The sequence below is a fragment of the Streptomyces sp. NPDC093510 genome (assembly GCF_040683555.1).
Taxonomy (GTDB): Bacteria; Actinomycetota; Actinomycetes; order Streptomycetales; family Streptomycetaceae; genus Streptomyces.
Genome location: NZ_JBFBEE010000002.1, coordinates 109,995 through 164,497, shown reverse-complemented (window position 1 = coordinate 164,497; position 54,503 = coordinate 109,995). Strand labels below are relative to the sequence as shown.

Sequence of the window (54,503 nt, the reverse complement as noted above, 5' to 3'; positions counted from 1 at the left end):
CACCGTCGGCCAGTGTGATACCTCTGCCAGGTAGTCCAGTTGCCCCTTGGCGACCTTGCGGCCTCCGAACCGCATACGCAGTGCGGCCTCGTGGATAAGCGCCACAAACGAAGGGGGCGCCTCGCGCTCGAAGATGCTCCGGCGCTTGAGCCGGAAATCTACGCGTCCGTCCACCTCGTCGTCGGGAAGCACAGAGGCTCGGCTGGTGTGGATCGCCCGGACGTATTCCTCGGTCTGGAAGATGCCCGGCATGGTCACGATCTGAACGCTGCGCAGGTACGACGCGTGGTGCTCCAGCTCCGCGATGTCCAGGAACCCGGGCCCGAGTACCTCGCGATAGTCCTCCCACCAACCCTTGACCCGCTCCTCAGCCATGGCGCAAAGGGCGTCGACCAGCCTCTTGTCGGAGGCCGAGTAGATTTCCGCCAGTCGCCTCACCCGCTCCGCGCTGACACCCCAGCGTCCTGCTTCGATATGGCTGATCTGCGCCTGGTTACCGCCGAGCCGCGCGCCCGCCTCACGCGCGGCCATCCCTGCCGCTTCGCGGAGCTTGCGCAACTCGGCGCCCAGTCGCGCCTGGCGCACGGTGGGTCTGCTCCTCGGTGGCATCCGTCCCCCTCCTTGTCGAGCGGGCCAAGTCTGCCGCGTACCCGCGTGCCCGTGCGACCGGCCCACTCACACGAGTGAAAGTGACGGCACATCCATGTGCCGTCACATACATGTGCCCTAGGGTCACCGACGGCTAGGCACACGCACGCCAGTGATCCCGCAGAGCAGGAGTCAACAGGCATGGAACCCCCACCCGACACCCCGCAGACGTACCACCTCACCACCCCCAACAGCCCCCTCTCCCCCAAGATCTGCCGGGACACAGTCGCCCTCCTTCTCTCCCTCACCGGCAGGGGCGAGCTCGTCGACACCGCCCGCACCCTCGTCTCCGAAGTCGTCACCAACGCCGTCATGCACACCAAGTCCCCGACCATCGGCATGGAAGCGGTCGTCCTGGTGGACGGCGGGGTACGGGTCGCCGTGTACGACGACTGCCGCGCCGAACCTCTCGCCGCCTTCGACGTGTCGAGGGACCGCGAGCACGGGCGCGGGCTGTTTCTCGTTCAGGCGCTCGCCCACGAGTGGGGCACGGCCCCTGCGCCGCGCCGGTTCCGCACGGGCGGCAAGCACGTGTGGTTCGAGTTGCGGCGGCAGGAGCCGGAAAGCGAGATGTACAGGTCCGCGACTATTATGGATACTTGAATAGTCCGACGGACCGAAGAGAGGGGACCCGTGGCCGTATCGAATGCCGCCTGGACCCGTGCCGCGCTGCCCCTCTGTCTGCTCGGGGTTCTCGATGGTGAGGAGAAGAGTTACGGATACGCCCTGCTCAGTCGGCTCGGTGAGGTCGGGCTCGGTGGGGTCAAGGCCGCGACTCTCTACCCCGCCCTCGCGCGGCTCGAAGAAGAAGGGGCCGTCGAGGTCGAGTGGGGCGCGGGGGACGGCGGGCCCGGGCGGAAGTACTACCGGATCACTGAGGAGGGGCGGGCGAGGCTGCGGCGTGACCAGGCCGCCTGGGGGGCGTTCTCCCGGACCGTCGACTCGCTCCTCCCGGCGCAGGAGAAGGGGGACGAGGAATGAGCAAGTCGACCGCGCCCGAGGTCAGTTGGGAGCGCGAAGAGGACGAGAAGTGGGCCGCTACCGTCCACGTGCGGCTCGCACTCGACGAGGACGTGCCCGTCGGGTTCGCCGAGGAGATACTCGCCGAGGCCCATCAGCTGGTGGAGGAGGCCGGGCAACCCGCCCTCGACGTGTTCGGGGACCCCACCGCGTACGCCCGTACCGTCGCCGCCGAACGCGTCAGCGAGCGCTACCGGGCCCAGATCGACACGCGCGGCATGCTTCCCGCCGAGCGCATCACCGCCTCCGTCGGATCGCTCGGGTTCCTCTGGGCCGCCGTCTTCGGCCTGTTCTGGATCCAGGACGGGCTGTGGGCCGGCGTCGACCGGTCCTCGGTCGCCGCGTACGCGGGAATCGTCCTGGCCGCGACGCTCGGGTGCGTCGCCTTCACCGCCCGCGCCGCCGGGCGCCTCCGCGGCATGTGGATCTTCCTCGCCGGAGCCGCCGCCGCCCTCGTGGCCGGCATCGCCTGCGCCACGGCCCTGCCCGACGAAGAGCTGTTCCGCGTACCCGCCCCGGTGCTCATGCTGTTCGGCGCCGCGTGGGCCGTCGGCGCCTATCTGCTCCCCGACGACCCCATCAACCGCTGGTTCACGCCGGCCCGCCCGGACGGCGGCCCCGACGACCAGCAGTGGCTGGCCCGGCTGGAGGGTCTCTTGCGCGGCCGGCACGGCATGACGGCCGGTGAAGCCCGCGGGCACGTACGGGAAGCGCGGCAGCATCTCGCCGCCGCCCCGCAGGACGGGCACGCCGAGGACGTCTTCGGCGACGTGGAGATCTACGCCCTGCGCCTCTCCGAAGGCCCGCGCAGGGCCCAGCGCATCACGCGGCAGAAGCTCTACGGCGCCCTGGCCTCGTCGCTGCTCTTCGGAGTACTCACCGTCGACATGCTGCTCGACCCGCAGGAGCGGTCCTCCGGGTGGGTCGCCTGCTTCGTGGGCGCGTTCGGCTGCGCGGCGTGGGGCGCGGTCAGCGAGTGGCGCACCCTTCGCAAGCAGCGGGCGCAGCAGCAGGGGGAGGAGCGGGCGTGACGACCGGGCCCGACTCTTCAGCGTGAGTCTCTGGGCGGGGGTCGACTCTTCGGCGTGAGTCTCTGGGCAGGGGCCGGGGCCGGCGGGATGCTGAGGGAGCCGTGCTCGGCCCGACCGGGGAGGAACCCGCTGTGAAGGCCATCGTGCAGGACGTCTACGGCTCCACGGACACGCTGGAGCTGCGGGACGTCGACCGCCCCGAACCCGCCCCCGACGAGGTGCTGGTACGCGTGTACGCCGCCGGGGTCGGCCCGGACGTCCGGCACCTGATGACGGGCCTTCCCCTCCTGGTCCGGCTCGGCTTCGGGCTCCGCAGGCCCGCGCATCCCGTCCGGGGCTGGGACGGCGCCGGGCGGGTCGAGGCGGTCGGCGCGAACGTGACCGGGCTGCGGCGCGGCGACGCCGTCTACGGGCATTTCGACGGCTCCTTCGCCGAGTACGCGCGCGCCAGGCCCGCCCGCATCGCCCCCAAGCCCGAGACCCTCACCTTCGAGCAGGCCGCCGCCCTCCCGGTCTCCGGCGTCACCGCCCTACGGGCCCTGCGCAGCAAGGCGGTTGTGCGGAAGGGGCAGAAAGTCCTGGTCATCGGTGCTTCCGGCGGAGTGGGCAGCCTGGCCGTCCAGCTCGCCGCCGCCCACGGCGCGCACGTCGTCGGCGTCTGCGGAACCGGCGCGGCCGCCTTCGTCCGCTCCCTTGGCGCCGACGACGTCGTCGACTACACGCACACGGAGATCACCGACAGCGCCCGCCGCTACGACATCGTCCTCGACGCCGCCGGCAACCGCCCCCTCCCCCTGCTGCGCCGCGCCCTCACCCCGGACGGCACCCTCGTCCACATCGGCGGCGAGGGCGGCAGCCGCTGGGTCGGCGACATCGGCACCCAGGTCAGGATGGCGCTGCTGACCCGGTTCGCCCGCCAGAACCTGCTCGGGCTCCTGGCGGCCGTGCGGCGGGAGGACCTGTTGACCCTCAACAGCCTGGTCGAGAAGGGTGACGTCACGCCGGTCGTCGACAGCACGTATCCCCTGGCGGAGGCCCCGGCCGCCGTACGACACCTGGAGAAGGGCCATCCACGGGGCAAGGTCGTCCTGGTCGTGACGCCGTAGCCTGCCCCGCATGATCCTCGAACCGCTCACCGCCGTCGACGGCGCCCTGCCCGGTCACGTCCTCACCGAGGTGACCGCGCTGTACGCGTCGAACCGTGAGTTCTTCGCGCTCAGCGGCGACTTCCCCGACCCGGACGACATCCGCGTCGAGCAGGTCGCGAAGGCCCTCGCGGACGAGCTCGCCCTGCCGGGCGCCGACGTGCTCCTCGCCCGCTCACGCGGACGGCTCGTGGGCATCGCGCTCACCCTCGACCAGCACCCCGACCCGACGGACCCGGACCCGTGGATCGGCCTGCTGATGGTCGACGCGGGCGTGCAACGCACGGGCTTGGGGAGGGAATTGGTGGCGCTCGTCGAGGAGCGGTTCCGCAGCGCCGGCCGCGACGCCGCGCGTCTCGCGGTCCTGGAGAACAATCCGAAGGCGCTGCGCTTCTGGACGGCGCTCGGCTACCTCGTCATCGGCCACCGCGAGGACCGCGCCCGCCACCGCCCGTGCGCGGTCCTGCGCAAGCGGCTCTGAACGGCCCGGACACCCTGACCGGTCCTCACTCCGGACACCCTGACCGGGCCTCAGTCCGACACCCTGACCGGGCCTCAGGGGCGGTCGGGCTTTCCGTCGCCGTACAGCCAGTCCCCCCAGATCCGGCTGACCTTCTCCCGCGCCTCGTCGCCGCCCGCGTGCTTCTCGACGTACTCCGTGAAGTCCTTGGTGTCCGCGTTCTTGTGCCGGTACGTCTTCGCCCAGCCCTGCACGATGTCGTAGAACGCGTCGTCGCCGACCGCCTGGCGGATCTTGTGGATGACCATGGCGCCGCGCTCGTAGACGGGCGGGTCGGAGATGGTCGCGGCGTCCGTGGGCTTGGCGGGCGGGAAGTCCCAGATCGCTTCGTTGTCCTCCTCGTCCTCGTAGTAGTCGCCTTCGTAGAGCGCGTCGAAGATGTCCTGCGCGCTGTCCCCGTCGTTGTCCTCCTGGTAGAGCCACTCCGCGTACGTCGCGAAGCCCTCGTTGAGCCACATGTCCTGCCACGACTTGGGCGTGACGGAGTTGCCGAACCACTGGTGGGCCAGCTCGTGGACGAGGAGTCCGGTCTCGGGGGCGCCGGGGAAGACGGGCCGGGTCTGGGTCTCCAGGGCGTAGCCCGCGTCGTCCTCGCGGTCGACGATGGCACCGGCCGAGGAGAAGGGGTAGGGCCCGAAGTTGTACTCCGCCCACTCGACGACGTCCGGGATCTTCGCGAGGACCTTCTCGCTCGCCTTGGCCTGCGAGGGGTCGACGGCCGTGATGACCGTCAGGCCGTCCTCGGTCGACGACGTCTCCATCTCGTACTTGCCGACGGCCACGGTCGCCAAGTAGCTCGCCATCGGTTCGGCGCTGTGCCAGGCGAAGGTGGTCCGGCCGTTCCTCGTCGACTCACGGGTCAACTCCCCGTTGGAGACGGCCTTCAGGCCCTTGGGAACGGTGATCTCTATGTCGTACGAGGCCTTGTCGCTCGGGTGGTGGTTGCCGGGGAACCACGCCATGGAGCCGGCCGGCTCGCCGAGCGCGAGCGTGCCGTCGTCCGTCTTGAGCCAGCCCTCCTCCGCGCCGTCCTTGTCGGTGATGGTCTCCGGGGCGCCGGAGTAGCGGACCGTCGCGCGGAACGTCTCGCCCCGGTCGAGGTCGTCGGCCGGGCGGACCCTCAGCTCCTGGCCTGCGCGCTGGAAGCGGGCGGCCTTGCCCTCGACGGTGATGTCGGAGACGTCGAGGCCCTTCAGGTCGAGGTTGAAGGAGCTCAGGTTCTTGGTGGCGCGGGCAGTGATCTCGGCGGTCCCTGTGAGGTGCCCGGAGCCGGGGTCGTAGCCGAGGGTCAGGCCGTAGTGCGCCACGTCGTAGCCGCCGTTGCCCAGCTTGGGGAAGTACGGGTCGCGCACGCCGTCGGCGCCCGGCGTGCCGTCGACGCCCACGCCGCTGCAGGCACTGACGGTCGCGAGCAGGGCGAGGGAACAGGTGACGGTGGCGGCTCGGACGGCCGGAGATCGCAGGTCCACGCCGGTGATCTTATGCGGCAATTGTTCGGGACGGGATCGATATGGGGCCCGGCGGCCGGGCCCGCGTGGCGCCGGGCGACGGCCGGAGTGCCCGTTCAGAGCACCGCGATCCCCAACGGCCGCTCGCCCGCCGGGAGTCGGCGCACCGACCCGTCCTCCGTGTCGACGACGGAGATCCCGTTCCAGTGGCCGTCGCGGGTGAAGCCGCCCGTGACGTACGCGGTACGGCCGTCCTCCGACACGGCGACGTCCTCGTGCGGGCCGTCCAGCGGAACCACCCGCTCCGCCCCGTCCTTCGTCCGCACGGTCAGCGAGGGCCCTTCGTCGGCGTCCGGGTCGATGGGCCCGGTGCCGACCGCGAAGAGCGTGCCGTCGTCGGTGACCGTCACGCCGTGCTGGTGTGTGTCGGCGGTCATCTTCTCCACCTCGTACTCGCCGGTGCGCGGATCGAGTACGACGAGCTTCTCGCCCTCGAAGGGCAGCAGAAGCCGTCCGTCGGAGGGCCGCACGGCCGTGTAGTGCGGCTTCAGCCAGGAACCGAGACCGCCCTCCGTCCCGTAGGGGGCGACTTCCATGCGGCGCGGCTTCAGCGAGTCGGCGCGTACGGCGGTCACGTCGAAGGAATCGTGGCCGGTGGCGTAGACCTCCCTGCCGTCCTTCGACACGTCGACGTCGAAGGGCCGCCGCCCGACGGGAACGGTGTCGGTCACCTCACGCGCACGCGTGTCGACCACCTCCAACACCCCGTCCTGGCCAGGCACATTGACGCCCACGTACACGTGCTCGCCGTCCGGCGCGAGGGCGATGCCCATGCCGCCGCCCCGGTACTCACCCGTCGTCACCGGACCGGTCTCCGTCTCGTACGGGATGCGGTCGACGCGCTCCCGCTTCTCCGTGTCGACGACGGCGACGCCCTCGGCGGTGGCCACCCAGGCGCGTCCGTCGTCCCCCACGGTGAGCCCGTAGGGGGCCGTGCCGACCTTCACCGATGCGATCGGGCCCTTCTCCGGGTCGACGAATGTGACGGTGTCGGAGCCGAAGTCGGCGACCAGGAGGGTGCCTTCGGGAGTCTCGGTGCGGGCAGGGAGGGGGGCGGTTGGGGCGGCGGTCGAGGTGGCGGTCGGGGTGGCGGTACGGCGGGCGGGCTCCCGGTCGGACGAGGCGGAGCCGTCCGCCTCCGAGGCGCACCCGGCCAGCAGGGCGGCGGTCAAAAGGGCCGCGGACAACAGCGCCGTAGGCGCCCTACCGGTACCGGCGGCCACGGCACGCCGAGGCCCCCTCCTGCCCGCCCTTCCGCTCCACCTCCTGCCCGCCCTTCCGCTCCACCTCCTGCCCGCCCTTCCGCTCCACCTCCTGCCCGCCCTTCCGCTCCACCTCCGGGTCGCCCTTCCGCTCCACCTCCGGGTCGCCCTTCCGCTCCACCTCCGGGTCGCCCTTCCGCTCCACCTCCGGGTCGGCCTCACGACGCGGCCCTCCGCAGCAGCTCCGCGATCTCCGTGAAGCCGCGCCGCTCCGCGTGCGCGAGCGGGGTGACGCCGTCCCGGTCGGCGAGGTCCGGCGTCGCGCCCGCGGCGAGCAGCAGCTCCACGACCTCCTGGTGCGCGCGGCCCCCGGCACCGAGGATCACGGCCTCCAGCAGGGCGGTCCAGCCGAGGTCGTTGACATGGTCGACGTCGATGTCCGTGACGCGCAGGACCTCCCGTACGTAGGGGACATGACCGCGCTCCGAGGCGGGGATCACGGAGATCCCGCCGAAGCGGTTGCGCAGCTTCAGATCGGGCCCCGCGGGCAGCAGGACGCGCAGCATGGCGACGCTGCCCGTCACGCCGGTGACCAGCCAGGGGCTGTCGGAGCGGTGGTCCTGCGCGTCGACGTCGGCGCCCGCGGCGACCAGCACGCGGGCGGTCTCGACGTGATCGCCGAGGGCCGCGAGCAGCAGCGGTGAGCGCAGCTCGGTGTCGCGGGCCTCGACGCGGGCTCCGGCGTCGAGGGCGGCGGCCGCCTCCGCGGCGTCCCCGGCCCGCGCGGCGTCGAGCAGCCGCTGGTCGGCAGCGGTGGTGTTCATGCCGTATCTCCTCGTCGTACGGGCCCCCGCGCGGACGGGCGCGGGGACCGGGAACAGCCGCGGCACGCGCGGCGCCATGCGGTTCAGCGTGCTCAGCGTGCTCAGCGGTTTTTCTTGGGGGGGGTGGGTTCAGCGGCCGAGCGTCGCCACGCCCGCCTTGGCGAACTTCTCGTCCAGGTCGCCGCTCGGGGCGCCCGCGACACCGATGCCCGCGACGGGCGCACCCTTGGCCGTGACCGGCGCACCGCCCGCGAGGAACAGGGTGCCGGGGATGTCCTTCAGGTTCGGGGCCTGCTCCAGGCGCTTGGTCAGCTCGGAGGTGGGCGCGTTCCAGGAGACGGCGGTGTACGCCTTCTTCACGGCGGACTCGGGGGACTGCGGGCCCGCGCCGTCGCCGCGCAGCTCGACGATGGTGTTGCCGTTGCGGTCGACGACGGCGACGGAGACGCGCTGGTTCTCCTTCTTCGCGGCGTCGAGGGTGGCCTGGGCGGCCTTGGTTGCGGCGGCGACGGTCAGGTGTGTCGACTGCGTGAGGTTCTTGTTGCCCGCGTCGGCGGTGACGGCGGCCTTCGAGGCGGCGTCCGGCGTGCCGGCGGTGGCGGAGACGGCACCGAAGGTACCGGCGCCGAGGACGGCGGCGGTGGCGGCGACGGTGAGGACGCGGGTGCGGCGGGAGAGCTTCTGCATCGGGGGCTCCTAGGGGTGAGGAGAGGTGAGGTGAGGGTGAGGGGGATCTCGTGTTCCTGTCCCTCTGCCATCAATCCTCCGGCCGCGTCCGGGCCCGGCCCCTCCACGTACCGGCTCGCTGCCGCGCGCGACTCGGCCGACACCAGGGTCAACCGATCGGTTGACCCTCCCGTGGCCCCACCGGGTCACAATGAGGGTGTTTGCCCAGTTCAGAGGCGGCAGCAGAGACGGCAGTACGAAAGGGAGGCGCCCCAGTGGCAGAGCACAGGCAGGGCCCCGCCCCCCGAACGCCGGACGCCGAACCCCGAACGCCGGACCCCGATCCCCGGACGCCGGACCCCGCCCCCCGGACGCCGAACCCCGAACCTCGGACGCCGGACCCCGACGCCCGGACGCCGGACCCCGATCCCCGGACGCCGGACCCGGACGCCCGCTGGCTCGCGGCCGTCATGCACACGGCGTTCTTCCTGCTCCTGGGTTCCTCGCTGACCCGCTTCCTGATGCGGCACCCCGGCGAACCGCGCACGCCGTGGATCATCGCGCTCTCGGTCTCCCTCGCCCTCCTCTACGTCCTCGGCCCCGTCATCGGCCCCGTCATCGGCGCCCGCCCCACCGCGCCGCGCCGCCTCGCCTGGCTGATCCTCGTCGTGGCCGTCTGGGTCGTGCTCGTCATCCTCGCGCCGAGCTTCGCCTGGTGCGCGGTGCCGCTCTTCTACACCGGACTCCGTACGCTGCCGCCGCGCGCCGCCCTGTTCCTCGTGACCGTCCTGACCGCGTTCGTGGTCGTCGCCCAGTTGCAGCTCGCGGGCCAGTTCGACCCGAACCTGCTGCTCGCGCCGCCCGCCTGGGCAGCCGTGGCCACCGCCGTCTTCATCTACATGCAGCGTCAGGGGGTCCGCCAGCGCGAACTCATCGACGACCTCATCCGCACCCGCCGCGAACTGGCCGCCACCGAGCGCCGCGAAGGCACGCTCGCCGAGCGCCAACGCCTGTCCATGGAGATCCACGACACCCTCGCGCAGGGCCTGTCCAGCCAGCAGATGCTGCTGCAGGCCGCCGACCGCGTCTGGGACACCGACCCGGCGAAGGCCCGCACCCACGTCCGTACCGCCGAGTCGATCACCGAACGCGGCCTCGCCGAGGCCCGCCGCTTCGTGCACGACCTGGCGCCCGCCGACCTCGCGGACGGCGGCGGTGTGGCGCAGGCGCTGCGGGCGCTCGCGGAACGCGAGTCCGACGCGGGCCTCACCGTCCGCTTCCACGCCGAGGGGACACCGGTACCGCTGCCGGACCGGGTCAGCTCGGCTCTCCTCCGTATCGCGCAGGGCGCACTGGCGAACGTACGCGAACACGCGGACGCCACCACCGCGGCGCTCACCCTCACCCTCCTCGACGACCAGGTGGTCCTGGACGTCGCGGACGACGGCCGCGGCTTCACACCGCCGCCCGCCCGTCCCGACTCGCCGGCAGGTGTACGAGGACACGGCCTGCCCGCGATCCGTGCGCGGGCCGGCCAGCTCGGCGGCACACTGACGATCGAGTCGGCGCCGGGTGAGGGCGCGGTCCTCTCCGTATCGATCCCGTTGGAGCTCCCGTCATGAAGACCGCACCGCCGCCCCGCCCCGTCCGCCTGCTGGTCTGCGACGACCACGTCGTCGTACGCGCCGGACTGCTCGCCCTGCTCGGCAGCGCGCCCGACATCGAAGTGGTCGGCGAGGCGGGCACCGGCGAAGAAGCGGTCGCGCTCGCCGCGAAACTCTCACCCGACGTCGTCCTGATGGACCTGCAGCTGGGCGAGGGCATCGACGGCGTGGAAGCGACCCGCCGCATCACGTCGTCCACACCCCCCGCCCCCCATGTCCTCGTCCTGACCACCTACGACACCGACGCGGACATCACCCGCGCCATCGAGGCCGGCGCGACGGGCTACCTCCTCAAGGCGGAACGCCCCGAGGAGCTCTTCTCCGCGATCCACGCCGCGTCCCAGGGCCGCACCACGCTCTCTCCCCCGGTCGCCTCCCGCGTCATGGCCCGCATGCGCGCCCCGCACCCCACGCTCACCGACCGCGAACGCGACATCCTCGGCCAGCTCTCCCAAGGCCTCGGCAACCGGGAGATCGCCCGCGCCCTCTTCATCAGCGAGGCCACGGTGAAGACGCATCTGGGCCGGATCTACGACAAGCTGGGCGTGGACACGCGAGCGGGAGCGGTAGCCCAGGCCAAAGAACAACGCCTCCTCCCCTGACACCCCTCGCCCCTCTCCCGTCCCCTCCCGTCCCCTCCCGTCCCACCTCCATGACACCATCGACCCGTGCTCGACATCGGCTACGCGCTCTCCCGCCGCTTCCCTGACCCCGCCCAGCTGGACTACAGCCGGGCGGACGTCCATACCCTCCGCCACGACCTGTTCTGCGGGGACGTGTACCTGGCGGACACGAAGGCGGACCGGGAACTGTCCACAGCCTGGGGATGGGTGCCCGTCCTCGACTTCGCGTGGGCGCTGTGCGACATCGTGGAGACGCTCGACCAGGACCCCCTCGGCAGCCGGGCCTCCCGCCCCCAGTACGCGGAGCTCGACTTCACCGAGTCGACGGACCGCATGCTGTTCACCCGGCGCTTCGGCTGGGTCGACATCGAGGCGGACTGGATGGACCCGGAGGAGCCTCCGCTGACCTTCTCCCACGCGGAGCTCCGGCGTGAGGCCCGCGACTTCCTCCACGACCTCGTGGCGGACCTGACCGACCTCCACGACTCCCTGTCCGACAACCCCACGCTCTGGACCCTCCTCTCCCGCTTCCCCCGAACCCCGTAACGAAGCCCCCAGCCCGCAGCTCCGCGCCGGATACCCCCACCCTCCTCTTGCCCCGCACCGCCAGCGAGGCAGGAGCGGGCAGACATATCGCCCCCCGCGCGCCCCCGGCGAGAGCAAAAACCCCAAGCCCGCCGCTCCGCGGCGGATACTCCCCACCCACCCACCCGTTTACCCCGCAACGCCAAGCGGGAGTAGGGGCGGCGCGTGAGCTTGGGCCCACGGCCACCGCCCAGCGCGAGCAGGGGCGACGGGCGGACTTGAGCCCACAGCCACCCGCCCAGCAGGAGTAGGGGCGGCGCGTGAGCTTTGGCCCACGGCCACCGCCCAGCGGGAGCAGGGGCGGCAGGTGGACTTGGGCCCACAGCCACCACCCAGCGGGAGCAGGGGCGGCGGGCGGACTTGAGCCCACAGCCACCACCCAGCGGGAGCAGGGGCGGCGGGCGGACTTGAGCCCAGCACACGCACCCGAGGGAACGTGCGGAGCTGGGGCTGGGCGCAGGAGGCCGGCCCCACCGGGCGGCAGCCGCGAAACCGGCCGAGGGGCGGTGGAGGCCGGGCGTCGGCAGCCCCCACCGGCCAGCAGCCGCACGCGCACCCGAGGGCCGTGGAGACCGGAGCGCATGCACCCCCACCGGCCGGCAGCCGCACGCGCACCCGAGGGCCGTGGGGACCGGGGCCCATGCACCCCCACCGGGCCGCAGCCGCGCAACCGGCCGGAGGGGACGTGGGGGTATGTGCGCACGGAGCACCGAGCACACTCTGGCGTCTTTGGACTTGAGGCGTGACGCAGGGATAGCGAGTACGTACATACCCCCACGGCCCCGCCCCACAGACGCACAGCAGGCGACGGCAAGCGACCACGCGCAGACCCGCGAGCACGCACACACACGCCCACGCCCCACGGCACGCCCCACAGCCACACAGCAGGCGAGCCCCGCACCAAGGGAGACCCCGCCCCCTACTCCCCCACCCCAGCCACCCGAACCCCCACCTGCGCCGCGAACGCCGGCGCCAAGTCGAAGAGTTGCTCCGGGCTGATCACCGCCCCCGCCAGGCACTCGATCCCCCGCGCAACCTCCAGCTCCCCCACCCCCCGCAGATCCACGTCCGTCATCCGAACCCCCGTAAAGTCCACCCCCCGCACCACACACCCCCGAAACTCCACCCGCTCCAACGAAGCCGCCCCGAAGTCCGGCTCCACCAGCACGCACTCCTCGAAGATCACATCCCGCAACCGCGCCTTCCGCAGGTTCAGGTAGTCGATCTTCCCGCCCCGCACCACAACCCGCTCCAGCACGCCCCCGTGCAACTGCACGCCCCCGAGCCGCGCGTCGACCACCTCGACGTCCCGCAACGACGCCTCCGCGAGATCCGTCCCCACCCCGCGCAGCTCCGTCAGCACGGAGTCGACGAACCGCGCCCGCGCCAACCGCGTCTCGCCGACCGCGCACCCCACCACCGCCGAGTCCATGAACAGCGCCCCGGCCCCGTCCTGCCCCCCAAGGTCCAAGTCACGGAACTCGACCCCGTCGTAGTCCCCGTCGGGCTCCAGACCGCCCCCCTCGAACGCCCGCAGCGCGGGCAACCTCACCTCGGCCCGCCGAGCCGCCTTGACCACCCGTGCCGTCTTCGCCTTCGCTACCGCCCTCTGCGCCATACCCCCATCGTGCCCGCGCCCACTGACAACGCCCCGATGTCACATCCGGACCACCCCGAACCGTCCAAGAGGTGAAACGAGACGACCAACCACCGACCACCGACCCCAAGGAGCGCCCCCCATGCCCACCCCCAACCTCACCGTCATCGGCGGCGGCTTCGCCGGCCTCACCGCGGCCATCAGCGCCGCAGAGGCGGGCGCCCGAGTGACCCTGCGCGAGTCCCACCACACCCTCGGCGGCCGCGCCCGCACCGCCGAAGGCACGTACAAGACGAACGAGGGCCCGCACGCCCTCTACAACGGCGGCCCCCACTGGGCCTGGCTCAAGCAGCGCAACCTCATCGGCCCGCTCGCCCCCCTCCCACCCCTCGAAGGCGCCCGCCTGCGCCTGCACCACCGCGGCGCACTGCGCCGTACGCCACCTTTCGCCATGCTCAAGCTGCTGCGCCGCAGGCCCGAACAGGCGCCGGTGGACCGCGACTTCATGTCGTGGGCGACGGAACAGGTCGGCGAGGAGGGAGCCCGCGCCGCCGCGCACTACATCGCCGTGGCCACCTTCCACCACGACCCCGGCTCGCTCTCCGCCCGCTTCGTGCAGGAGCGCCTGCGCCGCGCCACCAAGCTGCCCCCGGAGGCGCACTACCCGCGCGGCGGCTGGGGCTCGGTCATCGACCGCATGGCCGCGCTCGCCTGGAACATGGGTGTCCGCACGGAGACGCTGGACCGCGTCGACAGCCTGTCCGACCTCGGCCTCCCCCAGGACGGCCCGGTCGTCGTCGCGACGTCCCTCGACGCGGCCCGGCGCCTCCTCGGCGACGATTCGCTGCGCTGGGAGAGCGGCCGCACCACGCTCGTCGACGTGGCGTTCCATTCCCGCAGGGGCGACGCCTTCGTGGTCTCCGACCTGGACCGGACGGGCTGGGTCGAACGTTTCACCGCGCAGGACCCCACACTCGCCCCCGAGGGCGAACAGCTCGTACAGGCGCAGATCCCCCTGTCCCCCGAGGAGACGAAGGCCGACGGCGTGGCCCGCGCCGAGCACCTTCTCGACCTGGGTTGTCCGGGCTGGCGGGAACGTCTGACGTGGCGCCGCGCCTCGGTCGCGAACGGCCGTACGGGCGCGCTGGACCTCCCCGGCACCACCTGGCGGGACCGTCCCGCGATCGACCGCGGCGACGGCGTCTACCTGGCGGGCGACCAGGTGGCGGCTCCGGGGCTGCTGTCCGAGGTGTCGTTCAACAGCGCCGTGGAGGCGGTGTCGCTCGCGCTGGCCAAGTCGTCGCTCGACCTCAGGTCCACTCCGAACTGAACAACCGAACAGCCAAACAACCGGACAACCGAACAGCCGAACAACAGCAACCGCCCCACCAAAACCGGCGGCGCCCCCCGCGGGCCCCGAGGGCCGCCCCGGCACCAGCACCCCCACCCCCACCCCCCGTCTCCCACCTCCGCCCAAAAATCCGGGTGCCCGCCCCCGCTCCGGGAACTACCGTCCGTTATATGGGTATGGAATCCGTCCAGTTCCGCGACATCCCCGCGGCGGGGATCGACCGCGCGCTCTCCCTCGCCTACCTCGTCTTCCACGAGACCCCGGAGGAGGAGAAGCGCAAGCACCACCACGAGCTGCTGCTCGACTGCGTCCGCATCGGTGCGTACGAGGACGGCGAACTGGTCGGGTTCGTCGCCGCGTTCCCCTTCACCGTGTCCGTGCCGGGCGGCGAACTGCCCTGCCCCTGCCTGACATTCGTGTCCGTGGCGCCGACCCACCGCCGACGCGGCGTGCTCTCCGGGATGCTGGCGGAACTGTTCGCGCGGGCGGTGGCGGACGGCTCGCCGATCGCGTCCCTGTGGGCGTCGGAGGATGCGATCTACGGACGGTTCGGCTTCGGCCCGGCCACCCACGGCCACACCGTGGAGATCGACTCCCGGCGCCCGCTGGCCCTGCGCATCACCCCGGACGACCGCCCGCTGCGCCTCGTGGACCCGGCCGACGCGCCCGGCCTGCTCGGGGCGTACTACGACCGCACACGCACCGAGCGCGCAGGCCGCATAGCCCGCGGCGAGGCGTGGTGGCGCGAGGAGTGGCTGGTGACGGAGGACGAGGAGGACGACGAGCTGTCCCCGCCCCGAGTCGTCGTCCTCGGCGCCACCGGTGCCCCCGGCGCCACCGGCGCCCCCAACAGCCCCAGCGACAACGCCACCCTGCCCAACACCACCGCCACCACCAACACCACCACCATCGCCGGCTACGCCATCTACCGCACCAAGACCCGCGACGACGCCCCCGGCCTCGTCCGCCTGGACGAGCTGGAGGCGGACACCCCGGCCGCCGCGGCCGCGCTCTGGCGATACCTCGCGTCGATCGACCTGACGGGCCTGGTCCGCGCCTGGGGCCGCCCCGTGGACGACCCGCTGCACCTGTTCGCCGCCGACCGCGACCAGGTCCGCGTCACGGGCGACTTCCCCGCCCTGTGGCTCCGCCTCGTCGACGTACGCAAGGCGCTGGAGTCCCGTTCGTGGGCGGCCCCGGTGGACGTGGTCCTCGACGTGCGGGACGACCGCCTCCCGGCCAACGCGGGCCGCCACCGCCTGACGGCGTCCCCCGACGGCTGTACGTACGAACCGACGGACGCCCCCGCGGACCTCACCCTCGACGTCCGCGACCTGGCGGCCTGCTACCTGGGCGGTACGAAGGCCGACGCCCTGGTCCGCGCGGGCCTGGCGACGGAGCACACACCGGGCACGGTCGCGGCACTGGACGCGGCCCTGCACACACCCTTGCTGCCACACACAGTGGACGAGTTCTGAAGGGACAGGCCAGGCGGCCGGGCCCTATGAGCCTGAGCCTGAGCCTGAGCCCAGCGCGGTGAGCGCGTCATCGGTCAGCCGGTACACGGTCCACTCGTCCTGGGGCCGCGCCCCCAGCGCCCGGTAGAAGTTGATCGACGGCTCGTTCCAGTCGAGTACGGACCATTCGAGCCGCTCGTAGCCACGCTCCACGCAGATCCGCGCGAGCTCGGCGAGGAGCGCCTTGCCGTGCCCGCCGCCGCGCGCCTCGGGGCGTACGTACAGGTCCTCCAGATAAATTCCATGCACGCCACGCCACGTGGAAAAATTCAAGAACCAGAGCGAGAAGCCCACCACGTCACCGGACGTGTCGTCCTCCGCGATGTGCGCGAACGCGGCGGGGCGCTCGCCGAAGAGCGCCTCGCGCAGCTGCTCCTCGGTCGCCTTCGCCTCGTCGGGCGCCTTCTCGTACGCGGCGAGATCGCGGACCAGGGCGTGGATGACGGGGACGTCGTCGGGCGTGGCGGTACGAATCATGGAGGCAGCAAGCCACGCCCCGCACCCCGAGTGCAACGCCGTCTCACCGTCCGAGCAGCCGCCGCGCGATGTCCATGTCGTCGGCCACCATCGGCCGCCCGTCCTGGGCCTCCCAGATCGCGTTCTGCAGCACCCGGCCGAGCGTCCAGGCGCGCGCCCGCTCCCGGTCGAGGCCGAGGACCTCCGTCATCGCGTCGAACCGCCACAGCACCTCGTCCGGCTCGAACCGGTTGTCGAGGGCGGGCCACAGGTCGAAGCCGGGGTCCCCGGCGAGCGGCTTCGGGTCGATGGCGAGCCACGGCTCGCGGTCGCTCGCCAGGACGTTCTCGAAGTGGAGGTCCCAGTGCAGCATCCGGTCACCGGCCTCGCCCATGACCTCGCGCACCGCGCCCCCGCACCGCTCGACGAGCGCCCGCTCGCCCGGGTCGGCGATCGACTTCAGGGTCCCGGGCAGGTCGTCGACCATCTCGGCCGCGATGTCGCCGAGCGTACGCATCCCCGCGGGGGCGGGCATCGCGGTGAGCCGGGCGAGGAGTTCGGCGAGGACGAGGACGGCCTTGCGGGTGTCGGTCACCGTCGACAGCATCCGCCCCGAGTCGAGGCGTTCGAGCAGCATCGTGCCGGTGGCGCCGTCGTGATCGAGGAGGCGCACGGCCCCGTCCCCGTCCCACATGCGCAGCGCGACCGGCTCGCCCTCGGTCTCCTCGTCCAGGAGCTGGAACTTGACCGCGGCGGGCGTGCCGTCGGCGCGCACCACGGGCAGTACGAGCGCGGCCATGCCGTGCATCGGGTCGCCGTCGACGGTCAGGTCCCAGCGGTCGACGAACTCCCGGACGCGTGCGGGGAGCGCGGCGATGAAGGCGCGCCCCGGCCCCCCCGCGTACAGGTGCTGCGACTCGACCAGCTCGTCCGGAATGCGAATGTCGATCACGCCCGGGACCCTACCGACGTACCCGCGCGGCCCGCACGCGGATTTTCCCCCCGCCCCCGCCTCCGCCCCACCCCCACCCCCACGGCCGGTGTCAGGAAATGCCCGCCGCCTTGAGCTCCTTCGCGAAGCCGGCCTGCTCGTAGAGGCCGGCGCCCCCGGACTTCTTCCCGTCGATGAAGACGGTCGGTGTGCCCTGCATGCCGTCGTCGCTGAAGGAGTCCATCGCCTCGCCGACCCACTTCTTGTACGTCCCGTTGGTGACCGCCTTGTCGAAGGCGCCGCCGCGCAGCCCGTCGACCTTGTCGGCGATCTTCAGCAGGAACGCCGGGGTGTAGGCGTCGTCCGTCTCCTCCTCCGCCTGGTTGGCGAAGACGGCGGCGTGGAACTGCGGGAACCTGCCCGCCTCCACGGACGCCCGCAGCGCGTTCGCCGCGTTCACCGAGCCGCTGCCGCCGAGGTTCTTGTCGAGGAACGAGGCGATCGTGTACTCGACCTTCACCTTGCCGTCGGCCACCGGCTTCACCAGCGCCTGTGCCCCGCCGTCCTCGAACTTCTTGCAGAACGGGCAGCGCGGGTCCTCGTACACCTTGACCGTATGCTTGGCCTTCGGATCACCGACGGTGATGACGCCGCCCTTCACCGAGGCGTGCACACCGGCGAGTTGGGCACTGGCCGCCGGGGGAGCCTTCGCCTCCGGGGCGTCGGATTCCGGGGCGTCGGAGTCCGGGGACTCCGCGCCGGACGACGACGCGGGCTTGTCGCTGAGGGCACCGCCCTTGCCGCCGCCCTTGCCGTTGTCGTCGTCGGGACCACAGGCGGACGCGGCCACCCCGATCAGCGCCGCCGCTGCCACCGCGGCGGCGACGCTCCCGGTCTTGCGCCCGGCTTTGCGTCCGGCCGTGCGTCCGGCCTTGTGTACGGCCATGAGTTGAGCCCTCCAGATTTCGACACGTACCGCTCAAAGTATCGGAATCTACCCCGCACACCGGCTGCCGACCGACGCACCCCTCGGACCCAAGCCCCCGAGCCGAATCCGAGCCGCCCCCGCCCCCCGGCACACCCCCTCCCCACACCCCTCCCCACACCCCCCACCTGCGCAGTAACGTCCGCCCATGAGCAGCGCGAACAACGCGAACAACACGCACCACTCGGCCGGCCCGGTCAACGGCGGCATATCGTTCTGGTACGCCGACGACGGCCTGCCCGCCACCCGCGAACCCCTGACCTCCGACGCCACGGCGGACGTCTGCATCGTCGGCGGGGGCTACACCGGCCTGTGGACCGCGTACTACCTGAAGAAGGCCGCCCCCTTCCTCCGCGTCACCGTCCTGGAGCAGAAGTTCTGCGGTTACGGCGCCTCCGGCCGCAACGGCGGCTGGCTCTACAACGGCATCGCGGGCCGCGACCGCTACGCCAAACTGCACGGCCACGAAGCGGCGGTCCGTCTCCAGCGGGCGATGAACGACACGGTCGACGAAGTGATCCGCGCGGCCGCCGAGGAGTCGATCGACGCGGACATCCACCGGGGCGGCGTGCTCGAAGTGGCGTACACCCCGGCTCAGTTGGCCCGCCTCAAGGCCTTCCACGACACGGAACTCTCGTACGGCGAGAAGGACCGCGCCCTGCACGGCGCACGCGAGACGGCCGAACGGATACGCGTCGCCGGAGCCGTCGGCTCCACGTGGACCCCGCACGGCGCCCGCCTGCACCCGGTGAAACTGGTCAAGGGCCTGGCCGACACCGTGGAGTCCCTCGGCGTCACGATCCATGAGTCGACGCCGGTCACGGAGATCGAGCCGAAGCACGCGATCACTCCGTACGGCACGGTCCGCGCGCCCTACGTCCTGCGCTGCACGGAAGGCTTCACCGCCTCCCTGAAGGGCCAGCGCCGCACCTGGCTCCCCATGAACTCCTCGATGATCGCGACGGAACCCCTGACGGCCGCCCAGTGGGAGTCGATCGGCTGGGAGGGCCGCGAGACGCTCGGCGACATGGCCCACGCGTACATGTACGCCCAGCGCACCGCCGACGGACGCATCGCGCTCGGCGGCCGCGGCGTCCCCTACCGCTACGGCTCGAAGACGGACAACGACGGCCGCACCCAGCCCGCCACGGTCGAGGCGCTCCGCTCCGTCCTCGTCCGCTTCTTCCCGCAGCTCACGGGCGTCGGCATCGCCCACGCCTGGTCCGGCGTCCTGGGCGTCCCCCGCGACTGGTGCGCCACGGTCACCCTGGACCGCGCCACGGGCCTCGGCTGGGCCGGCGGCTACGTCGGCTCCGGCGTCGCCACCGCCAACCTCGCCGCCCGCACCCTGCGCGACCTCGTCCAACAGGACTCCGGCCAGGCGGGCCCCACCGACCTCACCACCCTCCCCTGGGTCAACCACAAGGTCCGCCGCTGGGAACCGGAACCGTTCCGCTGGCTGGGAGTCCACGGCATGTACGCCACGTACAACGCGGCCGACCACCGCGAACTGACCACCCACACCACCAAATCGTCCCGCCTCGCCCAATGGGCGAACCGGGTGGCGGGCCGCCACTGAGCCCCCACTTCTTAATCCAGTAGCCCCTCCAGCACGGGTTGTCACACCCTTGTGCCACGATCACCCGAATATCCGTTCAGCCTGGGGGGGCTCGATGCCTGAACCACGTCCCTGTCCGAGATCCACGAGACCCGCGGTGTCCGCCGCCGTCCTCTTCACCCTGACCGCACTGCTTGCCCTGCTCGTACCGTCCGCGCTGCCGACGACGGCCGCCCACGCCGCCGAACCGGAATGCGCGCCGCTGGCCCTCGCACCGTTCGGCGACCCGGGTGACGCGGTCGGCAGGGCGACGGTCGCACCCGACGCGTCCACCTGTTACACCTTCACCGCCACCGAGGCGGGCTTCCACGAGGTGTCGCTCGACGACAGCTCCAACGAGTCGTACATCCGGGTCCACGCCGGTGACACCGAGATCGACTGCACCGGCAGCAGCTGCGACCTGCCCGCCGCAGGCGACTACACCTTGACGGTCGTCAACAACGGCTTCGAGGACGCGGACACCGCCGTCACCGTCGTGCCGCTGGGCGCCACCCGCGGCTGCGCCGAATCCGTCGGCACCGCCTGGGACCTGCCGACCGTCACCCGGACCTCGGGCAGCGCCCTGGAGCTCGACTGCCAGCCCTTCGGGGCCGAGCCCGGCGACCGCATCCTGCTCACGCACGGCACCAAGTCCTACGGCGACTCCCGCGCGTGGATCACCGACTCAACCGGCGCCCGGATCTGCTCCGCGTCCTCGGAGGACGGCGAGGAGAGCTGCGTCCTGCCCGGCAAGGGCCCCTACCGCGCCCTGTCCCGCGTCACGGAGGCCGAGGGGGGCTTTCCCGCCGCGTACGCGGTCACGGCGCGCCGCCTGAACGACCCGCAGGGCTGCCCCGCCTCCCCCGTCCGCCCCTACGGCCCGTTGACCGCACAGGACTTGATCACCACGCCCTGCTACACGGTCACGGCCGAGAAGGCGGGCAAGTACCGCTTCGACTCCATCGACAAGGACGGCGACACCGGCCCGGTCCGCGTGCACGACCGCTCCGGCAAGACCGTCTGCCGTAACACCGAGCTGCCCTGCCGGGTGCCCGCCGCGGGCACCTACACCGCCTACCTCGCCGGCGCGTCCCCGTTCCACAACACCTCACGTGGCCTGATCGTCCTCGACCGGGCCTCCGACCGCGGCTGCGTGAAGAGCGAACTCGGCGTTCACAAGGGCGCGTTCAGCACGGCGGGACAGTACGACTGCCTGAACCTTCCCGTGCCCGAGGACTCCCGGATCGCGGCGCTCACCCCGCTCAGCAACTCCGGGGTCGACGCCGACGTGGAGGTCCTCGACAGCGAGGGCACCGAGCAGTGCGAGGCGGAGCAGCTGTCCGCGGGCGACTGCTCGCTCACCGGCACCGCCCCCTACCGCGCCCTCGTCCACGCCGACGGCACCCCCCGCACCGGCCCGTACGCGGTCGCCGTCCACCGCACCGACGCGGCGAACGACTGCCCCGTCCTGCCCGCGGGCAGCTTCTCCGCCGACGGCGCCAAGGCCACGTTCTCCACCGGCGACGGAGTCTTCTCGCACTGCCTGACCATCCCGGCGAACGCCCACACCCCGGCCGAGGCCCTGCAACTGACCGCCACCTCCGGCGACGTGCCCGCCAAGTTCTCCGTGCTGGACTCCACCGGCAAGCGCGTCTGCGACCGCTACGCCACCACCAACGGCTGGACGCTCTGCGAGCTCACCCCCGGCAAGGCCCACACGGTCCTGGTCACCGGACGCGATCAGGCCGCCAAGTACACCCTGACGCGCCGCGACGTGACGTCGACGGCGTCGTCCGCGGGCTGCGCGAAGACTCCGGCCGGCAAGGTCGGCGGACCCTCCGTCAAGGGCACGCCCGGCGGCCCCGGCGCCCTCCGCTGCCACCAGGTCACCACGTCCGCCGCGACCGACGTCGTGCACCTCGACGTGCGGGACGTCCGGGCCACCGCCGACATGTACGTCCTGGACGGCGACGGCAAGAGCGAGTGCTCCCTGCGCGCCCGGGCCTGCGCCGTCACCGGCAGCACCACCCACCAGGTCCTCGTGCAGACTCCGGTGAACCGCGAGGCAGCACCCGCGTACCGCCTCGACGCCCTGCGCATCGCCACCGCCGACGGCCCCGCGGCCGAGTGCACCAAGGTCCCCTCGATCGCCTACGGCTACGGACCCGTGACCGGCACCCTCGACGAATCGCACACGGCCACGTGCGCCGTCCTGCCCACGGCCCGCAACGACCACTTCGAAGCCGAGATCACCGACACCACGGGAGCCACCGAGGAAGCGGTCCCCGCCCTCTACAACAGCGCCTGGACCAACGGCTGCTCCGCGGCCGTGCCCATGGATTACGTCTGCGGCGTGAACGACCCGGACACGGACTCGAGGAAGCCCTCCGTGCTCGTTCTCGGCCTCCCGGAGAAGGCCTCCGCCACGTCCTACCGCGCCACGCTGAAGTGCCGGTTCAGCCGCTGCGGTGACGAGAGGACCACCGTCACCGACGTCACCCCGACCACGGCCCCGGCGGGCAGCAAGCCCACGCTGACCGTCAAGGGAACCGCCCTCCACCCCGACACCACGGTCAAGCTGGTGCGGGAGGGCGAGACGCGCACCGCGAAGACGAAGTCGCTCTCCGCGGACTACCGGACGCTGAAGGCGACGCTCGACCTGACCGGCGTGCCCGCCGGCACGTGGAACGTCTACGTCCAGTCCGACGGCACGACGTTCTCGCGGGGAACGTTCACCGTCACCGAGCCGGAACTCACGAACACCACCGCCCCGAAGATCACGGGCACCCCCGTCGTCGGCTCCAAGGTCACCGCGTCCCCCGGCACCTGGTCGCCCGCCCCGTCCTCGTTCACCTACCGGTGGAAGGCGGACGGCGAGACCATCGAGGGCGCCACGGCAGCGACGTACAAGATCCCGGCGAAGCACCTGGACAAGAAGCTGACCGTCACGGTCACCGCCCACGCGGGCTCGCGGAACGCGTCGGCGAGCTCCGCGCCCGTGACGGTCGCCAAGGGCGCCGCGCCCAAGGCCACGGCGAAACCCACGATCAGCGGCACCGCGAAGGTCGGCAAGGTCCTCAAGGCCACGAAGGGCACGTGGTCGCCCGTCCCGTCCTCGTACTCCTACCAGTGGTACGCGAACGGCACGAAGATCACCGGCGCGACCAAGTCGTCCCTGACCCCGAAGACCGCCCAGCGCGGCAAGAAGATCACGGTGAAGGTCACGGCCCACCGCACCGGCCACCGCGACGGAACGTCGACGAGCAAGGCGACCGGCACGGTCGCCTGACCCCGGGCCCCCGCCCCATGACGAAGGCCCAGGCCACCACTTCGGTGACCTGGGCCTTCGTCCCGCTGAGCCCCCTGTCGGATTCGAACCGACGACCTACGCATTACAAGTTGTCCGATCTTGCTCCGGTAGCGTCCACGGATGTCCGCCGTGCGGTTCGCGCTGCTGGTCAGGAGGCCACCCGGACTTCAGTGGACGTAGTCGGCTCTGCTCGGAACGGGCGGTGAGTGAGACCGCAACCGAGACCACGATCTAGCTAGCAGTCGTCTCCACTCAGCAGATCGGCGATGCCTTGCTGTGACCAGTGCCCAGACGCACCGGGGCAGGCCGCCACGTACGAAGCCACCGCCTCCGTGTCCCATGCGCCGGCCGACAGGAGCCCCAAGGCCAGGAAGCGCACGTAGGCCGGGGACGGGGGCACCCACTGGACATCGTCCATGGCCCAGGGAGCCGTGAAGGTCAGAACGGGCATGCCGTCAACTTGGCCAGCGCACACCAGCGTTTCGTAACGGCCGTCTCCCAGCATGTCCCGCCCTCGCATGAGCGCGTTCGTCAGATCCAGATCGGCGCCCGGCTCCCGATACATCTCTTGGGCCGCGATGTCGGCGAACTGCTCAGCGGTCACCAGATGCGCCCTGGCCAAGACGCGCCCGCTCGCGCGAGGGTCGTAGAAGGCCCGCCCGCCTCCCCACACGGGAGACACGGTCGCGAAGTACATCGCTCCGGTCAGTTCCACGGGGATGGATTGAGCGGGCATCTCAGGATTACGGCACCCCGGGTAGTCCTTCGCTGCGCCCGGTGGGCGACCGCCGCAGATGTAGGCAGCAAGCCGATCTAGGTGCATGTTCGAGCCGTAGGACGTGTACCAGACCCATTCAGGACGTGGATCGCTCGGCAGTGTCGAGTCGATGCTTCGAAGGGCCTTCACGCTGGCTCTCTCCTGTGTGGCACGCTCACTCTGCCGAAACGTCGTACGTGATGACATGACGGTCTCCCGGGAGGATGGTGACCATTACTCGAAGGGGCTTGTCGTTCTCGTCGTAACCCGTGCGCATGTGCACCGCGACGGGAGTAGCTGAGGGTAGGGACAACTTCTCGATCTCTGCGCGCGTCGGCATCCGGACGGTGATCTCATCTCGATAGCGGGCCTGCACAAGGCCGACGCTGGCGAGTACCCCACCGGGCGCGGACACATCTTCCGGCAGCATGAGAGGCGTGCCGCGAACCAGTTCCTCGGGGAAGTAAGAGTCGGCCAGCGCGTACGGGTCTTGGTCCACGATGCGCACTCGCTCCCGAACCACAGTCAGGGCGGTCTCGGGGTCCAACTCCAACCGTTCAGCGATCTCGGCGGACGGGCGACGGATGGAAACCCGGACTTCTTGCCGGGGTTGACGACCACTTTCGGCCACGATGCTGGCCCACTGGTCGCCTTGCTCGTCTGACTTGTGACGTGCCCGGGACTCCAATACCGACCAGTCCCAGACCGCTGGGGTCAGGCGGCGACGAACGAAGCTGCCCCGCCCCTGACCAGCGATGACAAGTCCCTCTTCCGTCAGGCGCCGCAGAGCCAACCGGACCGTGTTGCGACTTGCTTCATAGCGCTCCACCAGTTCGTACTCCGTGGGGAGCTGCTCACCAGCCTGCAATTCACCCCGCTCGATCTGTCCTCGCAGGTCATCCGCGATCCGGTGGTACCTCGGGCGCTGCTCCCGCACGGTGCCTCCCTGCTAGTTGGCTGACTTGTTCCAACAACATACGCCGTTCGCCTTGACGACCCAAACGTCATGGTGCAATCTCATGACATCGAGTTGTTGGTACAACACCACCAACACCGATGAGTCAGTCTTTGTTCCGAGCACAGTTAACGAGTCTCGGACTCCTGCTTGACCTGCATGGGCAGCGCCCGGATGTACCGCCCGGATCACGTGCTGTGGAGAACTCAACAGAGTGCCGACCCAGCCGCATGAGCACGTGCGGTCGATGGGTGCGGGTCACCATCCCGACCGACCATGTCGGGCCGGGTGACCTGCCCCGGATCTGCCTCTCGGGGCGGTGACGGGCATTGCGTTATCCGACATCCGTCGAACCTTTCGCGGCCTCTGCCGCGCTACGAACCTCAGCTTCTCCGCCGCGCTCACCGTGGCGGCCGGTTGCCTCCGCTGCTCGTCTCGTACGAGCAGCGCCGAGGGGAGCCGGGATAACCCCGACCCGTTCGAAAGGACAGTCATGAGCGACAAGAACCGTGCCGTCATCGACTTCGGCGACGCCAACGTCACGTTCGGTGGCGACATCGTCCAGGGCGACCAGGTCGGCGTGTCCGGCGGTGTCGTCTTCGGCGACGTGGTCATGGGCGGTGGTGCCCGCACCGACGCCGACGACGACGAGTAGAAGCCCTGCATCCCTGCCGCGCTACTTCCCCTGCGCGGCTTCCACCACAACGGCGTGAGCCCCCGGAGCGGCTACTCCGGGGGCTCTGTTGGGGCCGTTGCCACCTGCTAGGGAGAACACGACCCATGAAGCACATCGTTGCACTTCAGGCCGCCGTTACCGGCGACGAGCCGTCGGCTGCTGAGCTGGACGCGATCGAGCGGGAGATGCCCCTGATCGAGGCGGGCATTGAGCTGCTGGACGCGGAGATCATCACCCTTGACCGCGTCCCGAACGAGGTCGACGAGCGGCGCATCCGCCGGGCTCGCCGCAAGGTGCTCGCCGCCCGCCGCGCGCTGGCCAACACCGGCGTCTCGGTTGTTTCGGGGGTGGGCGCGTGAGTGCCATCGACTCGAACCTGACGTCCGCGCACGCCGAAGTGAAGGCGGAGATCGCGCGTACCGACACCAAGACCAGTCTGCTGCTCGCCTTCGTCGGTGCGCTGCTGGCCGGTACGTGGACGGTCGCCAAGGACGCGTCCCTGTCGCTGCCCGTGTACGTGGTCGGCGGTCTCGGTATGGCGCTGCTGCTCGCCTCGGCGGGCCTGCTGCTCTCCTCGGTCCGTCCGAACCTGAGCGGCCGGCACGGCTTTCCGCTGTGGGCGACGCTGAGCGCCGAGGAGATCACCGCCCATCTGTCCGAGGACCGGCGCGCACACGACATTGCCGGTCTGGCCCGCATCGCGGTCACGAAGTTCACCGCCCTGAAGCGGGCGGTCGACCTGACCCGCCTCGGCGGGGCCCTGCTCATCGTCGCCGCGCTGATCCAGGTGGGGGGTGTGCTGGCATGAGTGAGCAGCCCTTGACCGGCCTGAACTGGGTTCTGTTCGTGGTCGGCTCGTTTATCTCCATCGCTGCTTCGGTCGCCTCCCTGGTGTGGGGGCTGCCGTGGCTCGTGGCGGTGTCCGCTGCCTGCTTCGCCGCGCAGCTCATCGGCTGGCGGCGCCACGGCCGCCAGAGTGGCGGTGGCGAATGAACCGCAGTGGCAAGACCCTGCTCGTCCTCGCGTTGGTCGCGGTGGTCGGTATGGCGTTCCGGGTCTCGTGGAATGCGTTGCGGGACATCGCGAACGCGGTCGGTGCCGACGCCACGGCGGCGACGCTGTACCCGTTCGTGGTCGACGGCCTGATGGCACTCGCCCTGGTCGCCACCCTCGTCCTCGCCGACGATGACCGGAAGTTCGCGCTGCGCGTGCTGGGCACCTACACCGGCGCCTCGCTGGTCCTCAACTACGTGCACGGCCTCGTGCCCGAGCTGCACGGCCGCACGGTCGACTGGGGGCGCCTGGCCGACTGGGACCCCGCGAACTGGGCCCTGGTGCTGCTGGCCACCTCGTTGCCGGTCGGCTCGATCTACTTCGGGTCCGATCTGGTCGCCAAGGTGCTGCACCACCGCCCCGCCCCGATTCCCCCCGCGGACACGAATGCGGAGGAATCCACCAAGAACACTATGAAACGGTCTACGGCTGACCTGCCGGTATCGACCCCGGCACCGATCACCCCGAACACGGTCGCGCTGCCCCGACCGGTACCCGTCGGCTTCGTGAAGTCGACTGTTCCCAGCAAGGCGTTCCCCTCGATCACCCCGGCCCCGGTCGTACCGATCGAGCAGCGCGCGGTGGCAGCGGAGTCGGCCCGACCGCGTCGCGCCACCGGCCGCGTCCCGGCCGTGGCGAAGTCGACCCGGCCCAAGCGCACCCCGCAACAGTTGCTCGCCGAAGCACGTAAGGCGACGGCGGACTGGCCGGACGCGAAGGTGACCGGTGAGGGTATCCGCCGCGCCATCCACACTTCACCGGCCAACGCCCGCTCACTGCGGGACACGCTCCTCGCCGAACGCTCCGCATCGGCCAAGGCCGCGTAATGGCAGCGCTGCCGGTCTTCCGGTGGCGTCTGGCTCCGGACGGCTACGCCACCCGCCGACAGCTGCGGGCGCGCGGCCTGCGCCCGGGCGGGCAGTGCGTGGCCGCGCAGCTTGAACGGCCGCGTCGTCGCCGGGGCCCGCTGGTCGCCTACCTCTACCGCGTCGAACTGGCCAAGCCCGTCCGGCCGATGACCCCGGCCCGCTGGCGGGCGCTGGCCAAGGCCAACGCTGCTCGCCGCCGCTGCCCCGCCTGTCGTCGCGATGCGGGCTATGTCATCCCCGCATCCCTCGGCATGTGCGTGCCCTGCCACGACACCATCTGACCTGAGAGGACACCGATGGCCTACCGCTTCACCATCAACAGCCGTGGAGGCGACTCCGCGAGGCTGACCGCCGAGGCGGTCATCCTGCATGCCGGTACGGACCGTGCCGAGCCCGCCGTAGCCGTGCGGATCACCGGCGGCGCACAGAGTCGGTTGATCTATGTCCCCCTCGACCGGCTTGAAGAGCTGGTGACCGGCATCAGGGACACCGCCCGACAGGCTGCCGCCGACTTCCGTCAGGGCCCGAGGAGCGTCTGACCATGCGCAACGCCGATATCCGTCGCCTGGACCGTGAAATCCAGCAGACCACCCGCAAGCTGGCTGCCGTACAGAACCGCGAGTTGTGGCCGCTGGACGGCCGTGAGCGCCGCGCCATCCTCGCCGCCGCCACCCGCGGCTCCGTCGCGGTGGTGCGGCACAAGAGCACCACCCGAGCCGACAACAAGGTCGAGACCGCCTGGACGTCGGCCGAGACCCGGCTGAACGCGGAGCTCACCGCGTTGCAGACCGAGCGGCAGCGGATCGTGAACGAGAACGCGCAGGGCAAGGCCGCTAAGAAGTCCTCGGGGTGGTGGTGACCATGGCCCCCAAACCGGTGCGTCCCGGCGAGTGCCCGCAGTGCTGGCAGCACGCCTACGACAAGAGCATCCACCGCGCCCTCAAGCCCGGCGAGGACTGCCCGCAGTGCGTGTCCCACATGATCAGCGGCTGCCCCTTCCTCACGCCCAAGAAGCCGTCCCGCTGGTGGTGACCACGCCCGCCACGTGACGCGCGCTCGCACCTCTCGACTGCCCGGGGTGGCCGTCCGCCACGGACCGGTCGCCCCGGGCACCCCTCGCCTTCCCGCCCCTGTGTGTGGGGCAGTCAGGAGCTGTTTCCTCATGAGCGGCAACGTCGTTCCTCTGCACAAGAACCCCGACCCGCCCACCACCGAGCCCGGGCCGAACCTCACCGTCGTCCCCGACCCCTCCCCGGCCGCGCCGGTCGTGCCGTTGTGGGTGCGCTCCGGGCGCACGGTGCGCCGGATCGCCACCGCCGAACGCACCCGCGAGGCGGGCAGGGTGGCAGTCCGCCACAGCATGTACGTGGTCGGCGGCACACGGATCGTGACCCGACGCGCCTGGGACGGGCGCACCGGTGCCCGCTACGAACGCCTCCTGCGGGCCGCGGAAGCCGCGGGAAACTATGAGGTCGCCGCGGAGTGGGAGGAGCGGCTGCAGCGCTTCCGCGAGGCGCGGCACCGCCGCCGCATGGACCTGCTGCACTCCCCCGTCGATGTCGCTAAAGGGCTTGCGGTCGGTACCGGGGCGGGCATCGGCTCGCTCGTCGGGCTCGGCGTGGTGCTGGCCATCGCGAACGAGGACGTGACCGACGTGCTGACGCCGTTGATGGCGGTCATCGAGTTCATCCGCCTGCTCATCACCATCGTCTCCGTCGTGTGGGGGCCCGCGCTGCGGGTGGGCCCGTTGCTGGTGCTGCTCGCGCTGTGGAGTGTGGGCCGCCATTCGCAGGCCGCGCCGAGTTGGGCGCTTCCGGCCAACGTCCGGTCGGGCGAGGGTGAGCCCATCACGCCCTCGATCGTCGTCAAGGCCCTGCGCGACCTCGGCGTGCCCGCACTGCGCAACGCCATCAAGGAGATGGGCGACGCCGGCGCGGCCATGCTGGGCCCGATCCGGATCGCCGGATGCGGCGTAGAAGTCGACGTCATGCTGCCGTCTGGGGTCTCCACGGTGGAGGTGCAGCAGCGGCGCCGAAAGCTCGCGGAGAACCTGACCCGGCACGAGCACGAGGTGTTCATCACCATCCCCGAAGCCGCCCGCACGGTGCGGCTGTGGATCGCCGACTCCGGAGCGCTGGACGAGCCGATCGGCCCCTCGCCGCTGGTCACCGACGAGACGATGACCGCCGACTACGCCAAGGGCAAGGCGCCGTGGGGACAGGACCTGCGCGGCGACGCGGCGGCGCTGAGCCTGTACCAGCGCCACCTGTTGATCACGGGCCTGTCCAACCAGGGCAAGACCGTCGCCCTGCGCTCCCTGGCCCTGTGGCTGGCGCTGGACAAGTCGGTGCAGTTCTACATGGGCGACCTCAAGGGCGTGGGCGACTGGGCCATGTTCGACGGCCTGGCCTCCACGCTGATCCAGGGGCCGACCGACGAGCACGTCATCGAGGTCACCGAGATGGTTGAACGCGCGGTCGACGAGATGAACCGCCGCATCCAAGCCCCGCCCGGCACCACCTTCCCGCCGCTCATCGTCCTGGTCGACGAAGCGCAGGTGGCGTTCATGTGCCCGGCCATCGGGGACGACAAGCGGCCCTACGGCGGCCAGAAGGCCAACTCCCGGTACTTCATGGCCGTCCGCAAGATCCACAACCAGGGTCGCGCCGTGAACGTGCTGATGTGGCAGGGCACCCAGGACCCCACCAACGACAATCTGCCCAAGCTGGTCCGTGAAGGCGCCCACACCCGCGCCTCCCTCGCGCTCGGCACCGAATCCCAAGCCCGCATGGCGCTGGGGGACAAGGCCGTTGACGGCGGCGCAGCCCCCAACCTGCTGCGTCCGGGACTGGACCGGGGAACCCTGGTCGTCGCCTCCGACGGCATCGCCATCCCGGCCGGACAGTCATCCATCACAGTGCGCACGCACTACATCGACGACGACGCGGCCAAAGCCATCACCGAGCGCGCCAAGGCCCTGCGCGACGGGATCACCACCCTGCACGCCATCGACCGGGGCGAGCAGCGCGACCCGCTCGCCGACATCGCCGCCGTGTTCGGCGACGCCCCGCGCCTGCGCACCAACGAGGTGCTGAAGCGGCTGCACGCGCTGGACCCGAAGGTCTACGGCAACCAGTGGACCAACGACCGGCTGAAGCGGGAGCTGGAGGAACACGGCGAGGAGCCGAAGAAGTCCCACGGGGTCATGGTCGTCCACCGCGATCACGTCCTGCGGGCCCTCGCCAACCGCGACAGCAACGGTTCCGCTTCCACCGCCGGATAGCGGGGAGCGAACACCGTCCGGTCCGGGGAGGCGGGGAGAACTCCCCGAGCGCCTCCCCGGACCGCCTCCCCCGCTCTGATCAGCGAAAACACCCATTCGGGGAGGCGGGGAGGCGCGCAGGTCAGCACCCCCTGAAACCCCCTCCACAGCACCCCGGGCAGGGGGTGCCCCTGCCTCCCCCACCACCACCGTGAAGGGATTCCGCATGCACTCCGACACCACCCCGCAGACGGGCGCCGCGGGCGCCGGTCTGAGCGAGGCGCAGGCCGATACCGAGGCGCGGCGGATCATCGCCGCCGCCTACCGCGACACCACCCCCGTCGCTCAGCCCGGACGCCCCCCGATGAGTCAGGGCGCCACCGACGCCAGCGTGCTCATGCTCACCGGGGGCGCCACCACCGTCATGGTCGGCGGTACGGCGAGCGTGCTCATGTACGTCTCGCAGTTCGCCGACCCGATCGTCTGCGGCCTCGTCTTCGGCGCCCCCGCGGCCTTCGTGCTCGCCCTCGCCCGACTCGCCCGTCGCGCCAAGCCCGACCCCGAGATCCACCACCACTACGAGGGCCCCGTCCACCAGGACCAACGCACCGTCCACAGCCGCACGAACGGCGTGTGGGCCAAGACCAACAACCAGCAGTAGCTACGCCAAGGGCGGCCCCCCATTCCACCAAGAACCGGGGCCGCCCTTGTCACCAGCACTCATCACAGAACTGGAGACACCCAGCATGACGCAACCGACCGACATCCGGCGAGAGGGCCTGCTCTCTGCCGCCCTGGACGCCGCAGCACGCGGCTGGCACGTCTTCCCGCTCCGCCCCGGCACCAAGCGGCCCGCCCTGCACGGCGAGGCCGCCTGCCCCCGCACCGGAGCCTGCGCGAGCAGGCACCAGAAGTGGGAACAGCGCGCCACCACCAACCCGGACCGCATCCGTGCCGCATGGGCGCGGACCGCGTTCAACGTCGGTATTGCCACCGGCCCTTCTGGGCTGCTGGTCGTGGATCTCGACGTGCCCAAGCTCAACAGCAGTGCGGACACGCCTTGCGGCGTGACGACCTTCACGGCGCTCTGCGAGCGCACCGGGCACCCCGTCCCCGACACCTGCCGGACGCGGACTGCGAGCGGTGGGCAGCACCTGTACTTCACCGCCCCGCACGGCATGCGGCTGGCCAACACCGCAGGCACGATCGCCCCGTTGGTCGACACTCGCGCGTGGGGCGGCTACGTCGTCGCGGCTGGCAGCACCACCCCCGCCGGAACCTACGAAGCCGTAGGCGGCCCTGTGGCGGCCCCTGTGCCCTCATGGCTGCTGAGCATCCTGAAACCGGCCCCCAAGTCGCCTCAGGCCCCTTCAGTGGCCGTAACGGCACAATCCCGCCGATACGCGGACACCGCACTCGCCAACGAGACGCGCACCGTCAGCGGGGCCCAACTCGGCGAGCGCGAGGCGAAGTTGTTCGCGGCAGCGCGAGCCCTGGGGCGGTTCATCGCGTGGGGCGATCTTCCCCGGTCGACGGTAGAGGCTGCTCTTCAGGAGGCGGGCGAGGCCGCGGGGCTGTCGGCATCGCAGTGCCGCTCGACTCTGCGCAGTGCTCTGAACTGGTCCATCGCCCACAACCAGCAGCGCCGGACCGCGGCATGAGCACCCCCAACCGCCCCCGCCTGAAGAGCATCCCGTCCGCCACGACCGGCCCGCACCCCGCCAAGCAGGCGGAACCGCGTCCGGCCGTGGGCGCCTCAAGGGGCGTCGCCGAAGGCGTCCCCACTGCTCTTCGCCCTGACCCGCACGCGGCCACGCCGCCCCGCCCCGACGGGCGTTTCCCCATCGCGTGGCTGCACATCTGCGCCCCGCGCGGCGCGACACCTACCGCCACCTCGACATGCGAGTGCGGCAGGAACCGCAGCGCGGTCGGGCACGGCAAGGTGCTCGCCCTCATCACCGACCACGCCGCGCACCGCCCCGTGTGTCCCCTGCGCGCTCCCCAGGAAGGAAGGGCCGCCGCATGAGCAACCACGTCGACGGCGCCGTACTGCTCGACGAGGTGGAAGCCTTCCACCGCCGCTTCAACGTCTTCCCCCACGAAGCCGCCTACGTCGCGGTCACCCTGTGGGACGCGCACGCCCACCTGCTCGACTGCTTCGACTCCACCCCGCGTATCGCCTTCCTGTCCCCCGAACCGGGGTCGGGCAAGACACGGGCACTGGAGATCGTGGAAACCCTCGTGCCGCAGCCCATGACGGCCGTCAACGCGTCCGCCGCCGCGCTCTTTCGCAGCGTGTCCAGCGGGAGCGGCAAGCCGACGATTCTGTTCGACGAAATCGATACCGTCTTTGGCCCCAAGGCAGGGGACAACGAGGAACTGCGTGGCTTCCTCAACGCCGGGCACCGCCGCACCGGAGTCACCTACCGGTGCATCGGCGACGGCGGCAACCAGACCGTGCAGGCATTCCCCTCGTACTGCGCGGTCGCGGTCGCCGGTCTCGGCTCCCTACCGGACACGATCCTGTCCCGTTCCGTCATCGTCCGCATGCGCCGGCGCGCCCGGAACGAGCAGGTGGAGCCCTTCCGGGCGCGCGTCCACGAAGCCGAAGGCCACAAGCTCCGTGACCGACTCGCCGCGTGGGCCGAACACGCCCGCGGCTTCGTCATGGGTGCCTGGCCCGAGATGCCCGAAGGGGTCTCCGACCGTCCGGCCGACGTGTGGGAACCGCTGCTGGCCATCGCCGATGCCGTCGGCGGGAACTGGCCCGAGCGCGCCCGTGCCGCGTGCGTGACCCTCGTGACGGCCTCGCGCGCCAACGACAAGGGCAGCATCGGCGTCCGTCTCCTCACCGATCTGCGCGACCAGGTCATGACCGGCATCGACCGCCTGCCCACCGTCGCCATCCTCGATCGGCTCAACTCTTTGGACGACGCCCCCTGGGCCGACCTCAACGGAAAGCCGCTGGACAACCGGCGCCTGTCCAAGATGCTCGCGGAGTACATGACGGCCGACAACGAGCCCATCGCCTCCCGCAACATCAAGACCGGCACGGCCGTCCTCAAGGGCTACTACACGGCCGATCTGCACGACGCGTGGCAACGCTACTGCCCCCCGCCCCCCGAAAGTCCGCTACCTCCGCTACCCGGCACCGAAAACCTGGTCTGACCTGCGTCAACGCGGTAGCGGCAAGCCGTCCTGCTTGCCGCTACCCATCCGCTACCGCTACCGCATCCGCTACCTCCGACAGGCCCCCTGACCTGCACGGTAGCGGCGGTAGCGGAAGTAGCGGACTTCCAGAAGGGCCCCGGACACCCCGCTGAGGAGGCACCCCGGATGAGCACCGCGATAGCTGCCCCCGTCGACCGGCTGCTGTACAAGCCCGAAGAGGCGGCCGAAGCACTCGCCATCGGCCGCTCCACCGTCTACGAGCTGATGGCCGAAGGCGCCCTGAAGTACATCAAGTTGGGCCGCACGCGTCGTATCCGGCGCGCGGACCTGGAGGCGTACGTGGAGAACCTCGCCCCCCTGCCCGCTTGACCCGAGCACGCCCTGAGGCACCCCGAGCACACGGCTCGGGGTGCCTCCCGCATGGAGGCCCCCTATGAGCCCGCGCAAGCCCAACAACGAATCGTCCATCTACTTCGGCTCGGATGGCTGGTGGCACGGCCGCGTCACCATGGGCGTCAAGAACGACGGAAGCCCCGACCGCCGACACCGCCGCGCCAAGTCCGAACCCGAGATCAAGCGCAAGGTCAAAGCACTGGAGCAGCAGCGTGACCAGGGGCGCGCCACCAAGGCCGGTCGCGTGCCGACCGTCGCGAAGTGGATGGAGACCTACCTCACCGACATCGCGAGCCTGAAGCTGAAGCCGCGATCCCTCGATGACTACTGGTCCAAGACACGCAACGACATCATCCCGGGCGTCGGCCAGCACCGGCTCGACAAGCTTCAGCCGGAACACCTGGAACGGATGTACCGCGCCATGCTCGACACCGGCCACGCCCCCTCGCACGTGCTGAAGGTGCACCGCATCCTGTCCCGCGCACTGAAGATTGCCCACCGCCGCCGGATGATCAGTGAGAACGTCGCCACGCTCGTGGACCCGCCCAGTGTCGACGAGACCGAGGCGAACCCCTTCACCCAGGAGGAGTCGAAGGCGTTTCTCGAGGCGGCGGCGAAGCGGCCCACGTTCATGCGCTGGATCGTCGGGGTCGGCATGGGCTTCCGGCAGGGCGAGACGCTCGGTCTGCGCTGGCCGTACGTCGACCTGGAAGGAGAGCTGTTCCACCCCAAGTGGCAGGTTCAGCGCCTCACCTGGAGGCACGGTTGCGGCGACCCGCACGCCTGCGGAGCCCGGCTTCACCGTTTCACCCCGTGCCCGCCGAACTGCACCACGCACAAGACCTACAAGCGAGGCTGCCCGAAGCCCTGCACCAAGACCTGCACGAAGCACGCGAGCGCCTGCCCGGAGCGTAAGGGCGGCGGTCTCGTCTTCACCCGCCCCAAGACCAAGAAGAGCCAGAACCCCGTACCGATCCCGCCCGTCTTCATCCCCTTCCTCCGCGACCACAAGGCACAACAGGACGCGATGCGAGCCACGGCCGGTGAGCTGTGGGAGGCACACGACGTGGTGTTCTCGCGGCCGGGCGGGCGCCCCCTGGACCCCCGACAGGACTACGAGGAGTTCAAGGAACTCCTCGCAGAGGCTGGAATCGACGACCGCCGCCTCTACGACGGAAGCCGCCACACCGCCGGCACGATCCTGAACGAGCTGGGCGTCGATATGACCACGATCATGGAGATCCTGCGACACACCCAGATCAGCCAGACACGGCGCTACGTGAAAGGCCGGTCCCACCTCTCGAAGGACGCGATGCGGCGCATGGGCGAGTTCTTCGTGCCAGCTCCCCAGGAGCCCGATCCGGGCCCCACTGAGACCAAAACTGAGACCCCCGACACCCGCGCGGCCCGCGCCCGCCGCCGACGCCGCATCCGCTGAACGAAAAAACCCCAGCTCAGAGCAATCTGAGCTGGGGTTCCAGCTGAGCCCCCTGTCGGATTCGAACCGACGACCTACGCATTACAAGTGCGTTGCTCTGGCCATCTGAGCTAAGGAGGCACGCGCCCCGCGAACACCGGGCGTGCCCGTGCAGTCTAACCAAACCCGCCCGTGCGCCCGTCGAAAATTTCCTCGAAGCCCACAACCCCCCGACTACTGACAGACCACAGCCTCCCGGGGTACGGTCACCACCAGTTCACTCAGGTGGACTACACCACTCCCTCTACTCGGATCGTCCGGCACGTTCCTGCCGGTGAAGGGGGCCCTCACCATGGCCACTGTTACGTTCGACAAGGCGACCCGCACCTACCCGGGTGGCGACAAGCCCGCCGTCGACGGCCTCGACATCGAGATCGAGGACGGCGAGTTCCTCGTGCTCGTCGGCCCGTCCGGCTGCGGCAAGTCCACCTCGCTCCGCATGCTCGCGGGGCTCGAGGACGTGAACGCCGGCGCCATCCGCATCGGCGACCGCGACGTCACGCACCTGCCGCCGAAGGACCGGGACATCGCCATGGTGTTCCAGAACTACGCGCTCTACCCGCACATGACCGTCGCCGACAACATGGGCTTCGCCCTGAAGATCGCCGGCGTGAACAAGGCGGAGATCCGGCAGAAGGTCGAGGACGCGGCGAAGATCCTGGACCTCACCGAGTACCTCGGCCGCAAGCCGAAGGCGCTCTCCGGCGGTCAGCGTCAGCGTGTCGCCATGGGCCGTGCCATCGTCCGTGAGCCGCAGGTCTTCCTCATGGACGAGCCGCTCTCGAACCTCGACGCCAAGCTGCGTGTGAGCACGCGTACGCAGATCGCCAGCCTCCAGCGCCGCCTCGGCATCACCACCGTGTACGTCACCCACGACCAGGTCGAGGCCATGACCATGGGTGACCGCGTGGCGGTCCTCAAGGACGGGCTCCTCCAGCAGGTCGAATCGCCGCGCAACATGTACGACCGCCCGGCGAACCTCTTCGTCGCGGGCTTCATCGGCTCCCCCGCCATGAACCTCGTCGAGGTGCCGATCACCGACGGCGGCGTGAAGTTCGGCAACTCGGTCGTGCCCGTGAACCGTGAGGCGCTGTCCGCCGCCGCCGACCGGGGCGACCGCACCGTCACCGTCGGCGTCCGCCCGGAGCACTTCGACATCGTCGAGCAGAACGGCGAGGCCGCGAAGTCCCTCACCAAGGAGACCGAGGACGCCCCGGCGGGCCTCGCCGTCTCCGTGAACGTCGTCGAGGAGCTCGGCGCCGACGGCTACGTCTACGGCTCCGCCGAGGTCGGCGGGGAGCACAAGGACCTCGTGGTCCGCGTGAACGGCCGCCGGGTCCCGGAGAAGGGCGCCCAGCTGCACGTCGTGCCGCGTCCGGGCGAGACCCACGTGTTCTCGACGTCGACGGGCGAGCGCCTCAGCGACTGACGTCCCGCCACATCTCCCGAAGGGCCCCGCACGGTACGTGCGGGGCCCTTCGCGTACGCCCGCCGCACGGCTCACCGCGAATGCCGCGTACGCCCGCCGGTACGCCCAACCGGACTCCCGGAGAAACCCCGGAAACCCTCTCGTTGTCGACAAATACCCCGACACATCGGCCATTTCGACCGGGCGCGTCAACACCGCACCAGAGAAACCCACTCCCCTGTCGCTCGACCGGGTGACTAAATGTCGCCAAATCATCACCTAGCGCTACGCTCCTCGCGTGACGCACTCCGCCAACTACACCCAGAAGCCGCGCCGAGCCCACCGGGGCCCCGCCCGCCGCATCGGCCGCACGCTCGCTCTCGTCCTGCCCGTGATGCTGGTGCTTTCCGGGACCCTCGCGGTCACCAGCGTCAACTGGTCGGGGAATTCCTCGGACTCGATGCTCACCGCATCCGCCGACGACCTCTCCAAGCCCGCCAAGTCCCGCGCCCCGCAGGACATCCTGCGCGACCGGCTCCTCCTGGAACTCCAGGAGAAGAACCCGGGCGTCGCGCTCACCCACCTTCAGCAGGAGGTGAACCGCCATCCGTCGCTCGCCAGGCACTGCGCGGCGATCGCCCGTGCACTCGGCCGCGCCGCCGTCCGCGTGTACGGACCGACCCGTGCGCAGTCGTACGCCAGGCCTGTCTGCGACACCTCCTTCGCGACGGGCGTGGCCGCCGCCCATCTGCGCAACGGCTGAGCCGGCCCGCCCCACCACGCCGCGTAGGGTTTCAGCATGACCACGCTGAAGCCCACGCAGGCTGTCGTCCTGGCCGGAGGCCAGGGTTCCAGGCTCCGCCCTTACACCGACGACCGGCCCAAGCCGATGGTCGAGATCCCCGGCACGGGGACCCCGATCATCGGCCATCAGCTTGCCTGGCTGGCCGAGGAGGGTGTGACGGACGCCGTCGTCTCCTGCGGTCATCTCGCGGAGGTCCTCCAGGAGTGGCTGGACTCCGCCGACCTTCCGCTGAACGTCAGCACGGTCGTCGAGAAGGAGCCCCTGGGCCGGGGCGGCGGCCTCAAGCACGCCGCCCGGCACCTGCCGCACGCGGACCAGCCCTGGTACGCGACGAACGGCGACATCTGGACCCGCTTCTCGCTGCGCGACATGGCGGCCTTCCACGCCGAGCGTGACGCCACCGCGACCCTCGCCCTGGCCCGCCCCCGCATCCCGTGGGGCGCCGTCGAGACGGACGCGTTCGGCCACATCACGGACTTCATCGAGGCCCCGCCCTCCCCGTACCTCATCAACGCGGGCGTGTACGTCTTCTCGGCGTCCTTCACCGCGCTCCTGCCGGACCTCGGCGACCACGAGCGCACCACGTTCCCGCGCCTGGCCCGTGAGAAGAGCCTGGCGGGCTATCCGCTGCCGCAGGGCGCCTACTGGCGCGCGATCGACACGGCGAAGGACCTCACCGAGGCCGCCAAGGAACTGGCCGCCCAGGGCCGTTGACCGTACGCACGACGACGTCGACCGTACGCATGACGACGGGGCCCCGCACAGCGTGTGTGCGGGGCCCCGTCGTCGTGCCGGATCAAAGGGGGGCCGGCGAGCGCTCAGCGGCCGAGTACGCCGCCCAGCAGGCCGCCGGGCCTCTCCTCCGTACTGTCCGCGCCACCGGAAGCAGCCGCGCCGCCCGCGCCGCCGCCGGAGCCACCGCTGGACGAGGGCCCCGCGGTCGTGGCCGACGGCTGCTGCGGCACCGACTGCTGCGGCGGGGCCTGTCCCCCCGCCGAGCTGCTGCCCTGCGTCTGGCTGGGCCGCCCCACGGAGCCGACCGTGCCCGTCTCGCGGGCCGGGCCCGGCGCCGTGGCGCCCTGCGTGGGCGTCGCGGCGCCGCCTTGTGTCGGCGACGAGCCGGTCGAGGCGGACGGGCTCTGCGACTGCCGCTGCTTCCGCTTCTTCGCGGGGTCCTGGGGCAGCGGGGAGCCCTGCAGTTCGTTGCGCGGCGCCTCGCCGGGGCCGGGCGCGGTGACCCGGTCCGCGTCGCGCACCGCGCCGCCCAGCATCGAGCCGATGAGCAGCGTGAGACCGACGACGACCGCCCCGACCAGACCGCCTCGGCGCAGCACGCGCCGACGCAGGTCCCAGATGTCGACGCGGGGGCCGAGCGTGCGCCAGGCCTCGCTGGCGAGGCGTCCGTCGGCGGAGTAGACGGGGGCACCGGCGATGATCAGCGGCGACCAGGCGGCGAGGTAGATGATGTCGGGCGCGTCGTAAGCGGGGACGGTCTTCCAGCTGACGGTGACGATGAGCGCCGCCGAGAGCAGTACGCCGATCGACGCGGCGACCCGCTGCCAGAGTCCGAGGACGGTCAGAACGCCGACGACGACCTGGAGGAAGGCGATGCAGAGTCCGGCGCCGACCGGGTGCTGGAGGGCGAAGTCGCGCAGCGGCTCGGCGAGTGCCCAGGGGTGCAGGGAGTTGAGCCACTTGACCATGGAGCCGCGCTGGCCGCCGTCGAAGTAGACGGGGTCGCAGAGCTTGCCCATGCCGGCGTAGATGGAGATGAATCCGAGGAAGACGCGCAGGGGGAGCAGGACGACGCCGAGGTTCATCCGGCGGCCGGGGTAGTAGGCGTGCCGGACGGGGTCCGAGCCGTGTCTGCGGACCCGCTCCTCGCTCTCGCCACGGTCGTCGTCGTACGCGTCGTCGTAGGCGTCGTCAGCGTCGGCAGCGTCTTCCGCGTACCGGCCCTGCTGGTCGAACCGCTCGTCGTAGTCGCTGCCGGACGGCCGCATCTGCGGCAGCATCCGGGTACCGGACTCGGGGGCGCGGGGTCCGATGACGGCGGGCGTCTCGACGGTCTCGGGGCCGTCGTCGAGGACGCGCGGGATGACCTGGGTGGCGCCGCCCTCGTCGTAGGGCCCTGCCTCTTCGGCCGAACGGAGCATGCCGCTGCCGCGTACGGCCTGCAGCAGTCTGATCGCGCCGGTGTCGTCCGGGTCGGACTTCCCGCTCCAGACGACGGGCGCGCGGCGCTTGGCGGTCGCGCCGACGGCGGGGATGCGCACCGTCTCGTCGGGAGTGCCCAAGTGCCGTGAGATACGAGGGGATTGAGTGCGCCCAGCGGCGGGAAGCTGCACGCGGAAACTCGCGTGATTGACGATGACCTGCGCCGGGTCGCTCGGCACCTTCACCATGCTCAGCGCGGGAGCATCGTCGAAACCTGACGAGCTTCCCCCTGTGGGAGTGCGGGGTGTTCTGGTGTCCACACTCATCTAACCGAGTGATGTGTGTTTAGGACACTGCTTTGACCACGGGGAAATGTCCGGACCGCGTCAAGAGATCCCCGTCAAGGGAGCACGCGGCCCGGACATCTGTACGCCCTGGAACCCTTACGCGCGGCGGCGCGAAGCCTCGTACAGCACGACGCCCGCGGCGACACCGGCGTTCAGGGACTCGGCGCCACCCGGCATCGGAATCCGCACGCGGAAGTCGCAGGTCTCGCCGACGAGGCGGGAGAGGCCCTTGCCCTCGCTGCCGACGACGATGACGACGGGGCCGTTGAGCGCCTCCAGGTCACCGATCTCGTGCTCGCCGTCCGCCGCGAGGCCGACGATGGCGACGCCCGCCTTCTTGTACGCCTCCAGGGCGCGCGTCAGGTTCGTGCAGCGGGCGACCGGCGTGCGCGCGGCCGTACCGGCCGAGGTCTTCCACGCGCCGGCCGTCATGCCGGCGGCCCGGCGCTCGGGCACGACGACGCCGTGGCCGCCGAACGCGGTCACGGAGCGGACGATCGCGCCGAGGTTGCGCGGGTCCGTCACGCCGTCGAGCGCGACGATCAGCGGGTCCTGGCCCTCGTCGAACGCGGCGGCGACGAGGTCCTCCGGGTGCGCGTACTCGTACGGCGGGACCTGGAGGACGAGGCCCTGGTGGTTCAGGCCGTTCGTCATGCGGTCCAGCTCGGGGCGCGGGGCCTCCATGAGGTGGATGCCGCCGCGCTCGGCCGCGAGCTGGAGCGCCTCGCGGACCCGCTCGTCGTTGTCGATGAACTGCTGGACGTAGAGCGTGGAGGCGGGCACGCCGTCGCGCAGCGCCTCGAAGACGGGGTTGCGGCCGACGACCATTTCAGAGGTCCCCTTGCCACCTCGCCCCTTGGGCGTGCCACGGCGTCCTGTGGCGGCCTTCTTGGCCTTGGCGGTGGCGATGCGGTTCTTCACATGCCCCTTGCGCGCCTCGGCGGGCGGCGTCGGACCCTTGCCTTCCAGGCCGCGGCGCCGATTGCCGCCGCTGCCGACCTGCGCGCCCTTCTTGCCGGACATGCGGCGGTTGTTAGCGGCCATGACCTACCTGTCTGTTGGTGATGCGTGTGCGCGTACGTGCGTACGCGCAGAGGTGTACGTCTATGAAGTGTGCCGCCCGGAAGGCCGGGCGGCACATCAGCGGGCGCCTAGCGCGGGCCGAGCGTCCAGCGGGGGCCGGACGGGCTGTCCTCGATGACGAGGCCCGACTGGTTGAGCTGGTCGCGGATGGCGTCGGCGGTGCCCCAGTCCTTGCGGCCGCGGGCGGCCTCGCGCTGGTCGAGGACGAGCCGGACGAGGGTGTCGACGACGCCGTGGAGGTCTTCGCCGCGGTCCTGCTCCCCGCCCGCCCAGTGCGGGTCGAGCGGGTCGAGGCCGAGGACGCCGAGCATGGCCCGCACCTCGGCGAGGCGCTCGACGGCGGCTTCCTTGTCGTCGGCGGCGAGGGCGGAGTTCCCCTGCCGGACCGTGGTGTGCACGATGGCGAGCGCCTGCGGGACGCCCATGTCGTCGTCCATGGCGTCGGCGAACGCGGGCGGGACCTGGGCGGCGGGCTCGACGACCCCACCGGCCTTCTCCACCACGCGCTGCACGAAGCCTTCGATGCGGGCGAACGCGGACTCGGCCTCCCGCAGGGCCTCCGGGCTGTACTCGATCATGGAGCGGTAGTGCGGGGTGCCGAGGTAGTAGCGGAGCACGATCGGGCGCCACTGCTTGACCATTTCGCTGACGAGCACCGAATTGCCCAGCGACTTGGACATCTTCTCGCCGCTCATGGTGACCCAGCCGTTGTGCACCCAGTAGCGCGCGAAGGTGTCACCGAAGGCCTTGGCCTGGGCGATCTCGTTCTCGTGGTGCGGGAAGATCAGGTCGATCCCGCCGCCGTGAATGTCGAATTCCGTACCCAGGTACTTGTGGGCCATCGCCGAGCACTCCAGGTGCCAGCCGGGGCGGCCGCGCCCCCAGGGGGTCTCCCAGCTGGGCTCCCCCTCCTTGGCGGCCTTCCACATGGCGAAGTCCCGCGGGTCGCGCTTGCCGGTCTCGCCCTCGCCCGAGGGCTGGCGCAGCTCGTCCAGATCCTGGTTGGAGAGCTCCAGGTACCCGGGGAAGGACCGCACGTCGAAGTAGACGTTGCCGTCGGCCTCGTAGGCGTGGCCGCGCTCGATGAGGCCGCGCATCATCTCGACCATCTCGGTGATGTGGCCGGTGGCGCGCGGCTCGTAGGTGGGCGGCAGGCAGCCGAGCGCGTCGTACCCGCTGTTGAACGCGCGCTCGTTCTCGTACCCGATCGACCACCAGGGGCGGCCCTGTTCCGCGGACTTCCGGATGATCTTGTCGTCGATGTCGGTCACGTTGCGCACGAACGTCACGTCGTAGCCGCAGTAGGCGAACCAGCGGCGCATGATGTCGAAGTTCAGGCCGGACCTGATGTGCCCGATGTGCGGTGCAGCCTGGACCGTGGCACCACAGAGGTAGATCGAGACACAGCCGTCGTTGAGGGGGCTGAAGTCACGGATCTGCCGGGCGCTGGTGTCGTACAGGCGAATCGTCACCACTCCAGGGTAGTGGTCGCGGGACAGTGCCCTGTGCCCGCTTGGGCCACAGGGCACCGAACTGTGACGTCACCCGCCACGAGCCCTCAGATGCTCCCGACGACCTTCCGCGCCCGCACCCGTACGACGACCCGCTGGCTGTCGTCCTTCGAGGACGGGTTGAAATCCGCGTACTTCTTGCCGGTGTACTTCACCGACAGTTCGTCGATGAGCTCCTGGCCGCCCTCCGTCGTCATCTCCGCCGTACCGCGGATCTCCGCGTACGTGTAGGGAGCGTCGAACGGCTGGACCAGGACCGTCACCCGCGGGTCACGCCGCAGGTTCTTCTCCTTGCGACGCCCCAGCGTCGTCGAGAACAGCACCTCGTCCCCGTCCCGCTTCACCCAGACCGGGGAAACCTGCGGACTCCCATCGGGCTGGATGGTCGCAACGTGGATGAAGACAGGGGTGTCGAGCAGGGCTTTGAGGTCGTCGGACAGTGCGGCGGACATGTACCTCACTCCTTCGTGGGGACGGTCGTAGTCGTACGGGGTGTTCGCCTGTACGAGGCATACGACTACCCCGTTGTCCGCCTCAGGACGACGTACGTACGACCAACGCGGTGGCGACCGCCGCGAGCCCGTCGCCCCGGCCCGGGAATCCCAGGCCGTCCGTGGTGGCCCCGGAGACCGTGACGGGCGCGCCGGCCGCTTCGGAGAGCACCTTCTGTGCCTCGTCCCTGCGCTTGCCGATCTTCGGGCGGGGGCCGATGACCTGGACGGCTACGTTGCCGACGGTGAAACCGGCGTCCCGGACGATGCGGGCGGCCTCCGTGAGCAGGGTCAGGCCGGAGGCGCCGGACCACTCGGGGCGTCCGGTGCCGAAGTGGGCGCCGAGGTCGCCGAGGCCGGCCGCGGAGAACAGCGCGTTGCAGGCGGCGTGGGCGACGACGTCGGCGTCGGAGTGCCCGGCGAGCCCGGGCCCTTCGTCATCCCACTTCAGGCCCGCGCACCACAGCTCACGGCCCTCTTCGAAGGCGTGGATGTCGGTGCCGATGCCGACCTGCGGGAGGGGGAAGGGGAACCCGGGCTGGGACTGAGGCTGGGGCTGGGACTGAACCTGGGGCTGGGGCTGGGGCCGGGGATGGGTCTGGGGGTCTTCAGAAGCCATCGTTGGCCCTCCTGCGGGCGAGGACCGCTTCGGCGAGGACGAGGTCGAGAGGCCGCGTCACCTTGAAGGCCTCCTCGTGGCCCTGCACGCACACGACGGGCAGGCCCAGCCGCTCGACCATGCCCGCGTCGTCCGTCACCTGTCCGGTGACGGTCTCGTGGGCGCGTACGAGCGTGGCCCTGTCGAAGCCCTGCGGGGTCTGCACGGCGCGCAGCCGTGCCCGCTCGGGCGTGGCCACGACGGGCTCCGGCTGTCCGTCCTGCCCGGCGGGACCGGGCTCGCCCGGCTCGACCTCCTTGACGGTGTCGGCCAGGGGCAGCGCCGGGACCACGGCGAGAGCTCCGTCGCGTACGGCCTCGATGACGCCGTCGACCGTGTCGACCGGCACCAGGGGGCGGGCCGCGTCGTGCACGAGGACGATGTCGAAGCCGGGCGGCAGCGCGTCCAGGCCGGCCCGCACCGACTCCTGGCGGGTCTCCCCGCCGGGCACGACGAGGAAGTCGGTCCGGTCGGGCAGCGCGTGGGCGTCGAGGAGGGTCTTGACCTCGGGGGCGCCGTCCGGCGGTGCCACGACGACGACGAGGGAGACGGCACGGGATTCCGCCATGGCGCGCACGGCGTGGATGAGCATCGGGGTGCCGTTCAGCGCGCGAAGCGCTTTGGGGGCGCCAGGGCCGAGGCGCACGCCCCGCCCAGCCGCGGGAATGACCACCGCGGTACGGGATTCGCTAGACATCGGTTCCGTTCAGGTTTGTGTGCTCGGCCGACGTGGGTATGGCCTCACCGTGCCGGGGCGGCATCTTGACCGGACCCTTCCGTGACATCTGGTCGAGCCAGCTGCCGAGTCCAGCACGCCAACACGGCTCCCCGGGGGCCGCTCTCACGCATGCCAGGGTGCGAGGAATGTCTGGGTACGAACATGCCGCAGCGCCCGGCGACTCCAGTAAGGGTCAGCGGGCACCGCGGCATTGCTGCGCCTGATCGACGCGAGACCGCCGAGGTTCCAAGCACCTCGGACTGCCCGCGTCAGGACGCGAGGACCTCGTCCAGCAGGGCCTCGGCCTTGTCCTCGTTCGTGTTCTCCGCGAGGGCGAGCTCGCTCACCAGGATCTGGCGGGCCTTGGCGAGCATGCGCTTCTCGCCGGCCGACAGTCCACGCTCGCGCTCCCGACGCCACAGGTCACGGACGACTTCCGCGACCTTGATGACATCACCGGAGGCGAGCTTCTCGAGATTTGCCTTGTAGCGGCGCGACCAGTTCGTGGGCTCTTCCGCGTACGGCGCGCGCAGTACTTCGAAGACCCGGTCGAGGCCGTCCTGCCCGACCACATCACGCACGCCGACGAACTCCGCATTGTCCGCTGGCACACGCACCGTCAGGTCGCCCTGGGCGACCTTCAGCACCAAGTAGGTCTTGTCCACGCCTTTGATCTGGCGAGTTTCGATGGCCTCGATCAGCGCGGCCCCGTGATGGGGATAGACCACGGTGTCGCCAACCTTGAACGTCATGTGACAGGTACCCCTTCCGTGGCTATCCATCCTAACACGAGAACCGTCTCTTCTGAATGGCGTTTTCGCAGGTCAGGGCGCATCTCGGGGCTTGACAACAGCAACAGGAACGTGCTGCGGAGGGGCATCGGAACGGGGAATTCGCAGGTCGGAGCGGCTCTTCGGGGAGGGGGAAACGCACCCGTTACACGCCCCCCGAGGGCGCCCGAAGCGGCCGAACGTCCCGGTTTGCGCGGTTCCAAGCGGTGAACTTTCGCTACTCCGTTCGGTGGCCGGAGAGGCGTGCGCGACACCGCGCGGCGCGTTTTCTGAATTGATCAAGCAGTCGCGTGATCCACCACGTGATCCGCCGCGTGTTCAGCAGCATGTTCGGCATGCATGTTCTGCGGCATGTTCCGCCTGATGATCAATTCTCCGGGCCGCCATGCATTCCTTACCGGAAATCCGCAAGGCGTGACACCTGAGCTCATGGCGACGCTTTTGGGAAAGGTGCGCGAAGGAGCAATGAGGCGAGGGGGTGGACGGGGGCGCGCGCCGCTCGCCGCGCCGCCCGTGTGCTGTCCGCGGGCCCTAAGGGGCGGGTCGGGTGCGGTGGTGCGGGAACGGCTCGGTAACCTAAGCGCGCTGACACACCCTTAGGACGGCTTTACTGCCGCCCACCCGTCCTGTACCGCCCACGTTCAAGGAGTTGCCGCCGCCGTGAGCCGCAGCCTTCGACGCGGCGCCCTCGCCGCCACCGCCATCGCGTTCTCGCTCGCTTCGCTCTCCGCGTGCGCAGCCGGCAACAACGCACAGACGATGGAGGTCAAGCCGGACAACGCCGCGACCTCCGTCGGCGACATCAAGATCCAGAACGCCATGGTCATCACGCAGCCCGGCCAGGAGTCCTCGGGCCCGGCCGCGGTCGCCGCGACGATCTTCAACGCCGGTGACAAGCCCCAGACCCTCAACGCCGTCTCGGTCGAGGGCGCCGAGGGGAAGGCCAAGCTGACGCGCGGCAAGGACGACAAGGACTCCAAGCCGAAGGGCCAGCTGACCATCCCGGCCGGCGGCTCCATCGTCATCGGCGGCAAGGACAACGCCTCGGCGGTCCTGTCCGGCAGCCTCGACGCCGTCAAGGAGGGCAACGCCCAGCCGGTCACCTTCTCCTTCAGCAGCACCGGCGACGTGAAGATGGAAGCGTTCGTCATCCCCGCCGAGAGCTACTTCACCAAGTGGGGGCCGACCGAGCTGCCGCAGGCCCCCGGCGGGAAGCCGTCGAAGCCCGCGAAGTCCGGTGAGCCCGGGAAGCCCGGGGAGTCCGCTTCGGGGGCCGCCACCGACCCGTCCGGCACCCCCTCCGGCGACGCGTCCGGTCACGCGGCCGGTGACGCGAACACCGACCCGTCGGGGTCCGCCTCGCACAACGCGGGTGCGGGTGACGCGGACGCGGGCGCCGGGACCGGCGCCGAGCACTGATCGACGGCGTACGTACAAAGGCGCCGCAGCAAGCACCACAGGCACGACGAGAAGGGCGGGACCCCCACCGGGGGCCCCGCCCTTCTCGTTACTCCCTACTCCGTACTCCGTACTCGCCGTACTGTTTACGGCTCGAACTTGTATCCGAGACCCCGCACCGTGACCAGGTACCTGGGCGCCCCCGGGTCCGGCTCGATCTTGGCGCGCAGGCGCTTCACGTGGACGTCGAGGGTCTTGGTGTCGCCCACGTAGTCGGCGCCCCAGACGCGGTCGATGAGCTGCATGCGGGTCAGTACGCGGCCCGCGTTGCGCAGCAGCATCTCCAGGAGGTCGAACTCCTTCAGCGGCAGGTCGACCTTGGAGCCGGAGACCGTGACCACGTGGCGGTCGACGTCCATCCGCACGGGGCCGGCCTCCAGGGCCTGCGGGGTGACCTCCTCGGGCTCACCGCGGCGGCGCAGCACCGCGCGGATGCGGGCGACCAGTTCGCGCGAGGAGAAGGGCTTGGTGACGTAGTCATCGGCTCCTATCTCCAGGCCGACCACCTTGTCGATCTCGCTGTCCTTGGCGGTGACCATGATCACCGGGACGTTGGAGCGGCTGCGCAGCTGGCGGCAGACCTCGGTGCCGGGCAGGCCGGGCAGCATGAGGTCGAGCAGGACGAGGTCGGCGCCGTTGCGCTCGAATTCGTCGAGTCCGTCCGGGCCGGTCGCCGCGATGGCGACTTCGAAGCCCTCCTTGCGGAGCATGTAGGACAGGGCGTCGCTGAAGGATTCCTCGTCCTCGACGACGAGCACTCGGGTCACGGAAGGACCTCCGGGGCAGGAATGGGTTCGTACGTGGTGGTCGCGGCGGTTGCGGCGCTTGCGTCGGGTGGGGTGGTCTCGTCGTCGAGTCCACCATGGCCGCCGCCGTGGCCGGATCCGCGGTCGCGGTGTGCGGCCGCCTCGGGCAGCCGCAGGGTGAACGTGGAGCCCTGACCCTCGGAGCTCCACACGGTGACCTCCCCGCCGTGCGAGGCGGCCACGTGTTTGACGATGGCGAGGCCGAGGCCGGTGCCGCCGGTGGCCCGGGAGCGGGCCGGGTCGACGCGGTAGAAGCGCTCGAAGATGCGCTCCTTGTCCTTGTCGGAGATGCCGATGCCCTGGTCGGTGACCGCGACCTCGATGAGGTCCCCGCCGGGTGCGTTGACCCGGCGGGCGGCTATGCCCACGCGGGTGCGGGCCGGACTGTAGTTCACGGCGTTCTCGACGAGGTTGCCGAGGGCCGCCGCGAGCTGGCCGCGGTTTCCCCAGATCTGGAGCTCCGCCGTCCCGCCCGCGGCCATGGTGATCTGCTTGTGGGAGGCCTGGTGGCGGCTGCGGTCGATGGCCTCCGCCACCAGTTCGTCGACAGGGACGGGTTCGGCGTCCTCCAGTGGGTCGTCGTTCTGCACTCGGGAGAGGTCGATGAGCTCCTGTACGAGGTTGGTGAGCCGGGTCGCCTCGATCTGCATGCGGCCCGCGAAGCGCTCGACGGCCTCCGGGTCGTCGGAGGCGTCCATGACGGCTTCGGAGAGCAGTGAGAGAGCCCCCACCGGGGTTTTCAACTCATGGCTCACGTTCGCGACGAAGTCACGTCGTACTGCCTCGATGCGGCGGGCCTCGGTGAGGTCCTCCACGAGGAGGAGGACGAGGCGGGAGCCGAGCGGGGCCACGCGCGCGGAGACGGCCAGGGCCTCTCCGCGGCCGGTGCCGCGCCTCGGCAGATCCAGTTCGACCTGGCGTATCTCCCCGTCACGGCGGGTGTCGCGGGCCATCTGCAGCATCGGCTCGACGGCGAGCTTCCCGCCGCGTACGAGGCCGAGCGCGTACGCCGCCGAGCTGGCCTTGACCACGCTGTCGGCCTCGTCGAGGACGACCGCGGAGGAACGGAGCACGGAGAGCACCGTGTCCACGCCCGGTGGCAGTACGGGGTCGGTGTGCAGGGAGGTCCGGGTGGGGCGTTTCTGGTCGCGCTCGCTCCATCGGAACGCCAGCATGGCGATGACACCGGTGCACACCCCGGCGATCGCTGCCGCTGCGGCGACCGCCGCGTTCACGTCCATGCGTCCAGGTTATGCGCCGAGTAAGCGCCGGTCACAGCCGTACGGGTGTCGGCTCGAACAGTCGTCGCCCAGAGTTCACCGTGGGGACTGCACCGGTTCACTTCCTCCGAGCGGACCGGGGCGGCCCCGGTCGGGGATGCCGTCCGTCGTCGCCCACAGTTCACCTTGATGACGGGGGTGATTCATTTGGGGTGCCGGAAACGGACGCGTCCGGGCCGCACCGTGGGAGCGTAGGGGCCAGCCCCCTGGGACGTACTAGAGAGGGACAGCCACATGCGGGACGCGTACCACGAGGAACTTGACTCGATCGGCGAGAGCCTGGTCGAGATGGCCCGCCTCGTCGGGTCCGCGATCGGGCGCGCCACGACGGCCATGCTCGACGCCGACCTGAAGATGGCCGAGAGCGTGATCGCGGCCGACCAGAAGGTCGACGATCTGCAGCATGACCTGGAGGCGCGCGCGATAGCCCTGCTGGCGCGCCAGCAGCCGGTCGCCACCGATCTGCGCATCGTGGTCACCTCGCTGCGCATGAGCGCCGACCTGGAGCGCTCGGGAGACCTCGCCCAGCACGTCGCGAAGCTGGCGAGGCTCCGCTTCCCCGACTCGGCGGTGCCGCGTGACCTGCACGCCACGATCCTGGAGATGGGCCAGCTCGCGCAGCGCCTGATGGCGAAGGCGGCAGAAGTCATCATCACCAAGGACGTCGACCTGGCGCTCCAGCTGGAGCAGGACGACGACGAGATGGACCAGCTGCACCGCACGCTCTTCCAGCACCTGATGGACGACCGCTGGAAGCACGGCATCGAGACGGCCGTCGACGTGACGCTCCTCGGCCGCTACTACGAGCGCTTCGCGGACCACGCGGTGTCGGTGGCGAAGCGGGTCGTGTACCTGGTCACGGGCGAGCACGCGGACGAGATCCAGGCGACGGGGCCGGCGCAGGTGGAGGGCTCGTAGGTCTTCGCCGTCCCTTCGGGGACGGCTGTTCGGTGACGACTGTCCCGTGACGGCTGTCCGGTGACGGCTGTTCGTTGACGGGCTGTTCGTGGACGGGCTGTTCGTGGACGGGCTGTTCGTGGACGGCTGTGCCCCGCGCGATCGCGTCGCGCGGGGCACAGCCATGTGCTTGCTCGCGGTTCTCGCCCGCGGTACTCGCCCGCGGTACTCGCCCGCGCTGCTTGCCCGCCGTCCTTGCTCGCGGGCGTCAGCCGCAACCGCCCCCGCACTGGCAGGAGCCACCCGACTGGCAGCCACAGCTGCAGCCGGGACCGCAGTTGCAGGACTTCAGCAGACAGACGGACTGCTCGGGAACGAATTCGCGCGTAGGGGACTTGGCCATGGTCTCCTCCTCGAAGGCGTACCGGCGTACTGCCTGATGCCCATTGCATGCCCACGAGGCCGGGGCGCGTCAACGGCGCACGCGCGCGTGGCGGCTGCCGTGACCTCCGCCGGGGCGCGGGAGTGGGTGGGAGCAGGGTCGCGGGCCGGGGCGCGGGCAGGGTCGCGGGTGTCGGCGCGGGCCGGTCCCATGAGTCCCCCTCGAACCCTCCTCGAGCCACGCGCCGATTCGGCCTCGCATGAGTGCTTTGCTGCCAACTACGGGTGACGGGGCCGCCGGAGCGAGGAGATTCGGGCTACACAGGAACGTCCGGGTCTTTGCTCCTGACGGGAGGGGTGGCCAAGTGGTGCTCTCGATCGACCTCGCGGTTCTCCTGGCTGTCGTCATCGTCGTGCTCCTGCGCAGACGAGTGGCGCCCCGAACCAAGGCGGACACGTTCCTGACGATGTCCGTGGTCCTCGTCTTCGGCATCCTGGTGGCGCCCACGGACTTCGGCCAGGGCATCCAGAACGTGGTCACGGACTTGGCCCAGGGAATCTCGGACACGAGCACGGGGTGACGGCCATGGACCGGGAGCTCTTGGAGGCGCTGCTGCTGGCCGCTGACGACAAGGCGCCTTCGACCGCTCTGACCGCTCTGGCCGCGCTCCGCGACGGCGCGTCGTACGTCGTCTGGGAGGGCACCTCTTCCGCCGGGGCACTCGCCCGTGTCTACGCCCGCCGCCTCGGACACACACGCCGCAAGGGCATCGAAACGACGGGCCTGGAACGAGTTGTGACCCTCCTCGGCCACCACGACCAACACGGCCACCGGGTCCGACTCGGACAGATCAGGTCAGCGGACGGGACCTGGACGTACATGCTCTTCATCACGGAGGACAGCGACAGACTGGTGGCATGCACGGGTGTACGCCGCCCTACTGCCTGACCGCCGCCGGCCTAGGAACTCGCCGGCCTACGAACTGATGGGGCAACGCACGTGCAGGCGGCCGAGGGTGAGCCGCAGCGTCGAGCCCGCCGCATTCCCCCGGTAGTTATAGCGCACTCGCTTGCGCAGGTTCTGGGTGCTGGTCCGGTTGGCCATGTACCGCGGGGCTATATCGACGTGTACGTACGCGGTGCAACGCGCGGAGACCCCCGGCACGACCCTCGTCGTCACCACCAATCAGCCGCATGCCGGCAACTGGTTCGGAGCGCCGAGCGCCGCGGTGCTGCCCAGCGATGTCAGCGCCGCCATCACATCGGCTCTCGCCCGGGGCTGGCATCCGGCACGTCCCGGCTCGCCGTTCCATCTGGACCAGTCCGACGGATTCGTCCGCTTCCGGCCTTCCTAGTAGAGCGCTACGCGAGCTGCTCGCTCGGCGTCAGGCGTCGAAGTCGTACTCCAAGACGTACGAGGCGGCGTCCAGTGTCATTTCGTTGAGCTCGACGGGGCGGCCTTCGGTCGTGAATGCCGTGCGGCAGATGAGGATGACGGGGGTGCCCGCGGACACGCTCAAGCGTGCTGCCTCGTCCTTCGACGGCATGCGGGAGCGGATTTCTTCGCGGAAGTGGGCTGGCTTGCGGCCGAGTTCGGCGAGCCTGGCGTACGTTCCGCCCTCCCCGGTGTCCTCCTGCGTGATCGCGGATCCGGCGACCAGGGCCATGGGCAGGTAGCTCGTCGCAAGCAGGACGGGTTTGCCGTCCAGGACGAAACGCCGGCGCCTCACGCACACGGGCTCCTCGTCGGACAGCCCCAAGACGGTGCCGACGTGTTCGGGTGCGGTCTCCTCGGACACGGTGACCTGGTCCACCTCAAGGGAGCGGTTCTCGATGTCCGCCGACCAGATGGAACGGCCGTTGCCCCACTGCTGCTCGGCCAGTCGCTGGATGCCTCGACGCCGGAGCGGGCGGAAGGTGCGGACGAACACGCCGGCTCCCTTGCGGGCTTCAGCGAAGCCCTCGTCCCGAAGGACGCTCAGGGCCTGGCGTGCCGTCATGCGGGCAACGCCGTGCGTGGCCATGAGGTCGTTCTCCCCCGGCAGCCGGTCACCAGGACCGTACTGGCCCGCGTGGATCGCCTCACGCAGGGTGTCTGCGATCCGCTGGTACTTGGGCCGAGGGGCGTCTTCGGTGTGGGCCATCCCGTAGCCTCCCGCTCATCTCTAGACACCTTAGGCCAGGCCTCGGGGCTGAGAGGTGCGGGACGCTGATGACCTACACGATCGACCGCGACCCCTGCAAAGAGTCGCCGCGCCTCGGTGCGATGACCTTGCATCCCGTCGCAGAGTCCGTGCCCAGGGCCCGCCGCTGGTTCCGGAAGTTCATCACTCCGTACGAGCCCGCCGGCTCGGTCGACGACCGCGTCCTGCTGATCTCGGAGCTTGTGACCAACGCCGTCGTCCACGGCAGGTCGGACGAGCCCCGGGTCGTCCGGGTGGAGTGGTCTTCGGCGGAACCGTGGTCTCCTTCCGGATGACCGACGCCTGGCCGTCCCGAGCGCGCACCGGTCCGGCGGGCAGCGGGCCAGAGGGTACGGTCCGGGCCCACACGTAAGCCCCCGACCTGCGGGCAAAGTGCAGGTCGGGGGCTTGAGGCGTAAGGGTTACTTCTTCTTGCCCTGGTTCTTGACCGCCTCGATCGCCGCCTTCGCCGCGTCCGGGTCGAGGTAGGTGCCGCCCGGGTTCAGGGGCTTGAACTCGGCGTCGAGCTCGTAGGAGAGCGGGATGCCCGTGGGGATGTTCAGGCCCGCGATGTCGGCGTCGGAGATGCCGTCCAGGTGCTTGACCAGGGCGCGGAGGCTGTTGCCGTGGGCCGCTACCAGGACCGTCCTGCCCGTGAGGAGGTCGGGGACGATGCCGTCGAACCAGTACGGGAGCATGCGGACGACGACGTCCTTGAGGCACTCCGTCTGGGGGCGCAGCTCCGGGGGGAGCGTGGCGTAGCGCGGGTCGGAGAACTGGGAGTACTCCGCGTCGCGGTCCAGCGGCGGGGGCGGCGTGTCGTACGAGCGGCGCCACAGCATGAACTGCTCCTCGCCGAACTCGGCGAGCGTCTGGGCCTTGTCCTTGCCCTGGAGCGCGCCGTAGTGGCGCTCGTTCAGGCGCCAGCTGCGGTGGACCGGGATCCAGTGGCGGTCGGCGGACTCGAGGGCCAGCTGCGCGGTGCGGATGGCGCGCTTCTGGAGCGACGTGTGGACCACGTCGGGGAGCAGGCCGGCGTCCTTGAGCAGCTCACCGCCGCGGACCGCCTCCTTCTCGCCCTTCTCGTTGAGGTTGACGTCCACCCAGCCGGTGAACAGGTTCTTCGCGTTCCATTCGCTCTCGCCGTGGCGGAGGAGGATCAGCTTGTACGGTGCGTCGGCCATGCCTCTGAGCGTAATCGAACTCCAGGGGGCCTCGCGCGCGCGGGCGCGGGCGGGATAGCGGGATATGCGGGCAGGATATGGGGTGCTGTGTGGTGGGTGACAGTTGACGGCTGCTGTCAATTGAGTGGCGGGTCGGCGGGCTCGACTCGTAATGTTTGCCTGCCGATAGAGACACTTACATGCCGCTTGTGCTTCCGGGGGGACCTCCATGCCATTCACCGCCATGAGACGTGCCGTCACGGAGAGCGTCTCGGGGCTCCCCCGCGCCTTCTGGTGGCTGTGGACGAGCACCCTGGTCAACCGGCTCGGGGCCTTCGTCGCCACCTTCATGGCCCTGTACCTGACGCTGGAGCGGGGCTACTCGGCTTCGTACGCGGGTCTCGTCGCCGCCCTTCACGGGCTCGGCGGTGTCATCTCCTCGCTGGGCGCGGGGGTGATGACCGACCGGCTCGGGCGGCGGCCCACGCTGCTGATCGCGCAGGCCTCGACGGCCGTTTCGGTGGCGGTGCTCGGGTTCATGGAACACCCCGTCGCGATCGCGGGCGTCGCCTT

Annotated in this window: 61 protein-coding genes, 1 tRNA gene and 1 pseudogene (2 of these 63 cut by a window edge); 38 read left to right on the top strand and 25 right to left on the bottom strand. The window is 70.7% G+C overall.

Annotated elements, in window-relative coordinates; translation table 11 throughout:
• Positions 1–609 carry the 5' portion of a helix-turn-helix transcriptional regulator gene (locus AB0N81_RS03095; RefSeq protein WP_365355138.1) on the bottom strand. Its footprint begins 243 nt before the window's first position, so 609 of the gene's 852 nt are visible here — the first part of the coding sequence; its start codon is at positions 607–609; the stop codon falls past the left edge of the window.
• A 180-nt stretch (positions 610–789) separates the two neighbouring features.
• Between AB0N81_RS03095 and AB0N81_RS03090 the strand changes: the two genes are divergently transcribed.
• The 5 genes from AB0N81_RS03090 to AB0N81_RS03070 all read left to right on the top strand — a co-directional run bounded on the left by AB0N81_RS03090 (position 790) and on the right by AB0N81_RS03070 (position 4,325).
• Entirely contained in the window at positions 790–1,251 is a 462-nt protein-coding gene (locus tag AB0N81_RS03090) for an ATP-binding protein (RefSeq protein ID WP_365355136.1), read from the top strand.
• A gap of 30 nt (positions 1,252–1,281) precedes the next feature.
• The gene (locus AB0N81_RS03085) at positions 1,282–1,629 is read left to right on the top strand and encodes a PadR family transcriptional regulator (protein WP_365355134.1); all 348 of its coding nucleotides are present in this window, start codon (positions 1,282–1,284) and stop codon (positions 1,627–1,629) included.
• Positions 1,626–2,699: a hypothetical protein gene (locus AB0N81_RS03080; RefSeq protein WP_365355132.1), complete on the top strand. Its 1,074-nt coding sequence runs from the start codon at positions 1,626–1,628 to the stop codon at positions 2,697–2,699. Before AB0N81_RS03085 ends, AB0N81_RS03080 begins: the two co-directional genes overlap by 4 nt.
• A 131-nt stretch (positions 2,700–2,830) precedes the next feature.
• Entirely contained in the window at positions 2,831–3,805 is a 975-nt protein-coding gene (locus tag AB0N81_RS03075) for an NAD(P)-dependent alcohol dehydrogenase (protein ID WP_365355130.1), read from the top strand.
• 10 nt (positions 3,806–3,815) lie between these two features.
• Positions 3,816–4,325 carry a GNAT family N-acetyltransferase gene (locus AB0N81_RS03070; protein WP_365355128.1) on the top strand — a complete coding sequence of 170 codons (510 nt, stop codon included), beginning with the start codon at positions 3,816–3,818 and terminating at the stop codon, positions 4,323–4,325.
• 74 nt (positions 4,326–4,399) lie between these two features.
• Here AB0N81_RS03070 and AB0N81_RS03065 read toward each other — a convergent pair whose 3' ends face one another.
• The 5 genes from AB0N81_RS03065 to AB0N81_RS03045 form a co-directional block, all read right to left on the bottom strand.
• The gene (locus tag AB0N81_RS03065) at positions 4,400–5,827 is read right to left on the bottom strand and encodes a M1 family metallopeptidase (protein WP_365355659.1); all 1,428 of its coding nucleotides are present in this window, start codon (positions 5,825–5,827) and stop codon (positions 4,400–4,402) included.
• A gap of 101 nt (positions 5,828–5,928) precedes the next feature.
• Positions 5,929–7,059 (bottom strand): hypothetical protein, encoded by a 1,131-nt coding sequence (locus AB0N81_RS03060; protein ID WP_365355126.1) that lies wholly within the window; start codon positions 7,057–7,059, stop codon positions 5,929–5,931.
• A gap of 16 nt (positions 7,060–7,075) precedes the next feature.
• Positions 7,076–7,279, bottom strand: coding sequence for a hypothetical protein (locus AB0N81_RS03055; RefSeq protein WP_365355124.1), 204 nt, complete (start codon positions 7,277–7,279; stop codon positions 7,076–7,078).
• A 13-nt stretch (positions 7,280–7,292) separates the two neighbouring features.
• Entirely contained in the window at positions 7,293–7,898 is a 606-nt protein-coding gene (locus AB0N81_RS03050) for an ankyrin repeat domain-containing protein (protein ID WP_365355122.1), read from the bottom strand.
• 129 nt (positions 7,899–8,027) lie between these two features.
• Positions 8,028–8,585, bottom strand: a complete 558-nt coding sequence (locus AB0N81_RS03045) for a heme-binding protein (RefSeq protein WP_365355120.1) — start codon at positions 8,583–8,585, stop codon at positions 8,028–8,030.
• Between the two features lie 449 nt (positions 8,586–9,034).
• Between AB0N81_RS03045 and AB0N81_RS03040 the strand changes: the two genes are divergently transcribed.
• From AB0N81_RS03040 to AB0N81_RS03030, 3 genes are all read left to right on the top strand, one after another.
• Positions 9,035–10,186, top strand: a complete 1,152-nt coding sequence (locus AB0N81_RS03040) for a sensor histidine kinase (protein WP_365355657.1) — start codon at positions 9,035–9,037, stop codon at positions 10,184–10,186.
• Positions 10,183–10,830 carry a response regulator transcription factor gene (locus AB0N81_RS03035; RefSeq protein ID WP_365355118.1) on the top strand — a complete coding sequence of 216 codons (648 nt, stop codon included), beginning with the start codon at positions 10,183–10,185 and terminating at the stop codon, positions 10,828–10,830. The genes AB0N81_RS03040 and AB0N81_RS03035 overlap by 4 nt, the downstream gene beginning before the upstream one ends.
• 66 nt (positions 10,831–10,896) lie before the next feature.
• A complete protein-coding gene (locus AB0N81_RS03030) occupies positions 10,897–11,397 on the top strand; it encodes a hypothetical protein (protein WP_365355116.1) in 501 nt (166 codons plus the stop codon).
• 958 nt (positions 11,398–12,355) lie between these two features.
• Here the strand turns inward: AB0N81_RS03030 and AB0N81_RS03025 are convergent.
• On the bottom strand, positions 12,356–13,054 hold the full coding sequence (locus AB0N81_RS03025; protein WP_365355114.1) for a pentapeptide repeat-containing protein: 699 nt from the start codon (positions 13,052–13,054) through the stop codon (positions 12,356–12,358).
• Positions 13,055–13,175: 121 nt separating this feature from the next.
• Between AB0N81_RS03025 and AB0N81_RS03020 the strand changes: the two genes are divergently transcribed.
• Both AB0N81_RS03020 and AB0N81_RS03015 read left to right on the top strand, forming a co-directional pair.
• Positions 13,176–14,363 (top strand): NAD(P)-binding protein, encoded by a 1,188-nt coding sequence (locus AB0N81_RS03020; RefSeq protein ID WP_365355112.1) that lies wholly within the window; start codon positions 13,176–13,178, stop codon positions 14,361–14,363.
• Between the two features lie 197 nt (positions 14,364–14,560).
• A complete protein-coding gene (locus AB0N81_RS03015) occupies positions 14,561–15,862 on the top strand; it encodes a GNAT family N-acetyltransferase (protein ID WP_365355656.1) in 1,302 nt (433 codons plus the stop codon).
• 24 nt (positions 15,863–15,886) lie between these two features.
• Here AB0N81_RS03015 and AB0N81_RS03010 read toward each other — a convergent pair whose 3' ends face one another.
• From AB0N81_RS03010 to AB0N81_RS03000, 3 genes are all read right to left on the bottom strand, one after another.
• Positions 15,887–16,378, bottom strand: a complete 492-nt coding sequence (locus tag AB0N81_RS03010; RefSeq protein WP_365355110.1) for a GNAT family N-acetyltransferase — start codon at positions 16,376–16,378, stop codon at positions 15,887–15,889.
• Positions 16,379–16,421: 43 nt separating this feature from the next.
• Entirely contained in the window at positions 16,422–17,306 is an 885-nt protein-coding gene (locus tag AB0N81_RS03005) for an aminoglycoside phosphotransferase family protein (RefSeq protein WP_365355654.1), read from the bottom strand.
• 94 nt (positions 17,307–17,400) lie between these two features.
• The gene (locus tag AB0N81_RS03000) at positions 17,401–18,234 is read right to left on the bottom strand and encodes a thioredoxin domain-containing protein (protein WP_365355108.1); all 834 of its coding nucleotides are present in this window, start codon (positions 18,232–18,234) and stop codon (positions 17,401–17,403) included.
• A gap of 187 nt (positions 18,235–18,421) precedes the next feature.
• Here AB0N81_RS03000 and AB0N81_RS02995 point away from each other — a divergent pair, with 187 nt between their 5' ends.
• Together AB0N81_RS02995 and AB0N81_RS02990 are read left to right on the top strand one after the other, a co-directional pair.
• Positions 18,422–19,852, top strand: coding sequence for an FAD-dependent oxidoreductase (locus AB0N81_RS02995; RefSeq protein WP_365355106.1), 1,431 nt, complete (start codon positions 18,422–18,424; stop codon positions 19,850–19,852).
• Positions 19,853–19,988: 136 nt separating this feature from the next.
• Positions 19,989–23,159 (top strand): Tat pathway signal protein, encoded by a 3,171-nt coding sequence (locus AB0N81_RS02990; protein ID WP_365355104.1) that lies wholly within the window; start codon positions 19,989–19,991, stop codon positions 23,157–23,159.
• A 256-nt stretch (positions 23,160–23,415) separates the two neighbouring features.
• Here the strand turns inward: AB0N81_RS02990 and AB0N81_RS02985 are convergent, their stop codons facing one another.
• Together AB0N81_RS02985 and AB0N81_RS02980 are read right to left on the bottom strand one after the other, a co-directional pair.
• A complete protein-coding gene (locus AB0N81_RS02985) occupies positions 23,416–24,087 on the bottom strand; it encodes a histone deacetylase (protein WP_365355102.1) in 672 nt (223 codons plus the stop codon).
• Positions 24,088–24,112: 25 nt separating this feature from the next.
• Positions 24,113–24,874 carry a GntR family transcriptional regulator gene (locus AB0N81_RS02980; RefSeq protein WP_365355100.1) on the bottom strand — a complete coding sequence of 254 codons (762 nt, stop codon included), beginning with the start codon at positions 24,872–24,874 and terminating at the stop codon, positions 24,113–24,115.
• A 511-nt stretch (positions 24,875–25,385) separates the two neighbouring features.
• On the opposite strand from AB0N81_RS02980, the gene AB0N81_RS02975 reads away from it, so the two are divergent.
• The 16 genes from AB0N81_RS02975 to AB0N81_RS02900 all read left to right on the top strand — a co-directional run bounded on the left by AB0N81_RS02975 (position 25,386) and on the right by AB0N81_RS02900 (position 35,754).
• Positions 25,386–25,547, top strand: coding sequence for a hypothetical protein (locus AB0N81_RS02975; protein WP_365355098.1), 162 nt, complete (start codon positions 25,386–25,388; stop codon positions 25,545–25,547).
• Positions 25,548–25,672: 125 nt separating this feature from the next.
• Entirely contained in the window at positions 25,673–25,927 is a 255-nt protein-coding gene (locus tag AB0N81_RS02970; RefSeq protein ID WP_365355096.1) for a DUF6284 family protein, read from the top strand.
• On the top strand, positions 25,924–26,376 hold the full coding sequence (locus AB0N81_RS02965; RefSeq protein WP_365355094.1) for a Pycsar system effector family protein: 453 nt from the start codon (positions 25,924–25,926) through the stop codon (positions 26,374–26,376). The genes AB0N81_RS02970 and AB0N81_RS02965 overlap by 4 nt, the downstream gene beginning before the upstream one ends.
• The gene (locus AB0N81_RS02960; RefSeq protein WP_365355092.1) at positions 26,373–26,561 is read left to right on the top strand and encodes a hypothetical protein; all 189 of its coding nucleotides are present in this window, start codon (positions 26,373–26,375) and stop codon (positions 26,559–26,561) included. Before AB0N81_RS02965 ends, AB0N81_RS02960 begins: the two co-directional genes overlap by 4 nt.
• A complete protein-coding gene (locus tag AB0N81_RS02955) occupies positions 26,558–27,448 on the top strand; it encodes a DUF2637 domain-containing protein (protein ID WP_365355090.1) in 891 nt (296 codons plus the stop codon). Before AB0N81_RS02960 ends, AB0N81_RS02955 begins: the two co-directional genes overlap by 4 nt.
• Positions 27,448–27,771, top strand: coding sequence for an RRQRL motif-containing zinc-binding protein (locus AB0N81_RS02950; protein ID WP_365355088.1), 324 nt, complete (start codon positions 27,448–27,450; stop codon positions 27,769–27,771). The genes AB0N81_RS02955 and AB0N81_RS02950 overlap by 1 nt, the downstream gene beginning before the upstream one ends.
• Positions 27,772–27,786: 15 nt before the next feature.
• Positions 27,787–28,029, top strand: coding sequence for a hypothetical protein (locus AB0N81_RS02945; RefSeq protein WP_365355086.1), 243 nt, complete (start codon positions 27,787–27,789; stop codon positions 28,027–28,029).
• A 2-nt stretch (positions 28,030–28,031) separates the two neighbouring features.
• Positions 28,032–28,349 (top strand): hypothetical protein, encoded by a 318-nt coding sequence (locus tag AB0N81_RS02940; protein WP_365355084.1) that lies wholly within the window; start codon positions 28,032–28,034, stop codon positions 28,347–28,349.
• Between the two features lie 2 nt (positions 28,350–28,351).
• Positions 28,352–28,522, top strand: a complete 171-nt coding sequence (locus AB0N81_RS02935; protein WP_365355082.1) for a pRL2-8 — start codon at positions 28,352–28,354, stop codon at positions 28,520–28,522.
• Between the two features lie 130 nt (positions 28,523–28,652).
• On the top strand, positions 28,653–30,773 hold the full coding sequence (locus AB0N81_RS02930) for an FtsK/SpoIIIE domain-containing protein (protein WP_365355080.1): 2,121 nt from the start codon (positions 28,653–28,655) through the stop codon (positions 30,771–30,773).
• A gap of 205 nt (positions 30,774–30,978) precedes the next feature.
• Positions 30,979–31,413: a hypothetical protein gene (locus AB0N81_RS02925; protein ID WP_365355078.1), complete on the top strand. Its 435-nt coding sequence runs from the start codon at positions 30,979–30,981 to the stop codon at positions 31,411–31,413.
• Between the two features lie 85 nt (positions 31,414–31,498).
• Positions 31,499–32,413 carry a bifunctional DNA primase/polymerase gene (locus tag AB0N81_RS02920; protein ID WP_365355076.1) on the top strand — a complete coding sequence of 305 codons (915 nt, stop codon included), beginning with the start codon at positions 31,499–31,501 and terminating at the stop codon, positions 32,411–32,413.
• Positions 32,410–32,778, top strand: coding sequence for a hypothetical protein (locus AB0N81_RS02915; RefSeq protein WP_365355074.1), 369 nt, complete (start codon positions 32,410–32,412; stop codon positions 32,776–32,778). The genes AB0N81_RS02920 and AB0N81_RS02915 overlap by 4 nt, the downstream gene beginning before the upstream one ends.
• A complete protein-coding gene (locus tag AB0N81_RS02910; protein WP_365355072.1) occupies positions 32,775–33,920 on the top strand; it encodes a DUF3631 domain-containing protein in 1,146 nt (381 codons plus the stop codon). Before AB0N81_RS02915 ends, AB0N81_RS02910 begins: the two co-directional genes overlap by 4 nt.
• Positions 33,921–34,088: 168 nt before the next feature.
• Entirely contained in the window at positions 34,089–34,292 is a 204-nt protein-coding gene (locus AB0N81_RS02905; protein WP_365355070.1) for a helix-turn-helix domain-containing protein, read from the top strand.
• A gap of 64 nt (positions 34,293–34,356) precedes the next feature.
• Positions 34,357–35,754: a tyrosine-type recombinase/integrase gene (locus AB0N81_RS02900; protein WP_365355068.1), complete on the top strand. Its 1,398-nt coding sequence runs from the start codon at positions 34,357–34,359 to the stop codon at positions 35,752–35,754.
• A gap of 46 nt (positions 35,755–35,800) precedes the next feature.
• Here the strand turns inward: AB0N81_RS02900 and AB0N81_RS02895 are convergent.
• Positions 35,801–35,874 (bottom strand) — tRNA-Thr (locus AB0N81_RS02895).
• Between the two features lie 211 nt (positions 35,875–36,085).
• On the opposite strand from AB0N81_RS02895, the gene ugpC reads away from it, so the two are divergent.
• The 3 genes from ugpC (at position 36,086) to AB0N81_RS02880 (ending at position 38,720) form a co-directional block, all read left to right on the top strand.
• On the top strand, positions 36,086–37,222 hold the full coding sequence (gene ugpC / locus AB0N81_RS02890) for a sn-glycerol-3-phosphate ABC transporter ATP-binding protein UgpC (RefSeq protein ID WP_365355066.1): 1,137 nt from the start codon (positions 36,086–36,088) through the stop codon (positions 37,220–37,222).
• A 277-nt stretch (positions 37,223–37,499) separates the two neighbouring features.
• A complete protein-coding gene (locus tag AB0N81_RS02885) occupies positions 37,500–37,964 on the top strand; it encodes a hypothetical protein (protein WP_365355064.1) in 465 nt (154 codons plus the stop codon).
• Between the two features lie 36 nt (positions 37,965–38,000).
• Positions 38,001–38,720 carry a nucleotidyltransferase family protein gene (locus tag AB0N81_RS02880; RefSeq protein ID WP_365355062.1) on the top strand — a complete coding sequence of 240 codons (720 nt, stop codon included), beginning with the start codon at positions 38,001–38,003 and terminating at the stop codon, positions 38,718–38,720.
• A 104-nt stretch (positions 38,721–38,824) separates the two neighbouring features.
• On the opposite strand, the gene AB0N81_RS02875 is transcribed toward AB0N81_RS02880, so the two are convergent.
• The 7 genes from AB0N81_RS02875 to AB0N81_RS02845 form a co-directional block, all read right to left on the bottom strand.
• Complete coding sequence (locus tag AB0N81_RS02875) at positions 38,825–40,489, bottom strand: DoxX family membrane protein (protein ID WP_365355060.1); 1,665 nt, start codon at positions 40,487–40,489, stop codon at positions 38,825–38,827.
• Positions 40,490–40,606: 117 nt separating this feature from the next.
• Positions 40,607–41,554, bottom strand: a complete 948-nt coding sequence (gene rlmB / locus AB0N81_RS02870; protein WP_365355058.1) for a 23S rRNA (guanosine(2251)-2'-O)-methyltransferase RlmB — start codon at positions 41,552–41,554, stop codon at positions 40,607–40,609.
• Positions 41,555–41,661: 107 nt separating this feature from the next.
• Entirely contained in the window at positions 41,662–43,065 is a 1,404-nt protein-coding gene (gene cysS, locus AB0N81_RS02865) for a cysteine--tRNA ligase (protein ID WP_365355056.1), read from the bottom strand.
• Between the two features lie 86 nt (positions 43,066–43,151).
• Positions 43,152–43,556 (bottom strand): PPOX class F420-dependent oxidoreductase, encoded by a 405-nt coding sequence (locus AB0N81_RS02860; RefSeq protein ID WP_365355054.1) that lies wholly within the window; start codon positions 43,554–43,556, stop codon positions 43,152–43,154.
• An 82-nt stretch (positions 43,557–43,638) separates the two neighbouring features.
• Complete coding sequence (ispF, locus tag AB0N81_RS02855; RefSeq protein ID WP_365355052.1) at positions 43,639–44,214, bottom strand: 2-C-methyl-D-erythritol 2,4-cyclodiphosphate synthase; 576 nt, start codon at positions 44,212–44,214, stop codon at positions 43,639–43,641.
• Positions 44,204–44,950, bottom strand: coding sequence for a 2-C-methyl-D-erythritol 4-phosphate cytidylyltransferase (gene ispD, locus AB0N81_RS02850; RefSeq protein ID WP_365355050.1), 747 nt, complete (start codon positions 44,948–44,950; stop codon positions 44,204–44,206). Before ispD ends, ispF begins: the two co-directional genes overlap by 11 nt.
• 290 nt (positions 44,951–45,240) lie before the next feature.
• Entirely contained in the window at positions 45,241–45,723 is a 483-nt protein-coding gene (locus tag AB0N81_RS02845) for a CarD family transcriptional regulator (RefSeq protein WP_003953493.1), read from the bottom strand.
• A 699-nt stretch (positions 45,724–46,422) separates the two neighbouring features.
• Between AB0N81_RS02845 and AB0N81_RS02840 the strand changes: the two genes are divergently transcribed.
• Positions 46,423–47,181, top strand: coding sequence for a copper chaperone PCu(A)C (locus tag AB0N81_RS02840; protein ID WP_365355048.1), 759 nt, complete (start codon positions 46,423–46,425; stop codon positions 47,179–47,181).
• A 125-nt stretch (positions 47,182–47,306) separates the two neighbouring features.
• Here AB0N81_RS02840 and AB0N81_RS02835 read toward each other — a convergent pair whose 3' ends face one another.
• Entirely contained in the window at positions 47,307–47,987 is a 681-nt protein-coding gene (locus AB0N81_RS02835; RefSeq protein ID WP_030682312.1) for a response regulator transcription factor, read from the bottom strand.
• On the bottom strand, positions 47,984–49,267 hold the full coding sequence (locus AB0N81_RS02830) for an ATP-binding protein (RefSeq protein WP_365355046.1): 1,284 nt from the start codon (positions 49,265–49,267) through the stop codon (positions 47,984–47,986). Before AB0N81_RS02830 ends, AB0N81_RS02835 begins: the two co-directional genes overlap by 4 nt.
• 273 nt (positions 49,268–49,540) lie before the next feature.
• Between AB0N81_RS02830 and phoU the strand changes: the two genes are divergently transcribed.
• The 3 genes from phoU (at position 49,541) to AB0N81_RS02815 (ending at position 51,533) form a co-directional block, all read left to right on the top strand.
• Positions 49,541–50,224 (top strand): phosphate signaling complex protein PhoU, encoded by a 684-nt coding sequence (gene phoU, locus AB0N81_RS02825; RefSeq protein ID WP_365355044.1) that lies wholly within the window; start codon positions 49,541–49,543, stop codon positions 50,222–50,224.
• Positions 50,225–50,949: 725 nt separating this feature from the next.
• A complete protein-coding gene (locus tag AB0N81_RS02820; protein WP_365355042.1) occupies positions 50,950–51,165 on the top strand; it encodes a hypothetical protein in 216 nt (71 codons plus the stop codon).
• 5 nt (positions 51,166–51,170) lie between these two features.
• Positions 51,171–51,533: a hypothetical protein gene (locus AB0N81_RS02815; protein WP_365355040.1), complete on the top strand. Its 363-nt coding sequence runs from the start codon at positions 51,171–51,173 to the stop codon at positions 51,531–51,533.
• A 27-nt stretch (positions 51,534–51,560) separates the two neighbouring features.
• Here the strand turns inward: AB0N81_RS02815 and AB0N81_RS02810 are convergent, their stop codons facing one another.
• Positions 51,561–51,689: a GIY-YIG nuclease family protein gene (locus AB0N81_RS02810; protein WP_365355038.1), complete on the bottom strand. Its 129-nt coding sequence runs from the start codon at positions 51,687–51,689 to the stop codon at positions 51,561–51,563.
• Positions 51,690–51,723: 34 nt separating this feature from the next.
• Here AB0N81_RS02810 and AB0N81_RS02805 point away from each other — a divergent pair, with 34 nt between their 5' ends.
• Positions 51,724–51,939 (top strand): hypothetical protein, encoded by a 216-nt coding sequence (locus AB0N81_RS02805; RefSeq protein ID WP_365355036.1) that lies wholly within the window; start codon positions 51,724–51,726, stop codon positions 51,937–51,939.
• A gap of 30 nt (positions 51,940–51,969) precedes the next feature.
• Here the strand turns inward: AB0N81_RS02805 and AB0N81_RS02800 are convergent, their stop codons facing one another.
• Complete coding sequence (locus AB0N81_RS02800; RefSeq protein ID WP_365355034.1) at positions 51,970–52,728, bottom strand: GntR family transcriptional regulator; 759 nt, start codon at positions 52,726–52,728, stop codon at positions 51,970–51,972.
• Positions 52,729–52,796: 68 nt separating this feature from the next.
• On the opposite strand from AB0N81_RS02800, the pseudogene AB0N81_RS02795 reads away from it, so the two are divergent.
• Positions 52,797–53,030 (top strand): annotated as a pseudogene (locus AB0N81_RS02795) (ATP-binding protein); the annotation flags it as partial.
• A gap of 159 nt (positions 53,031–53,189) precedes the next feature.
• Here AB0N81_RS02795 and AB0N81_RS02790 read toward each other — a convergent pair.
• A complete protein-coding gene (locus AB0N81_RS02790) occupies positions 53,190–53,951 on the bottom strand; it encodes a phosphoglyceromutase (protein WP_365355032.1) in 762 nt (253 codons plus the stop codon).
• A 208-nt stretch (positions 53,952–54,159) separates the two neighbouring features.
• Between AB0N81_RS02790 and AB0N81_RS02785 the strand changes: the two genes are divergently transcribed.
• Positions 54,160–54,503: the beginning of an MFS transporter gene (locus AB0N81_RS02785; RefSeq protein ID WP_365355030.1), read on the top strand. Its footprint extends 988 nt past the window's final position; the window shows 344 of its 1,332 coding nt (coding positions 1–344); the start codon lies at positions 54,160–54,162; the stop codon falls past the right edge of the window.

Bases quoted from the DNA above. Each gene is read 5' to 3' on its own strand.
- AB0N81_RS03090 (WP_365355136.1), top strand. From the start codon at position 790: ATGGAACCCCCACCCGACACCCCGCAGACGTACCACCTCACCACCCCC.
- AB0N81_RS03080 (WP_365355132.1), top strand. From the start codon at position 1,626: ATGAGCAAGTCGACCGCGCCCGAGGTCAGTTGGGAGCGCGAAGAGGAC.
- AB0N81_RS03070 (WP_365355128.1), top strand. From the start codon at position 3,816: ATGATCCTCGAACCGCTCACCGCCGTCGACGGCGCCCTGCCCGGTCAC.
- AB0N81_RS03050 (WP_365355122.1), bottom strand. From the start codon at position 7,898: ATGAACACCACCGCTGCCGACCAGCGGCTGCTCGACGCCGCGCGGGCC.
- AB0N81_RS03045 (WP_365355120.1), bottom strand. From the start codon at position 8,585: ATGCAGAAGCTCTCCCGCCGCACCCGCGTCCTCACCGTCGCCGCCACC.
- AB0N81_RS03040 (WP_365355657.1), top strand. From the start codon at position 9,035: ATGCACACGGCGTTCTTCCTGCTCCTGGGTTCCTCGCTGACCCGCTTC.
- AB0N81_RS03035 (WP_365355118.1), top strand. From the start codon at position 10,183: ATGAAGACCGCACCGCCGCCCCGCCCCGTCCGCCTGCTGGTCTGCGAC.
- AB0N81_RS03025 (WP_365355114.1), bottom strand. From the start codon at position 13,054: ATGGCGCAGAGGGCGGTAGCGAAGGCGAAGACGGCACGGGTGGTCAAG.
- AB0N81_RS03020 (WP_365355112.1), top strand. From the start codon at position 13,176: ATGCCCACCCCCAACCTCACCGTCATCGGCGGCGGCTTCGCCGGCCTC.
- AB0N81_RS03015 (WP_365355656.1), top strand. From the start codon at position 14,561: ATGGAATCCGTCCAGTTCCGCGACATCCCCGCGGCGGGGATCGACCGC.
- AB0N81_RS03010 (WP_365355110.1), bottom strand. From the start codon at position 16,378: ATGATTCGTACCGCCACGCCCGACGACGTCCCCGTCATCCACGCCCTG.
- AB0N81_RS03000 (WP_365355108.1), bottom strand. From the start codon at position 18,234: ATGGCCGTACACAAGGCCGGACGCACGGCCGGACGCAAAGCCGGGCGC.
- AB0N81_RS02995 (WP_365355106.1), top strand. From the start codon at position 18,422: ATGAGCAGCGCGAACAACGCGAACAACACGCACCACTCGGCCGGCCCG.
- AB0N81_RS02975 (WP_365355098.1), top strand. From the start codon at position 25,386: ATGAGCGACAAGAACCGTGCCGTCATCGACTTCGGCGACGCCAACGTC.
- AB0N81_RS02970 (WP_365355096.1), top strand. From the start codon at position 25,673: ATGAAGCACATCGTTGCACTTCAGGCCGCCGTTACCGGCGACGAGCCG.
- AB0N81_RS02960 (WP_365355092.1), top strand. From the start codon at position 26,373: ATGAGTGAGCAGCCCTTGACCGGCCTGAACTGGGTTCTGTTCGTGGTC.
- AB0N81_RS02955 (WP_365355090.1), top strand. From the start codon at position 26,558: ATGAACCGCAGTGGCAAGACCCTGCTCGTCCTCGCGTTGGTCGCGGTG.
- AB0N81_RS02950 (WP_365355088.1), top strand. From the start codon at position 27,448: ATGGCAGCGCTGCCGGTCTTCCGGTGGCGTCTGGCTCCGGACGGCTAC.
- AB0N81_RS02945 (WP_365355086.1), top strand. From the start codon at position 27,787: ATGGCCTACCGCTTCACCATCAACAGCCGTGGAGGCGACTCCGCGAGG.
- AB0N81_RS02940 (WP_365355084.1), top strand. From the start codon at position 28,032: ATGCGCAACGCCGATATCCGTCGCCTGGACCGTGAAATCCAGCAGACC.
- AB0N81_RS02935 (WP_365355082.1), top strand. From the start codon at position 28,352: ATGGCCCCCAAACCGGTGCGTCCCGGCGAGTGCCCGCAGTGCTGGCAG.
- AB0N81_RS02930 (WP_365355080.1), top strand. From the start codon at position 28,653: ATGAGCGGCAACGTCGTTCCTCTGCACAAGAACCCCGACCCGCCCACC.
- AB0N81_RS02925 (WP_365355078.1), top strand. From the start codon at position 30,979: ATGCACTCCGACACCACCCCGCAGACGGGCGCCGCGGGCGCCGGTCTG.
- AB0N81_RS02920 (WP_365355076.1), top strand. From the start codon at position 31,499: ATGACGCAACCGACCGACATCCGGCGAGAGGGCCTGCTCTCTGCCGCC.
- AB0N81_RS02915 (WP_365355074.1), top strand. From the start codon at position 32,410: ATGAGCACCCCCAACCGCCCCCGCCTGAAGAGCATCCCGTCCGCCACG.
- AB0N81_RS02910 (WP_365355072.1), top strand. From the start codon at position 32,775: ATGAGCAACCACGTCGACGGCGCCGTACTGCTCGACGAGGTGGAAGCC.
- AB0N81_RS02905 (WP_365355070.1), top strand. From the start codon at position 34,089: ATGAGCACCGCGATAGCTGCCCCCGTCGACCGGCTGCTGTACAAGCCC.
- AB0N81_RS02900 (WP_365355068.1), top strand. From the start codon at position 34,357: ATGAGCCCGCGCAAGCCCAACAACGAATCGTCCATCTACTTCGGCTCG.
- ugpC (WP_365355066.1), top strand. From the start codon at position 36,086: ATGGCCACTGTTACGTTCGACAAGGCGACCCGCACCTACCCGGGTGGC.
- AB0N81_RS02880 (WP_365355062.1), top strand. From the start codon at position 38,001: ATGACCACGCTGAAGCCCACGCAGGCTGTCGTCCTGGCCGGAGGCCAG.
- AB0N81_RS02875 (WP_365355060.1), bottom strand. From the start codon at position 40,489: ATGAGTGTGGACACCAGAACACCCCGCACTCCCACAGGGGGAAGCTCG.
- rlmB (WP_365355058.1), bottom strand. From the start codon at position 41,554: ATGGCCGCTAACAACCGCCGCATGTCCGGCAAGAAGGGCGCGCAGGTC.
- AB0N81_RS02860 (WP_365355054.1), bottom strand. From the start codon at position 43,556: ATGTCCGCCGCACTGTCCGACGACCTCAAAGCCCTGCTCGACACCCCT.
- ispF (WP_365355052.1), bottom strand. From the start codon at position 44,214: ATGGCTTCTGAAGACCCCCAGACCCATCCCCGGCCCCAGCCCCAGCCC.
- ispD (WP_365355050.1), bottom strand. From the start codon at position 44,950: ATGTCTAGCGAATCCCGTACCGCGGTGGTCATTCCCGCGGCTGGGCGG.
- AB0N81_RS02845 (WP_003953493.1), bottom strand. From the start codon at position 45,723: ATGACGTTCAAGGTTGGCGACACCGTGGTCTATCCCCATCACGGGGCC.
- AB0N81_RS02830 (WP_365355046.1), bottom strand. From the start codon at position 49,267: ATGGACGTGAACGCGGCGGTCGCCGCAGCGGCAGCGATCGCCGGGGTG.
- phoU (WP_365355044.1), top strand. From the start codon at position 49,541: ATGCGGGACGCGTACCACGAGGAACTTGACTCGATCGGCGAGAGCCTG.
- AB0N81_RS02815 (WP_365355040.1), top strand. From the start codon at position 51,171: ATGGACCGGGAGCTCTTGGAGGCGCTGCTGCTGGCCGCTGACGACAAG.
- AB0N81_RS02810 (WP_365355038.1), bottom strand. From the start codon at position 51,689: ATGGCCAACCGGACCAGCACCCAGAACCTGCGCAAGCGAGTGCGCTAT.
- AB0N81_RS02800 (WP_365355034.1), bottom strand. From the start codon at position 52,728: ATGGCCCACACCGAAGACGCCCCTCGGCCCAAGTACCAGCGGATCGCA.
- AB0N81_RS02790 (WP_365355032.1), bottom strand. From the start codon at position 53,951: ATGGCCGACGCACCGTACAAGCTGATCCTCCTCCGCCACGGCGAGAGC.